The sequence below is a fragment of the Anaerococcus lactolyticus S7-1-13 genome, assembly GCF_000758765.1.
Taxonomy (GTDB): Bacteria; Bacillota; Clostridia; order Tissierellales; family Peptoniphilaceae; genus Anaerococcus; species Anaerococcus lactolyticus.
The window spans coordinates 1-56,871 of record NZ_JRMW01000025.1; the positions used below are offsets into that span (position 1 = coordinate 1).

Annotated in this window: 62 protein-coding genes, 1 tRNA gene and 1 pseudogene (1 of these 64 only partly in view); 14 read left to right on the plus strand and 50 right to left on the minus strand. The window is 33.9% G+C overall.

Translation table 11 applies throughout. The features are described 5' to 3' along the window. The first annotated feature begins 100 nt into the window (after positions 1 to 100). Positions 101 to 1,660, plus strand: a complete 1,560-nt coding sequence (locus tag HMPREF1630_RS02440; protein WP_037325895.1) for an IS1182 family transposase — start codon at positions 101 to 103, stop codon at positions 1,658 to 1,660. A 186-nt stretch (positions 1,661 to 1,846) separates the two neighbouring features. Here the strand turns inward: HMPREF1630_RS02440 and HMPREF1630_RS02445 are convergent, their stop codons facing one another. From HMPREF1630_RS02445 to cls, 17 genes are all read right to left on the minus strand, one after another. Then, positions 1,847 to 3,328: a hypothetical protein gene (locus HMPREF1630_RS02445; protein WP_037326749.1), complete on the minus strand. Its 1,482-nt coding sequence runs from the start codon at positions 3,326 to 3,328 to the stop codon at positions 1,847 to 1,849. A 239-nt stretch (positions 3,329 to 3,567) separates the two neighbouring features. Continuing rightward, a complete protein-coding gene (locus tag HMPREF1630_RS02450) occupies positions 3,568 to 4,230 on the minus strand; it encodes an HAD family hydrolase (protein ID WP_037326750.1) in 663 nt (220 codons plus the stop codon). 76 nt (positions 4,231 to 4,306) lie between these two features. Continuing rightward, positions 4,307 to 5,143: a PTS system mannose/fructose/sorbose family transporter subunit IID gene (locus HMPREF1630_RS02455; RefSeq protein ID WP_004828218.1), complete on the minus strand. Its 837-nt coding sequence runs from the start codon at positions 5,141 to 5,143 to the stop codon at positions 4,307 to 4,309. After that, the gene (locus HMPREF1630_RS02460) at positions 5,133 to 5,924 is read right to left on the minus strand and encodes a PTS mannose/fructose/sorbose/N-acetylgalactosamine transporter subunit IIC (protein WP_004828216.1); all 792 of its coding nucleotides are present in this window, start codon (positions 5,922 to 5,924) and stop codon (positions 5,133 to 5,135) included. Before HMPREF1630_RS02460 ends, HMPREF1630_RS02455 begins: the two co-directional genes overlap by 11 nt. Positions 5,925 to 5,934: 10 nt before the next feature. After that, positions 5,935 to 6,402 (minus strand): PTS sugar transporter subunit IIB, encoded by a 468-nt coding sequence (locus tag HMPREF1630_RS02465; protein WP_004828214.1) that lies wholly within the window; start codon positions 6,400 to 6,402, stop codon positions 5,935 to 5,937. 9 nt (positions 6,403 to 6,411) lie between these two features. Next, positions 6,412 to 6,825 (minus strand): PTS sugar transporter subunit IIA, encoded by a 414-nt coding sequence (locus HMPREF1630_RS02470; protein WP_037326751.1) that lies wholly within the window; start codon positions 6,823 to 6,825, stop codon positions 6,412 to 6,414. Between the two features lie 11 nt (positions 6,826 to 6,836). Then, positions 6,837 to 7,856, minus strand: coding sequence for an SIS domain-containing protein (locus HMPREF1630_RS02475; protein ID WP_004828210.1), 1,020 nt, complete (start codon positions 7,854 to 7,856; stop codon positions 6,837 to 6,839). A gap of 20 nt (positions 7,857 to 7,876) precedes the next feature. Then, a complete protein-coding gene (locus HMPREF1630_RS02480; RefSeq protein WP_037326753.1) occupies positions 7,877 to 8,932 on the minus strand; it encodes an SIS domain-containing protein in 1,056 nt (351 codons plus the stop codon). A 151-nt stretch (positions 8,933 to 9,083) separates the two neighbouring features. Then, positions 9,084 to 9,800, minus strand: a complete 717-nt coding sequence (locus HMPREF1630_RS02485) for a GntR family transcriptional regulator (protein WP_037326755.1) — start codon at positions 9,798 to 9,800, stop codon at positions 9,084 to 9,086. After that, on the minus strand, positions 9,778 to 10,272 hold the full coding sequence (locus tag HMPREF1630_RS02490; RefSeq protein ID WP_037326757.1) for a hypothetical protein: 495 nt from the start codon (positions 10,270 to 10,272) through the stop codon (positions 9,778 to 9,780). Before HMPREF1630_RS02490 ends, HMPREF1630_RS02485 begins: the two co-directional genes overlap by 23 nt. 16 nt (positions 10,273 to 10,288) lie before the next feature. Further along, entirely contained in the window at positions 10,289 to 11,056 is a 768-nt protein-coding gene (udp, locus tag HMPREF1630_RS02495; RefSeq protein ID WP_037326759.1) for a uridine phosphorylase, read from the minus strand. Then, positions 11,053 to 11,739 (minus strand): HAD family hydrolase, encoded by a 687-nt coding sequence (locus HMPREF1630_RS02500; RefSeq protein ID WP_037326761.1) that lies wholly within the window; start codon positions 11,737 to 11,739, stop codon positions 11,053 to 11,055. Before HMPREF1630_RS02500 ends, udp begins: the two co-directional genes overlap by 4 nt. After that, a complete protein-coding gene (locus HMPREF1630_RS02505; RefSeq protein WP_037326763.1) occupies positions 11,736 to 12,179 on the minus strand; it encodes a deoxycytidylate deaminase in 444 nt (147 codons plus the stop codon). Before HMPREF1630_RS02505 ends, HMPREF1630_RS02500 begins: the two co-directional genes overlap by 4 nt. A 10-nt stretch (positions 12,180 to 12,189) precedes the next feature. Further along, a complete protein-coding gene (locus HMPREF1630_RS02510; RefSeq protein WP_037326765.1) occupies positions 12,190 to 13,422 on the minus strand; it encodes an ABC transporter permease in 1,233 nt (410 codons plus the stop codon). After that, positions 13,419 to 14,282 carry an ATP-binding cassette domain-containing protein gene (locus HMPREF1630_RS02515; RefSeq protein ID WP_037326767.1) on the minus strand — a complete coding sequence of 288 codons (864 nt, stop codon included), beginning with the start codon at positions 14,280 to 14,282 and terminating at the stop codon, positions 13,419 to 13,421. The genes HMPREF1630_RS02510 and HMPREF1630_RS02515 overlap by 4 nt, the downstream gene beginning before the upstream one ends. Then, the gene (locus tag HMPREF1630_RS02520) at positions 14,272 to 14,646 is read right to left on the minus strand and encodes a GntR family transcriptional regulator (protein WP_004828189.1); all 375 of its coding nucleotides are present in this window, start codon (positions 14,644 to 14,646) and stop codon (positions 14,272 to 14,274) included. The genes HMPREF1630_RS02515 and HMPREF1630_RS02520 overlap by 11 nt, the downstream gene beginning before the upstream one ends. Before the next feature lie 256 nt (positions 14,647 to 14,902). Continuing rightward, the gene (gene cls / locus HMPREF1630_RS02525; protein ID WP_004828188.1) at positions 14,903 to 16,501 is read right to left on the minus strand and encodes a cardiolipin synthase; all 1,599 of its coding nucleotides are present in this window, start codon (positions 16,499 to 16,501) and stop codon (positions 14,903 to 14,905) included. Between the two features lie 86 nt (positions 16,502 to 16,587). Here cls and HMPREF1630_RS02530 point away from each other — a divergent pair, with 86 nt between their 5' ends. From HMPREF1630_RS02530 to HMPREF1630_RS02555, 6 genes are all read left to right on the plus strand, one after another. Beyond that, on the plus strand, positions 16,588 to 17,346 hold the full coding sequence (locus tag HMPREF1630_RS02530) for a bifunctional hydroxymethylpyrimidine kinase/phosphomethylpyrimidine kinase (RefSeq protein ID WP_037326769.1): 759 nt from the start codon (positions 16,588 to 16,590) through the stop codon (positions 17,344 to 17,346). 2 nt (positions 17,347 to 17,348) lie between these two features. Then, positions 17,349 to 18,695 carry an MATE family efflux transporter gene (locus HMPREF1630_RS02535; RefSeq protein WP_037326771.1) on the plus strand — a complete coding sequence of 449 codons (1,347 nt, stop codon included), beginning with the start codon at positions 17,349 to 17,351 and terminating at the stop codon, positions 18,693 to 18,695. 9 nt (positions 18,696 to 18,704) lie between these two features. After that, positions 18,705 to 18,986, plus strand: coding sequence for a hypothetical protein (locus HMPREF1630_RS09410; protein ID WP_004828181.1), 282 nt, complete (start codon positions 18,705 to 18,707; stop codon positions 18,984 to 18,986). 70 nt (positions 18,987 to 19,056) lie between these two features. Then, positions 19,057 to 19,132 (plus strand) — tRNA-Ala (locus tag HMPREF1630_RS02545). 424 nt (positions 19,133 to 19,556) lie between these two features. After that, a complete protein-coding gene (locus HMPREF1630_RS02550) occupies positions 19,557 to 20,360 on the plus strand; it encodes a class I SAM-dependent methyltransferase (protein ID WP_037326786.1) in 804 nt (267 codons plus the stop codon). After that, a complete protein-coding gene (locus HMPREF1630_RS02555) occupies positions 20,357 to 20,869 on the plus strand; it encodes a GNAT family N-acetyltransferase (RefSeq protein WP_037326928.1) in 513 nt (170 codons plus the stop codon). Before HMPREF1630_RS02550 ends, HMPREF1630_RS02555 begins: the two co-directional genes overlap by 4 nt. 79 nt (positions 20,870 to 20,948) lie before the next feature. Here the strand turns inward: HMPREF1630_RS02555 and HMPREF1630_RS02560 are convergent, their stop codons facing one another. Continuing rightward, a complete protein-coding gene (locus HMPREF1630_RS02560) occupies positions 20,949 to 21,257 on the minus strand; it encodes a hypothetical protein (protein WP_037326788.1) in 309 nt (102 codons plus the stop codon). Continuing rightward, positions 21,254 to 21,547, minus strand: coding sequence for a DUF2089 family protein (locus HMPREF1630_RS02565; protein ID WP_037326789.1), 294 nt, complete (start codon positions 21,545 to 21,547; stop codon positions 21,254 to 21,256). Before HMPREF1630_RS02565 ends, HMPREF1630_RS02560 begins: the two co-directional genes overlap by 4 nt. 150 nt (positions 21,548 to 21,697) lie before the next feature. Between HMPREF1630_RS02565 and gloA the strand changes: the two genes are divergently transcribed. After that, entirely contained in the window at positions 21,698 to 22,081 is a 384-nt protein-coding gene (gloA, locus tag HMPREF1630_RS02570; protein WP_037326791.1) for a lactoylglutathione lyase, read from the plus strand. Positions 22,082 to 22,154: 73 nt separating this feature from the next. Here the strand turns inward: gloA and HMPREF1630_RS02575 are convergent, their stop codons facing one another. The 20 genes from HMPREF1630_RS02575 to HMPREF1630_RS02675 form a co-directional block, all read right to left on the minus strand. Continuing rightward, positions 22,155 to 22,985 (minus strand): PHP domain-containing protein, encoded by an 831-nt coding sequence (locus tag HMPREF1630_RS02575; protein ID WP_037326793.1) that lies wholly within the window; start codon positions 22,983 to 22,985, stop codon positions 22,155 to 22,157. Between the two features lie 68 nt (positions 22,986 to 23,053). Continuing rightward, entirely contained in the window at positions 23,054 to 23,293 is a 240-nt protein-coding gene (locus tag HMPREF1630_RS02580) for a Veg family protein (protein WP_004828169.1), read from the minus strand. A gap of 148 nt (positions 23,294 to 23,441) precedes the next feature. Then, entirely contained in the window at positions 23,442 to 24,830 is a 1,389-nt protein-coding gene (locus HMPREF1630_RS02585; protein WP_037326795.1) for an aminopeptidase, read from the minus strand. A gap of 156 nt (positions 24,831 to 24,986) precedes the next feature. Next, positions 24,987 to 25,184, minus strand: coding sequence for a hypothetical protein (locus HMPREF1630_RS02590; protein ID WP_004828165.1), 198 nt, complete (start codon positions 25,182 to 25,184; stop codon positions 24,987 to 24,989). Positions 25,185 to 25,239: 55 nt separating this feature from the next. Further along, on the minus strand, positions 25,240 to 25,779 hold the full coding sequence (locus HMPREF1630_RS02595; protein WP_037326798.1) for a hypothetical protein: 540 nt from the start codon (positions 25,777 to 25,779) through the stop codon (positions 25,240 to 25,242). Between the two features lie 32 nt (positions 25,780 to 25,811). Beyond that, the gene (locus tag HMPREF1630_RS02600) at positions 25,812 to 26,891 is read right to left on the minus strand and encodes a hypothetical protein (RefSeq protein WP_037326800.1); all 1,080 of its coding nucleotides are present in this window, start codon (positions 26,889 to 26,891) and stop codon (positions 25,812 to 25,814) included. Between the two features lie 129 nt (positions 26,892 to 27,020). Then, the gene (locus tag HMPREF1630_RS02605) at positions 27,021 to 27,455 is read right to left on the minus strand and encodes a hypothetical protein (protein ID WP_037326802.1); all 435 of its coding nucleotides are present in this window, start codon (positions 27,453 to 27,455) and stop codon (positions 27,021 to 27,023) included. Positions 27,456 to 27,467: 12 nt separating this feature from the next. Next, the gene (locus tag HMPREF1630_RS02610; protein ID WP_037326805.1) at positions 27,468 to 27,773 is read right to left on the minus strand and encodes a hypothetical protein; all 306 of its coding nucleotides are present in this window, start codon (positions 27,771 to 27,773) and stop codon (positions 27,468 to 27,470) included. A gap of 2 nt (positions 27,774 to 27,775) precedes the next feature. Further along, positions 27,776 to 28,012, minus strand: a complete 237-nt coding sequence (locus tag HMPREF1630_RS02615) for a hypothetical protein (protein ID WP_037326808.1) — start codon at positions 28,010 to 28,012, stop codon at positions 27,776 to 27,778. A 192-nt stretch (positions 28,013 to 28,204) separates the two neighbouring features. Beyond that, positions 28,205 to 28,678: a hypothetical protein gene (locus HMPREF1630_RS02620; protein ID WP_037326811.1), complete on the minus strand. Its 474-nt coding sequence runs from the start codon at positions 28,676 to 28,678 to the stop codon at positions 28,205 to 28,207. A gap of 961 nt (positions 28,679 to 29,639) precedes the next feature. Then, the gene (locus HMPREF1630_RS02630) at positions 29,640 to 30,116 is read right to left on the minus strand and encodes a hypothetical protein (protein WP_004828148.1); all 477 of its coding nucleotides are present in this window, start codon (positions 30,114 to 30,116) and stop codon (positions 29,640 to 29,642) included. Then, entirely contained in the window at positions 30,106 to 30,729 is a 624-nt protein-coding gene (locus HMPREF1630_RS02635; protein ID WP_004828146.1) for an ABC transporter ATP-binding protein, read from the minus strand. Before HMPREF1630_RS02635 ends, HMPREF1630_RS02630 begins: the two co-directional genes overlap by 11 nt. Beyond that, positions 30,726 to 32,672 (minus strand): hypothetical protein, encoded by a 1,947-nt coding sequence (locus HMPREF1630_RS02640; protein ID WP_037326818.1) that lies wholly within the window; start codon positions 32,670 to 32,672, stop codon positions 30,726 to 30,728. Before HMPREF1630_RS02640 ends, HMPREF1630_RS02635 begins: the two co-directional genes overlap by 4 nt. A gap of 207 nt (positions 32,673 to 32,879) precedes the next feature. Further along, complete coding sequence (locus tag HMPREF1630_RS02645) at positions 32,880 to 33,980, minus strand: hypothetical protein (protein WP_004828140.1); 1,101 nt, start codon at positions 33,978 to 33,980, stop codon at positions 32,880 to 32,882. Positions 33,981 to 34,106: 126 nt separating this feature from the next. Further along, the gene (locus tag HMPREF1630_RS02650; protein ID WP_004828138.1) at positions 34,107 to 35,465 is read right to left on the minus strand and encodes a M56 family metallopeptidase; all 1,359 of its coding nucleotides are present in this window, start codon (positions 35,463 to 35,465) and stop codon (positions 34,107 to 34,109) included. Beyond that, positions 35,446 to 35,862 (minus strand): BlaI/MecI/CopY family transcriptional regulator, encoded by a 417-nt coding sequence (locus tag HMPREF1630_RS02655; RefSeq protein ID WP_004828137.1) that lies wholly within the window; start codon positions 35,860 to 35,862, stop codon positions 35,446 to 35,448. Before HMPREF1630_RS02655 ends, HMPREF1630_RS02650 begins: the two co-directional genes overlap by 20 nt. A gap of 415 nt (positions 35,863 to 36,277) precedes the next feature. Then, the gene (locus HMPREF1630_RS02660; protein WP_231549503.1) at positions 36,278 to 36,694 is read right to left on the minus strand and encodes a DUF4829 domain-containing protein; all 417 of its coding nucleotides are present in this window, start codon (positions 36,692 to 36,694) and stop codon (positions 36,278 to 36,280) included. A gap of 239 nt (positions 36,695 to 36,933) precedes the next feature. Continuing rightward, a complete protein-coding gene (htpG, locus tag HMPREF1630_RS02665; protein ID WP_037326822.1) occupies positions 36,934 to 38,781 on the minus strand; it encodes a molecular chaperone HtpG in 1,848 nt (615 codons plus the stop codon). Between the two features lie 91 nt (positions 38,782 to 38,872). After that, positions 38,873 to 39,523, minus strand: a complete 651-nt coding sequence (gene trhA, locus HMPREF1630_RS02670; RefSeq protein WP_004828132.1) for a PAQR family membrane homeostasis protein TrhA — start codon at positions 39,521 to 39,523, stop codon at positions 38,873 to 38,875. After that, entirely contained in the window at positions 39,510 to 39,842 is a 333-nt protein-coding gene (locus HMPREF1630_RS02675) for a hypothetical protein (protein ID WP_037326823.1), read from the minus strand. The genes trhA and HMPREF1630_RS02675 overlap by 14 nt, the downstream gene beginning before the upstream one ends. Before the next feature lie 82 nt (positions 39,843 to 39,924). Between HMPREF1630_RS02675 and HMPREF1630_RS02680 the strand changes: the two genes are divergently transcribed. Beyond that, positions 39,925 to 40,140, plus strand: a complete 216-nt coding sequence (locus HMPREF1630_RS02680) for a DUF1858 domain-containing protein (protein WP_004828128.1) — start codon at positions 39,925 to 39,927, stop codon at positions 40,138 to 40,140. 40 nt (positions 40,141 to 40,180) lie between these two features. Here the strand turns inward: HMPREF1630_RS02680 and HMPREF1630_RS02685 are convergent, their stop codons facing one another. Genes HMPREF1630_RS02685 through HMPREF1630_RS02695 form a run of 3 tightly spaced genes read right to left on the minus strand, consistent with a single transcriptional unit; the run spans position 40,181 to position 43,646 of the window. Beyond that, entirely contained in the window at positions 40,181 to 40,696 is a 516-nt protein-coding gene (locus HMPREF1630_RS02685) for an NUDIX hydrolase (protein WP_037326824.1), read from the minus strand. A 46-nt stretch (positions 40,697 to 40,742) separates the two neighbouring features. Next, positions 40,743 to 42,389, minus strand: coding sequence for a putative manganese-dependent inorganic diphosphatase (locus HMPREF1630_RS02690; protein ID WP_004828124.1), 1,647 nt, complete (start codon positions 42,387 to 42,389; stop codon positions 40,743 to 40,745). A gap of 9 nt (positions 42,390 to 42,398) precedes the next feature. Continuing rightward, positions 42,399 to 43,646, minus strand: coding sequence for a hemolysin family protein (locus tag HMPREF1630_RS02695; protein ID WP_004828121.1), 1,248 nt, complete (start codon positions 43,644 to 43,646; stop codon positions 42,399 to 42,401). A gap of 135 nt (positions 43,647 to 43,781) precedes the next feature. Here HMPREF1630_RS02695 and HMPREF1630_RS02700 point away from each other — a divergent pair, with 135 nt between their 5' ends. The 4 genes from HMPREF1630_RS02700 to HMPREF1630_RS02715 all read left to right on the plus strand — a co-directional run bounded on the left by HMPREF1630_RS02700 (position 43,782) and on the right by HMPREF1630_RS02715 (position 48,022). Then, positions 43,782 to 45,086 (plus strand): NCS2 family permease, encoded by a 1,305-nt coding sequence (locus tag HMPREF1630_RS02700; RefSeq protein WP_004828120.1) that lies wholly within the window; start codon positions 43,782 to 43,784, stop codon positions 45,084 to 45,086. 328 nt (positions 45,087 to 45,414) lie between these two features. Continuing rightward, positions 45,415 to 45,924 (plus strand): tryptophan transporter, encoded by a 510-nt coding sequence (locus HMPREF1630_RS02705; protein ID WP_037326825.1) that lies wholly within the window; start codon positions 45,415 to 45,417, stop codon positions 45,922 to 45,924. Positions 45,925 to 46,050: 126 nt separating this feature from the next. Further along, positions 46,051 to 46,476: an ArsR/SmtB family transcription factor gene (locus HMPREF1630_RS02710; RefSeq protein WP_037326827.1), complete on the plus strand. Its 426-nt coding sequence runs from the start codon at positions 46,051 to 46,053 to the stop codon at positions 46,474 to 46,476. A 301-nt stretch (positions 46,477 to 46,777) separates the two neighbouring features. Continuing rightward, complete coding sequence (locus HMPREF1630_RS02715) at positions 46,778 to 48,022, plus strand: MFS transporter (protein ID WP_037326829.1); 1,245 nt, start codon at positions 46,778 to 46,780, stop codon at positions 48,020 to 48,022. A 372-nt stretch (positions 48,023 to 48,394) separates the two neighbouring features. Here the strand turns inward: HMPREF1630_RS02715 and HMPREF1630_RS09755 are convergent, their stop codons facing one another. The 6 genes and pseudogenes from HMPREF1630_RS09755 to HMPREF1630_RS02735 form a co-directional block, all read right to left on the minus strand. Continuing rightward, a complete protein-coding gene (locus HMPREF1630_RS09755) occupies positions 48,395 to 48,574 on the minus strand; it encodes an IS3 family transposase (protein WP_081931854.1) in 180 nt (59 codons plus the stop codon). Positions 48,575 to 48,596: 22 nt separating this feature from the next. Further along, positions 48,597 to 48,674 (minus strand): annotated as a pseudogene (locus HMPREF1630_RS09760) (hypothetical protein); the annotation flags it as partial. 175 nt (positions 48,675 to 48,849) lie between these two features. Further along, positions 48,850 to 50,916: a glutamine synthetase III gene (locus tag HMPREF1630_RS02720; RefSeq protein WP_037326831.1), complete on the minus strand. Its 2,067-nt coding sequence runs from the start codon at positions 50,914 to 50,916 to the stop codon at positions 48,850 to 48,852. A 216-nt stretch (positions 50,917 to 51,132) separates the two neighbouring features. Next, on the minus strand, positions 51,133 to 51,429 hold the full coding sequence (locus HMPREF1630_RS09480; RefSeq protein ID WP_004828114.1) for an MTH1187 family thiamine-binding protein: 297 nt from the start codon (positions 51,427 to 51,429) through the stop codon (positions 51,133 to 51,135). After that, positions 51,430 to 52,701, minus strand: coding sequence for a M18 family aminopeptidase (locus tag HMPREF1630_RS02730; RefSeq protein ID WP_037326932.1), 1,272 nt, complete (start codon positions 52,699 to 52,701; stop codon positions 51,430 to 51,432). 96 nt (positions 52,702 to 52,797) lie between these two features. Next, on the minus strand, positions 52,798 to 53,733 hold the full coding sequence (locus HMPREF1630_RS02735) for an alpha/beta hydrolase (RefSeq protein WP_037326833.1): 936 nt from the start codon (positions 53,731 to 53,733) through the stop codon (positions 52,798 to 52,800). Between the two features lie 158 nt (positions 53,734 to 53,891). Between HMPREF1630_RS02735 and HMPREF1630_RS02740 the strand changes: the two genes are divergently transcribed. Next, positions 53,892 to 55,076, plus strand: a complete 1,185-nt coding sequence (locus HMPREF1630_RS02740) for an MFS transporter (protein ID WP_037326835.1) — start codon at positions 53,892 to 53,894, stop codon at positions 55,074 to 55,076. An 18-nt stretch (positions 55,077 to 55,094) separates the two neighbouring features. Here the strand turns inward: HMPREF1630_RS02740 and HMPREF1630_RS02745 are convergent, their stop codons facing one another. Both HMPREF1630_RS02745 and HMPREF1630_RS02750 read right to left on the minus strand, forming a co-directional pair. Continuing rightward, positions 55,095 to 56,366 carry an amidohydrolase gene (locus tag HMPREF1630_RS02745; protein WP_037326837.1) on the minus strand — a complete coding sequence of 424 codons (1,272 nt, stop codon included), beginning with the start codon at positions 56,364 to 56,366 and terminating at the stop codon, positions 55,095 to 55,097. Position 56,367: 1 nt separating this feature from the next. Continuing rightward, positions 56,368 to 56,871, minus strand: the 3' portion of a protein-coding gene (locus HMPREF1630_RS02750) for a formate/nitrite transporter family protein (RefSeq protein WP_037326838.1). 336 nt of this gene lie beyond the right edge of the window; only the last 504 of its 840 coding nucleotides appear in the window; its start codon lies beyond the right edge, outside the window — the gene reads right to left on this strand; it ends in the stop codon at positions 56,368 to 56,370.

Genomic DNA, 56,871 nt, shown 5'->3' on the forward strand with positions numbered 1-56,871 from the left:
TACAAAATTACTCCACAAAAAGGGGCTGTTGCATAAGTCCCAACATAGAAAAAAGACGAGGAAACTAAACATCCTCGTCTTTTTCTGATACAATGTATTTATGAAACAAAATAGTAATACATCATCACTAACCAATTTTACACTAGTTAATGATACAATTCAATTAAAATTAAACTTTAACACAGAAATATACGTCCAAGATGATATAAAACTAAGGCTTGTAAAAAATATAATTGAAAGGATAGAACTAACAGAACTAAATAAAGTCTACTCATCATTTGGAAGAAAACCTACTGTAAATCCAGTAACCATGCTTCAAATAATAGTATTCTGCTATTCAGAAGGAATATTCTCATCAAGGGAAATAGAAAAATCATGCAAATATGATCTAAGAATAAAATATCTCCTAGATGGACAAACTCCACCAGATCACTCCACAATAAATAGATTTAGACAGAAAATAGTAAAACTAGCTCCTAATCTATTAAATCAAATGGTCCAAATACTAATAGAAGAAAAACAAATAGACCTATCAAGCATCTACATAGATGGAACAAAAATAGAAGCCTATGCCAATAGATACAGCTTTGTATGGCGAGGAAGCATAGAAAAATGGCAAGAAAAATTAAGAGTAAAAATAATAAAACACTTTGATTTAAATAAAGACTTAAGTCCATCTCAAGTACTAGAAGTAGTAAAAATAGCCTTTAATCAAGTAAGTAAAGAATGTACAGAAAAGAAAATAAACTTCGTATATGGGCAGGGCAAAAGAAAACATCAACTTCAACGAAACTATGAACAGCTAAAAGATTGGAAAACCAAGCTAGAAACTTATCAAGAGCATTTAGAAATAATGGGAGATTACAGAAACTCCTACTCAAAAACAGACCATGATGCAACATTCATGAGAATGAAAGAAGACCACATGAGAAATGGTCAGTTAAAACCAGCCTACAATATTCAACTAGCAAGTGCCTCAGGCTTCATCATAGGAGAAAATGTATCTCATCACCCAAATGATATGTATACCCTAAAACCATTCTTAAAAAAACTAATAGAAAAATATCCAAATAGTTTAGATAGGATAGTAGCAGACGCAGGGTATGAAAGTGAAGAAAACTATGTATACTTAGAAGAAAACAATCTAAAATCCTACATAAAACCATCAAACTACGAACAATCCAAAACAAGAAAATATAAAAAAGAGCAAGAATTTAGGGAAAGCTTAGTCTATGATGACATTCAAGACAAATACATATCACCAGAAGGAAAAATCTTTGTTAGATGTAAAGACAAGTACGATAAAAAGAAAAGTGGTTATGTAAGTATAAGTAAAGTCTACAGATGCTTTGACCGGAACAAAGGTGGCCAAAAAACCAAAGGAATCTACATAGCAGAAACATTCCAAAAATACAGAAAAGAATCCTTAGAAAATATAAAATCTGACCAAGGAATAGAAGAAAGATTAAATAGATCAATCCAAGCTGAAGGAGCTTTTTCTAAAATAAAGTCAGGCTTAAACTACAATAGATTTCATCACAGAGGAAAAGCAAATATAATAAGTGAAATATGCCTTCTATCAATGGCACTAAACTTAAATAAATTAGCTTCAAAAATTAAAAATAGGAACTTAGAAATCATAAAATACAAAGCTGCCTAAGAAAAAAATGTTAAAATGAGGAGCTCTATTACTTGAGCCTATTTTTAGGAAAATTGTGGAAAAATTTATCTTTACCTTTAAAATTTCTATATAATTAAATAGCTTGATACAAATATCCAAGAAAAAAGTGATGAGCAGAATAGTTTTAACTATTCTGCAACATCACCTTCTTGTTTATTATCAATCCTACTTAGTATATAAGCCCGTTTCATCAAGTATTTTAAGAATTTTTTCTGTCCTTACTATAATAGATTCCGCATTTTTTACTTGTCTTTCAAGCTTAGCCTTAACAGGTTTTATAGTATTAGGTGCATTTTCTAATAAGAATTTAGCTGATTTAACCATAATTTTATTTTCCATGTAAGCTTTTCTTAGCCTATCATATTGGTCCTGAGTAACTTTGCTAGTTTTTTGCTTTGGTATTTGGAAAGCACCAGCTAATAGTCTGTTATAATATGACCTAGATTTACTTTCCTTTTGCTTTGGTTTGTCTTCTGGTTTCTTTTCTGGGTTTGGTTGTTCCGGTTGATTTGGTTTTTTATTTTCAGATTTTTTTACTGCTTTCGCTGTGAACACTCTGTTATTCTTATCTACTTTAAAGTCTGTTCCATTCTGGCTTGTCCATACTGGATTTTCATAACCATCTTGTTGTTTAAGTTTGACTAGTTCTAAAATAGGTGGAATTGCATCAGAAAATTTATAAGTTTTAATGTCAGTTCCTGGTTTTGCCTTATACTTCTTGTAAGATGCTGGAGTCGCCTTATCACCTCTTGCAATAACATTATTACTATCGCTAGCATCAACAATATCAACTCCTTCACCAGCCATCAATTCTATATCCACTACATCATCTGGGGCATTGGTTGAACTGGTAATGTAGTTTGATACATAAAGCTTATTCTTTAATTTTAAGGTTGATTTATCTTTAAAGGTTAGCTTAATTTCACCTGCCTTAGGTTCAAGAATTTCTGTAAAACTATTTCTATCGCTAGCGTCTGAAACATCTGCATTGTTAAGAGCTTCATATAATTCCTTATATTCACCTTCAAGTCCATTAGTACTTGTTTTTTCTAAAGCATAACCCCAATTAATTCTTTCATCTTTCCACACCCTAAGATCTTTAGCGTTAAGTTCAGTTAATTCTTCTTTAACTCTATCAGCTAGACTTTTGAGTTCATCTTTACTTGTAGGATCAGCTTCTCCTTCTTTCAGAGAAAATTTTATTCCACCAGACCCAACGGTAATATACCTATTATTTTTCTTACTATCATCAGATTCATAAGGATTTGTGTATGATTTATCCTTATCTCCCCAAATGTATCCATCTCCATTTTCATTCTTTTTAATATCAGCAATAATATAACCAATATTAGCATTATCTGCACAATCAATTTCAGTTTCAATAATTTTTTTGCCATTCGCATCCCTAAAAGGTACAAAACACTCAAACTTTTGAGTCCCTTCCATCCATAACCACGCTCCAGTATAATTTGAACCTTGTTTAGGTGTATATTCTATCATAATTTTCTTTATACTTGTTGTAGAAGTATTTGCTGCTCGCTCTTGTGCATAAGTCTTTGTAATTGGACTTACTGCTATCCCACCTACTAGTAGGAATGATAGGCCTAGGGCGCAGGCTTTGATGATTTTGTGCGATTTTCTTTTCATTTTTCCTCCTATTGGAAACGATTCCGTAATATTATATTACTATTATAACAATAAATTAAAAATTTATCAATATTAAATTTGAATTTATTATCTAAATATAAATAAACTATTCAGATATTAGAAAATGAAAACCAAACTTGTTTAAATCATTCCAATTCTAGATATTTAAGTCTTAATGTCTTTTGAATAATTTACAAGTTTGGCTAATACTTTTTTAGTCCATATTTAATTATATTTTTCTACTTTATGATTTGATCGAGACTTATATCGCAAATTCCATCCAAAGTGTAATCAGCTGTTAGTTGAATTTTATCCCAATCTTTTTCATTCCATGGAAAATCTTTTATCCCTACTACCTCTATACCCAGCTTCTTTGCTTGATTTATGGCATATATAGCATCATCATAAAGTATGACTTGGTTTTTATCTTTTCCTAATTTTTCTATTAAGCTTTTCCAAAATTCATCTTCAGATTTTCTTAGGCCAGTATTGTCAGCTGTTGCGATTATATCAAAACATTCATAAATTCCTAACCTTTTGAAAGCCTTAATTATACAATCAGAACTTGAAGATGAAGCTACCGCTAATTTAAAGCCCTTAGCCTTAAGATACTTAATTTTATCAACGCTTCCTGCCTTAGCATCCACTTCATTAGCATACTTATAATCAATTGAACTTTGAAAATAATTAAAAACTTCTTCGAAGGTCATATCTGTTGCTATGGTTTCTGCAATAAACTTGCTCATACCTTCTATGCTAAGTGATTCTATCGTATCCTTGGTGTCTTTATCAAGGCTATCCATTGTGTGTCCATATTTTTTTAATATGTTATTTTCTAGTTCAAGCCACATAGGCATCGAATCCAATATTGTCCCGTCTACATCAAATATTAAACTTTTCATATACTACCTTTCTCCAACTATTAACCAATAATAAAAAATGATATGCATAATGCACATCATTTTTTATTGACATTAACTATGCTGCAAGAATGCCTGTATAGGAACCTATTAAACCTACAACCAACATAATAAGCATAATTATTAATGGATTGATTTTTTTCTTTAACAATACCCAAGATAGCCAAAATACTAATAAAGTTGGGATACCAGGAATTATTCCGTCTAATATTTCTTGAATTGTTGTTGCAGCATCTCCTGATCCTATGCTAATACCTATATTAACATTTACCATTTCAGAAGTCATAGCTCCTGCAACTGCAAGACCCACTATAGAAGCTGCCTTTGTTAATTTTTCCATTATACCTTGTTCATTAGCTTGAGTAATAACTTCAGTACCTAGGTTGAAACCTACAAAAGATAAAACATACCTGCATATCCAACTTGGTATATTCCATGCTAGTAAGAATAATATAGGTCCTAATAAATTGCCTTGTAGTGACAAGGATGTGCCTATACCAGTTGCAATAATCCTTAAAGTGCCCCAGAAAATTGAGTCACCAATACCTGCTAAAGGTCCCATCAAAGCTGTTTTTACATCTGATATTGACTTTGTATCAAAGGTGTCTATATTATTAGCTCTTTCTTCCTCCATAGCAGCAGATATACCAAGAGGAAAACTGATTATAAATGGTGTTGTATTATAAAATTCAAGATGTCTTGTTAAGGCTTCTCTAAATTTTTCATCTTCAGGATATAGCTTCTTTAAAATTGGCATTAATGCCCATGCATATCCCATGTGCATCATTCTTTCGTAGTTCCAAGAATGTTCCATTGGAAGTGTTCTTAAGCCTAAATTTGCTAAATCTTTTTTTGTAATAATACTATTTTGATTTTTTATTTTATTAAAATTCATCTAAAACATATCCTTCCTGTTCACTATCAGTTAAATTAACTTCTTTAACCTCATCTTGCTTGAAAAAACCAATAGCTGCCATAATTATTGAGAATATAGCAATTCCTGTAGTTGTTAAGCCAGATTTTGAGAAATATGCTAGTAAGAAATAGCCTAAGAAGAAATAAGGTGCTACTTTCTTGTTCATTATCATTTGAGCTAACATAGCAAAACCAAGTGCAGGTAGCATTCCTGTTGCAATCTCAATACCAGTAGTTATAAATTCAGGGATTCCTCCAAGGGCGCTTGTTACGGCATCACTACCAAAGTAATATGCAATTGGTACTAAACTTGATGTCATAATTTCTACTAGGAATGGGACTACCAATACATCAAATGTAAACATCTTATACTTTCCATCTGCAACGTGTTTATCTGCCAAGTGGCCTAAGGCTACTAATAGTGGAGATCCAACTATAGTTCTAAGGGCTAGCATCAAGCTTGCAATTGGCATACCAAGGGTCAATGCTGTCTCAGGACCACTTCCAGCTTTAATTGCAAATGCTACACCTAGCACTGTTCCTGACAACATATCAGGTGGGATGTATGAACCAATACTAACTGCACCAATAAAGGCAAGTTCTAGTGTTGCTCCCATTACTAATCCTGTGTGTAAATCTCCAAAAACAAGTCCAACTAATGGTCCGATAACTATAGGCCTTTGAATTAAGGCTGTTCCTAAAAAGAACTCAGACCTTCCAAGTAACATTATAAGGGCTAAAAGTATCGCTTCTCTTAACATAAATCCTCCTTTAAATAATATCTTTTACGTTAACTCTATTACTAGATGGGACGCCCTGAATATATACATCTACCCCATTAGCTATCATTCTTCTTAATATATTTTTATCTTCTTCGTTTGCATATACTGCAACTTCAAGCTTTTCGTATCCTTCATGTGGATAGGTTCCACCTAAGTTTACTTCTTTAATATCAAGAGCATTTACTAATTTTTCACAATCTTCTATACTTTCAACTATGATAAATAAGTTGTACTTGTCTGTTACCCCGGATTTTATAGCTGCGACACTATCTTCAAGGCTCTTTGCTATTACTTTTACACCCGCAGGTTTTGAAAATTTTATTACATTCTGTCTTAGCTTATCATGGACTAAAGCATCATTAGCTAGTAAGATAGCGTTTGCATTTAAGGCTTGAGACCACGAAAAAGCAACTTGTCCGTGTAAGAGCCTATGGTCTATTCTTAATAATTTTATCATCACATCTCCTTAAAAATCATCTAAATCTGCATCAGATTCAATATCTACTTGTGAACACCTTAAAATTCCGTTTTTAGAACCATCGATTATATCATCAATCTGTTCATGGATTGTATCATCAGTTGCAAGCAGAACGCTCATAACCATTATTAAATTCATACCTGTTAGCAATATTACGTTTTCCATATTAGCAACAAGTTGAATTATTTCATTATTTACACTTCCACCTAATAAATCAGTTAGTATAACTATTTTTTCATTTGTATTTTCAGACAAAAAATCTTTGATTTCTTTTTCAAATGGTATATCCTGATCCACATAAGCAGACATCGCATATAGGTTTTCTTGAGGACCCAAGATTAACTCAACACTGGATTTTACGCCCTTGGCCATGTAGGCATGGCTTACTAATAAAACTTTCATAGCAGGTCCTATTAATATTCAAATTGTCTATAATATCTTCTATATTCCAAGTTATGATTAGTGTATTTAGCGTAATTTCTTCCCATTCTTTCAGTTAAAAGTGCTGTTGCAATCCATGGAGTTAAGAATTTTCTGAACTTATCATCAATACTATTTAGGGCAAATTCTTGGGTATCAAATACATAGTGTTCTGCATTAATTTTTTTGCAGAAATTCTCAACCCTATTGTCTTGTTCTCTAAATTCATCTTCGCCCTTGATAATAAATACTGGAACATTTTCTTCAACTAATTCTAAGGTACCATGGAAAAATAAAGAGCTTGTTACTGGTCTAGTTCTAATCCATTGCATTTCTTCTAGTATGCACATAGAATATAGGAGGCATTCACCCCATAGAGCTCCAGATGCGGTGAAAATTGTATGTTCTGCATCATAAATCTTACTTGCTATAAAGTCAGCCCTTTTATCAAATGTTTCTCTAATTCCTACTAAATCTTTAAATATGCCCTTTAATTGATCTGCAAATTCATTGTAATCATCAAATTGACCAATTTCGTTTAGGATTTTATAAAGGAATATTGTTTGTAAAAGATATGAAAATTCAACCTTACCAGTTACTGCTGCTTCTTCTACAACATGAGTAGAATATTTTGCAAGTTCAGAATCTAATTTTGTAAATGAAACAACCCTAACTCCTCTTTTTTTGAATTCTTTAACTGCCTTGATTAATTCAACAGTATTTCCACTAGAACTTGCTGTGACAACTAGAGATTTTTCTGTTAATTTCTTGTCTTTTTTTAGGAAGTAATCAGCAGCGCTAATCAAACTAATATCAACATCAAAATACTTATCCAACATATAATATAAGTGATAAAATTCAAACTCTGTTCCACCTATACCCATAAGATAAATATTATCGAACCCTTCTTTTGCGATTTCTACTGCTAACTTTTCTACATCTTCTCTTTTTTGATAAGATGTAACCCCATCTTCTAAATATTTTTCTGTATCAAAATTATATATTTTTCCCATTTAAAACTCCTTAATCTTTCTCACTTAGCTTTTGACACTATTAAATCATCAAATTTTTCCATTAATGGATGACTATCCCAGCTTTTCATTGTATTTGTTACATAATATGAAAATAATTGAAAAGGTACGATAGAATAGATTAACCTACTTAATTTATTTTTATAATCATAGTGAATACAGTTTTTATAATCGTCCTTCTTACCTGTTATAAAATAGCACCTATCAGTAACTAAGCCCAACGCTTTATACAACTCTTTAATCCTGTCGCTAGTTTCGTCTAAATTATCAATTATTGCCACTGAATAATCAGGTGTTAACTGTAAATTTGGTCCGTGCAAATACTCTTCAGCTTCAAAATACATAGCAGGGATTTTTGTTGTCTCGCTAATCTTTAATGAAGCTTCTCTTGCTAATCCCAGGCAATCTCCAGAACTAACCACGTGAACAATCTTACTTGACAACATCTCCTTAATGTTTTTATCATAAATTTCTTTAGCTTGACTTACAATACTATCAAAAATAATCTGAGCTTGCTCACAATCTTTTTGTAGACTTTCTATAAAACCATCAGATAATGTTTCCTTAGAATAATTTATAGCAAAATTTAGGAAGAATACTATAAGACCTACATAACCCCTAGTAACATATCCAACAGTCTCGTTTCCAATTCCATAATCAAAAACTTTATCAGAGTGCTTACCTATTTCACTTTCGACGTTTGAAGTTAACACTGCCATTTTAATATTTTTTTCTACTAGACTATCAACTAAGGCTATACAATTTGTGGATTTGCCTCCTTGGCTAACCACGACAATGAAATCGTCTTTAAACCTATCTAGCTCATAATATTTAAAAGTGTGAGCAGTAAAAACTTCAACATTTTTACCTAACAAATCTCTTAAAGCATACTTTACTGACATGCACGCATTGAAAGATGACCCAGAAGCGACTAAAACTAAACCTTTTCCGTTTTCCTTATATAAATCTATGAATTTATCAGTTAATGCTGGATCAAATAGATTTTTCTTTACCAAATCCGGAATAGTATTTATATAGTCTAACATTGTCTTTTCCATAACCACCTCCAATAATTTTTTTAAACTATATAGCTTCTATATTCATAATATAACATCAAAAACTTTTATGCAATCGTTTTTACAAAAAGCGCATATTTTTTAAACCACTTAACCAACCACTTATAAAATTTTTCCAATAAAAAAATAAGGTTTAATTAAAATCATATCTGATTTTAAATTCAACCTTATCCATTTTCATATATGATATTGTATATTCTACCAAATTTTTATCTTTATTAATTCCGTAAAATCTTACTTTATATGTGTAACTATCAGCATCTAAGTTCAAGATAGCATTTATATTAGGATCCCTTACCACTTCTATTTTTGTTACAAAATTATTGGGTATATTCTTTTTATAGGACATGTAATCATAAATAGATATTTTTGAAAAATCATACCTAATTGCATCTTTGAATATCTCGAAAGGGAAGTAACAATACTCTATCCCATATGTGCTTTCATCTGCAAACCTTATCCTTACAAGTTGATAGAAGTCCTTATATTTTTTAAATATACTATTAAGATCATCCCTGTCATATAATAATTTAAAGCTTTGAACATAGTCTGTGCAAGTTTTTCCCAAAACTATATTTTCATGCTTCATAGAGATTGGATTATCCTTCGATAACATAATCCTTCCATTATAATTAAGATTATTTGAAATATAGGTGCCCTTGCCTTGAACTTTTATCAAAATTCTACTTTCAACTAGCTTGTCAATTGCATATTTGACAGTCATCCTGCTTAAGTTAAATTTCTCTGCAAGTTTTCTTTCAGATAGAATTTTCATTCCTGGTTTTAGGTGTCTATTTTTTATTTCGCTTAAAATATATTCTTCTACCTTATGATGTAAGCAACTCTTCAAGCCTACCTCCTTCAAAAAATTCAAAGCTATCAACCCTAGTAATCTCTTGTAAATTTCCAAAAATACCTTCGTTTGTATAATATTTAGAATTTAACATCAACATCTTATCTCCAGACCTCATATTAAAGAATTTTTCTTCTGTATCATCAAGGTAGACCATTGATAATATAACATTTGCTTTAACTGAAACAGAGGAAATAAAATCAAAAATTTTTATTATATTATCGTTTTTTATCAAATTTACATTTAATATATCCTTCTTAAATACACCTTTAAAATAAGATACGACCTCGTTTTTATTATTTATTAAAATTTCAACACAAAGAAGTTCAGTGTTTTCATTAGCATTTACTAAAGAAGCCAAAAATTTATTACCCCTTATAAGGTCTTTACTTAATAATTTAACTGAAAAGTCCTCATTTTCTTTAATAGTTTCCTTCCAGTAATTTATATTTTGTAAATTTCTAATCACTCTATCCTCATACCTTCTATTTACCCGCCTCTATCAAATTTTTAAGAGCAGTTATTCCTACTCTTATGGCAAGGTCTGTGTCGTGGACTACTGGGTTTGCGAGTCCCTCTTTTTCTCTTTCTTGGTTGGCTACTACTAAGAAGCAGGAGCCTACTCTCACTTTCAGAAATCTTGCTACGGTGAATAGGGCTGCTGATTCCATTTCGCTTGCGAGGGTTCCTAGCCTTTTCCAGGCCTCCCATTTATTGTTAAGGTCATAAGATGTAGGCATTAGGTCAGGTTCGTGTTGGCCGTAGAAGGAGTCCTTGCATTGGACAACTCCTATGTGAGACTTTGCTCCCAAACTTTCGCTCGCTTTTTTTAGGGCAGTAGTCACTTCAAAATCTGCCACAGCTGGAAATTCGATTGGAGCATACTCCTTGCTGGTGCCTTCTGCTCTGATGGCAGCTTGAGCAATTACTATATCACCACTTTTTACATCTGTGTCGATGCCACCACAAGTGCCAACTCTCACAAAGGTGTGGGCACCGAGTTTACTTAATTCTGTCAAGGCAATAGCAGCCGATGGACCACCTATACCTGTGGATGTGACTGAGACTTTTTCTCCATTTAAAAAACCTGTATAGGTTACAAATTCACGCCTGTCGCCGACTTTTTTTGGATTATCAAAGTAGGCTGCGATTTTCTCACATCTTTTAGGATCTCCCGGCAAAATTACGTATTTGCCAATGTCTTCTGCCTTTAAGCCTATGTGGTATTGTCTACCGTCATCAGAATATTTCATATGCCCTCCATTAGATTTTCTATAAGGTCTGCCACAGATTTCACGCTATAATTACACACTTCTCTTACAGCCTCGTTTGTCACATAATCAAGAGTGTAAGAAAGTGGCGTATTTTTTAGAAAATCAATATCATTGTAGTCATCACCTATGGCAATAATTTCTCCGTTAAAAGAATAGTAATCCTTGATAAAATCTATTCCTCCTTGCTTATTTATACCCTTTTTAACCACATCTATAACGCCAATCGAATAATGAAAATCAAAGTCTTCTGGGAAATGATTGACAATTTCATCATCAGAATAAATCGCAAGGGCCATTATAGATTCATTTATATTTTCAAGATTATTTATCTTTGCACTTTCTGTAAAGATTGCGAGTTGATTGTCAATTTTATTTTCATAAAATTTCAAAAAGTCCCTAGCCTTGTCTGGGTGAATTTCAGCCTTCAAGACTTCTCTCAGTTCATTCTTATCTTTTACAAAAATATGACCTCCATTGTTGCAAATCAAGGAATCCGGCTTGATTTTTCCTTCTATTAAGGGGGTGAGGCTCGCAAAAGACCTGCCTGTCACAATAGCAAAAAGATTCCCAGCTTGCTGGAAATCTCTTATTGCCTTTATGTCTTTTTGGGAAATCTTCCCGTCTATAAAAATTGTTCCGTCAAAGTCCGCTGTCAATATCATTGGTCTTTCTCTTCAATTTTGATATATTCTATGCCATTTTTCTCTAAAAGTTCCACAGCATAGTCGTCTACCCTGTAAGCATTTCTATAATAGATTTTTTTAATCCCTGCTTGAATTAGGCTCTTTGTGCAATTTAGGCAAGGAAAGTGGGTCACATAGCAAATACAATTATTTACTGCAATCCCTTCCTTGGCGCAGTACAAAAGGGCGTTCATCTCAGCATGGATGGTGGCTATGCAGTGACCATCCCTCATGGTGTGTCCTATCTCATCGCAGTGGCTATTTCCCTTAATTGATCCGTTATAGCCTGTGGAAACTATCCTATTTTCACTATTTACAAGAACACAACCCACATAGGCCCTGTCACAAGTGCCTCGCATGGCAACTGTTTCTGCCAGTCTCATAAAGTATTCATCCCAAGTTAGTCTATCTTTTGCCATATCTCTCCTCTTAAAATTTAAGTCTTATCTTAAATAGGATATCAAATAACTTATAAGATATCAAGAGGGAAAGGGCGTAGGCAAAGATCCTTAATATGATACTTGCTCCATCAAAACTAATAAAACTTGATATTATCACAAAGAGAATGGAAGTTAGGGATAAGATTCCTGACCACTTGCAAATCTCTGATAGGGCCTTATTTTTAACCATGTAGCCTGATCTTTCTGCTGAAGACCTTCCTATCAAGAAGTAAGTTCCAACAGCTATTATTAAGGCAACTACCAAACCCGCCCAAAGGGTTGAAGTCTTTTCAAAATCTGCATTTAAGAGTGATAGAAAGACTCTACTTGCTGGAGCTAGGTCATTTTTAAAATTATAATAGGCATCATTGAAAGTCCCTGGATAGGTATCTCCAAATATTCCCAAAAATGAAAATATTATAAGTTTAAACCATTCTACAAAACCTATGGCAATGATTGATAGTCCTATGTGGCCGAGGAAGTTTCCAGCCAAAAGTCCTAAGGATACGCCAACTAAGGATGCTGACACTAGGGAAATCATGGATTTCATGAGGAAAATCCCCATCTTTGCAAAATTTGCTATTTCAGAAAAAACTGACCCCTTTATTGTAATACTCACCATTATGATATTTATGATAAACAAGGCAATGCCAAAAACTAGGGCAACCCCTATTTTCATCAAAAATTCCCTTTTCTTTGACCAAGGAAGCATCCTGGTAAAGTCATAGTAGTTTAGGGATTCTTCGATAGATGTAAGTCCCATTGAGATTATCATGATAAAGACAAGGGATAGGGCCATAGAACTTGTTAGTTTTTCTGTCATGTCTAGCTTATAGGAATTAATATTTTCTCTTCCTCTCATATATTCTTCGTAGGTAGTTTGCTTATCCCAAAGGTCGTCTTTGTTGAGTTTTTCCATGTAGTCTTCATCATAAGACCTTTCTTTTCTATATCTTAATTTATATTTTTTAGCAAAAGCTTGGGCTGTTTTTTCTGCCTCCTTTAGATATTTTTCATCAATTTTTTGATCTTTCGGATGACTTTTCTCCTCACCAAGATAATTTTCCATTTGCCTTACATTATCTGTAATCCTTATTGCGTCCCATTTTAAGTTACTTTTAACCCCAAGGGTGTTTGAAAGGGTGAAGAAAAATCCGACAAGGATTAACCATATTGCATATCTCTTCCAAGTTAATTTGAGTAATTTCCTGAAGTCTTTCATATTTCACCTCCAGCTTCCATATAGAAGTAGTCTTCTATTTTTAGATCAAGCATGTCGTATTGGACAATTCCATCGTCAGATAAATACTCGCTTAAGAGCTTATCATTCGCCTTAATTAGGATTACCTTGACCCTACCAAGAGAAGATACAAGAACAGAATTGTCTGCCAAAGCCTGTGGGAGTTTGTCTTTGACAACAACTTGGACCTTTCTTATATTTTTGGTATCCACACTTGTATTTTTGAGCCTGCCGTCCTTAGAAAGATATAAAATCTCCTCGCAAACCCCAGTTAAATGGTCTAGGTCGTGGCTTGAAGCAAGAACTGTTCTCCCCTCTTCCTTGGCATCTAGGATGTAAGAAAGAATTAGTTTTTTATTTAAAACATCCATCCCATCAAGGACCTCGTCAACTAGGAGGATATCAGCCTTGGAGGCAAGGATAGTAATAAGTCCTAAGAGGTTTTTTTGTCCCTTGGATAAATTTCTAATATTTTGGTTTGGGTCAATTTCGTTTTTATTTATTTCAGTAAAGAAATAATCGCTGTCAAAGTCTTCATAGCTTATCTTGTAAAATTCTGGCAAGTCTTTGGCCTTATAAAAACTAAAATAATCAAACCTATCTGGCAAAAATCCTATATGCTTGATTAATTTTGGATTTTCACTTAGTTTTTTCTTATCAAGGGTAAAGACCCCAGCTTCTGCCAAATAAATCCCGCAAAGGATTTTAAGGAGGGTAGTCTTACCTGACCCGTTCCTGCCGACTATACCTGTAATTGTGCCTGGTCTTAGAACAAAAGATACGTCTTTTAGGACCTGATTTTTGCCAAAGGCCTTGCTGATATTGTTAACTTCAAATAACATCTATCTCACCTTCTACTTTCTCATACAATTCGATAATTTCTTCCTTGCTAATCTTAAGGAAGATTGCTTGGGATAGGTCTTCTTCTAGCTTATCAATAAACTCATCTCTTTTGATATCGATTTTTTCACTATTAAGCTCAATTACCGTACCTATACCCGGTTGGGTTTTAATAATTCCTTGACTGGACAACTCTTTAAATGCCTTGGAAACTGTTGTTTGGTTAATCAAAAGCTCCTTGGATAATTCTCTTACAGATGGAAACTTATCTCCATTTTGAAGATAGCCTGCCGCAATGGCGACCTTGGTTTGCTCAACTATCTGCATATAAAGAGGAGTCTCTGAATTTGCGTCTAATTTAAACATCGTAACTCCTTACTGTTTGGTCATACACCATACATCTTATAATCATTATATCAAGGATTGGTTTTTTGTCAAATAAAAAAGACTGGATAGAGCGGACCTCAGAGTATAGACAAATTAATATAATATTTATAATTATATTTAAATCCCAAATTTATGTGCTCTTCCTCATTTCGTTCGTCTGAATGAGGGTGAGAATCACTTTGTCTAAAGTCTGAGACCGGGCGATTCCAGCCTTATTTTTATTTAATTTATAGTCCTACATCAAAGGTGCAAATGGTTTTAGGAGTTTGCCTGCGATTTTGGTTGAAGTTTTCATATTTTCTAGATCTTCATCTGTCACAAGCTTACTTGCTTTGAAAAATTCATCAAAGTCTTCTTTGATTGTCACTAGGCTTTTTGATTTATAGACCAAAACTCCACATTCAAAGTTTTGATAAAGGGCCCTGTAGTCAAGGTTAATTGTACCGACTACGCCGATATTCCCATCGGCAAGCCAAGTCTTGGAATGGACAAAACCAGGTGTATATTCGTAGATTTTAACTCCATATTTTAAAAGTTCCGGGTAATGGTTTTTAGCAAGGGTGAAGGCAACTTTTTTGTCTGGTATATGAGGTATGCCAAGCCTAACGTCTACGCCCTTTTTTGCGGCACTTTGAAGGGCAGAAATCACTTCATCATCCACAATAAAGTAAGGTGTCATTGCATAGACATAGTCCCTAGCATTATTCACCATATCAAGGTAAATATTTTTGCAAAGTCTCTCATCGTCTGTAGGATTATCTGCAAAAGGAATGTAATAACCGTCTTCTTCCTTGGCTGTGACATATTCCAAGTATGGACTAAAGTCTTCGTCGACCTCGTTTTTTTTGGACGCATTCCACATAGTTAAGAAAAGAACAGTTAGGCTTTCTACAGCCTCTCCCTCAACTCTTAGACCACAATCCTTCCAGTGGCCAAAACGCTCATACCTGTTGATATACTCATCAGCTATGTTTATTCCGCCAGTATAGCCAACCTTGCCATCAATAACCATGACCTTCCTGTGGTCCCTATTATTTAGGTAGGTAGAAACTATAGGATACATTTTGGAAAAGACCCTAAACTTGATTCCAAACTCTTCCATTTCCTCTTCGAAATTAGAATGGAGCCTAGTTATTAGGTTTGATCCATCGATTAAAAGCCTAACTTCTACACCTTGGTTGACTTTTTCTACCAAAAGTTCAAGAATGCTTCCCCACATATAGCCATAGTCGAGTATAAAAAACTCCATGAAGATAAAGTCCTTAGCATTTTTTATATCTTCTAACATGGCATCAAACATAGTATCTCCCAACTTATAGTATTGGGACTTACTTGATTTATAGGCAGAAAATCCCCCAATGTATTTTAGGTAGGTCGCAAGATTTATAAATCTCTTATCCTCTGTCGCCATGAGTTCCTTTTTGCTAAGAGACCTTTGGTGATAGATTCTCGACTCTCTTTCAAGGTCCAGAACCCTCTTGTGCTCACTCCTGTAGCCGATTTTAAAGTAAGACATCCAGAAAGCTATAATAGCAAAAGTTGGTGCTACAATGATAAAAAGTGCCCAGGACAATTTCATGTAAGGGTTCATATCGTTTATATTTAAAATCACCATCAACATGATGATACTAAGGATGGATGAACCTCCAAAAAGATAATATTGGTTAATCCCAAAATACCTATAAAGTCCTACCAGGATGAAAATTTGGGCAAGAATCAAAAATGCAAAAAGCCCTGCCCTCGAGAATATCAAAGAACCTAGACCTTTTTTTGTCTTCTTGACATACTTGTTTTCTTTAATTTTGTTAACTACATTTTTCTTATAGTCCTTCATACTGCTACTATACTTCTATAAAGTTTTTTATCCTTAAGATTTGACTTATTATTGCAAATCCATAAGATATAAAGAAGGAGAATAAAATGAAAAACGTACTAATTCTAAACGACTTCGTATCCAAGGGAAAGATTGCCGCAAGACTTATGGCACCCGTACTTTCCTACATGGACTGTGAAGTTTTTTTGCTGCCAACAGCAATGATAGCAAATAATTTTTCCCTCGGTGGGAATGCTTTTTTTAATATAGATCCCTTTATCAAAGAAAGTCTTATAAATTGGACAAATTTAGGAATAAAATTCGACCTAATCTTTATGGGCTACATAGAAGATGAAAGTCAAAAGGAAATGATAAAAGATTTTATAAAAAGTCTCGACTACAAGACAACCATCGTCTTTGACCCAATCATGGGAGATGATGGTAGTCTCTACCAGGGCCTTGATGAAAGTAAAATCGAAAATTATAAGGACCTAATAGAAGTAGCAGATATTTTAATTCCAAATGAAACCGAAGCAAAATTTTTAGACCTAGACATAAGAAAACTTACAGAAAATGGCAAAAAGATAATAACTACATCTGCAAATACCAATGATAAATCCTGCATAATCTATAATGATGGCAGGCAAACAATTATCCCTTATGAAAAGCTAGACCTAAAAGTAGGAGGCACTGGCGACCTCTTTGACGGTCTTTTTATAGGCTACTTGCTTAAAGATTTCAAAATGATCGAAGCTATTAACCAAACATCTCAAGATATAATAAAAATTCTCCTTGCAAATGAAAGAGAAAATCCAGGTGCAAGAGAGATTAATATTGAAAAATATCTTACCTTAATCGGGTGTTAGCTATGAAATTAAATAGAAAAGAATATTTCAAAAAATCATTGACAATAGCTTGGCCAGCAGTTCTAGAATTTTTCTTTGTTTCTATTGCAGGAATTATTGATACTTTTATGGTATCAAGCCTAGGACCTGCTGCTATTGCTGCAATCGGACTAACTATCCAGCCAAAATTTCTTGCCCTTTCAACATTTTTTGCCTTAAATGCTGCCGTTTCCGCCTTAATTGCTAGACGCCAAGGCGAAGGAAAAAGAGATAAGGCTAATGTCACCCTCACAACTGCCCTATACATAATGATATTTTTTGTCATCATTGTAGACCTTGTAATGATTCCTTTTGCTGGAAAAATCTTAGAGCTTGCTGGATCAAACTCCGAAACCCATAAGCTCGCCTACGATTATTACATTATTATCATGCTAGGTCTGGTTTTTAATGCCCTATCCATGTTGATAAACGCAGGTCACAGAGGGTGTGGCAATACACGAATAGCCTTTATATCCAATCTAGTATCGTCAGTAGTCAATATCTGCCTAAACTATCTATTAATTAATGGCAGGTTTGGTTTTCCAAAAATGGGAGTAAGGGGAGCTGCCCTTGCGACAGTCTTGGGAACAGTTGTTGCAACCGTCATGTGCATCATTTCCCTCTTTAACAAGACATCCTACATGAATTTCCTAACCATGGCAAAAAACAAATTCAAATTTTCCCTAGAAATTGCTAGGGAAATCAGAAACCTCGCCGTAAATTTATTTGTAGAAAATATCTCAGCAAGAATTGGCTTTATGATTACAGCAATGACTGCAGCAAGGCTTGGTACAGAGGCCTTTGCTGCCCACAATGTCGGCATGAACCTCCTGAGTCTATCCTTCTCCTTTGGTGACGGAATGCAAACAGCTGCCATAGCCCTTACAGGCAATGCCCTAGGCGCGAACCATAAGGACGAAGCTCTCAAACTAGGCAAGTCTTGCCAGGAGTTAGGCTTTATATTTTCTGTAATAATATCCCTAATCCTCATATTTTTCGGTAGAGATATATTTTCTATATTTTTTGATAAAAATAATATTTTGGATATGGGTGTTCTAATTTCAAGGTTTCTTACAATTATCGTCCTTCTCCAGATATCACAAGTTATATATGGGGGTTGCTTAAGGGCCGCAGGTGATGTAAAATATACGTTAGGAGTTGCACTTGTGTCTGTAACCTTTATCAGATCCATAGTAACTCTTATCTGTGTTAATGTTCTAAACTTAGGACTTGCTGGTATCTGGGTGGGTATCCTATCTGACCAAGCATCAAGATTTATAAGTCTAAGACACAGATTTAATTTAGGAGAATGGGTACACAAGAAAATATAGGAGGGTACTATGAAAAAATTATTTTCTCTATTAGCTTTAGCATTAGTGCTAAGCGCATGTGGTAACTCAGCAGACAAGAAAGCTGAAGAACCAACAGAAACAACTACAAAGACAGAAGCTCCAGCTGAAGAAAAAGCTGAAGAAAAAGTTGAAGATGCAAAAGACGCTAAAGAAGACGCTGACAAAGCTGAAGAAAAAGCTGAAGATGCTAAAGACGAAGCAAAAGATGCAGCTAAAGATGCAGCTGAACAAAAAGTAGAAGAAAAAACAGAAGATAAAGGTAATAACTAATTTATCTTCACTAAAAGCCACTCGCTAGGGTGGCTTTTTCTTTTTACATATGATATAATAAATTTATCTTGGGGAATTAGCTCAGCTGGGAGAGCGCTTGGCTGGCAGCCAAGAGGTCAGGGGTTCAAGTCCCCTATTCTCCACCAAATTAAAAAAATCCGTGGTTTCTAAATCTCGGATTTTTTTTGTTATATAATTTTGTGCTATAATAATATTATCCCCGATAGAAAGGGGGTGTGTTCTATGGGGAAAAACTTGTTAGAGATACTATTAGCAGTAATCTCAAGTTTTGTATTACCCTTATTATCAAGTATTCTTTTCGAGCTATGGAAAGAAAAAAGAAATAAGGACTGAAAAAAGAGGAGGTGCAACTCCTCTTTTTTCGATGTCCCAATGGGAAATACTTGTAGTTTTGTATCACAAAGTTTGAAAGCTTTGCGGCTTTTTTGATGGGTAAGAGGTGGCTTCTCTTAACAAGATTATATGATAAATCACTTAATTTTTCAAGTTTCTATAACATATCTAACTCCTTCCTTGCTTTAGGGTATATTTATATAAAAGGAGACTCTTATGGATATGGAAAATATTATAAAAATTGATGATGATTTAAAAAGAAATGAAGAGCTCTATAAACTCTTTGATGAAGAAAGCCGTCTTAAATCAAGAACCGGTCTGGTTGAGAAAATCACTACCCAAAGGGAAATAGATAAATTAATTAATGCAAATTCTAAGGTTCTTGATGTAGGAGCCGGTACAGGAGTTTATACAATCCACCTTGCCCCTAAAGTTAAAGAAGTTACTGCTTTTGAGCCATCTAGTACAAACTTTATGAACCTAGAGCTGAAAGCAAAGAAATTTTCAAATATAAGAGCATATAATAAGTCATCTTTCGACCTAAAGGATTTAGAAGAAAATTATTTCGACCTAGTCTTAATATTTGGACCAATGTATCACTTATCTGATGACAAAGATAGAATAGACGTGCTTAGGCAAGCTAAAAGAATCTGCAAGAATGGTGGACACATATTAATTTCCTACATAAATCACGACATGGTTTTAATTAGCGAATCTATCAACTATAACCTAAATATTTTTTCAAGCCCAAGTTATGACATTAGAAAACAAAGATTAATTGATAGGCCTTTTATATTTTTCAAAGTCGATGAAGCAAGACAAATGATTGAAGGTGAGGATATTGAAATAAAAGACATAGTAGCAAGTGATGGATTCGCAGAAGTTTTGAGTAAGTACCTTGATGAAATGGCTGAAGAATCATTTAAAAATTATCTAGAATGGCACTTAAGTCACTGTAAAGACTCAGAAACACTAGGAGCAACTAACCACCTACTTTTTGTATGCAAGAATCAAAAATGAAAAACATAAAACTATATCTCCCAAAAGAAAATGAATTAGACTTTGCAAAAAATCTCCTAAATGATCCAGCCACCATGGCCTACAACAAAGGTTATGATCTTCCCTATCAAGGCTATGATAAGGAAACTGGCACTATCACTCATGACCAGGCTTATTGGGAAAAATGGTACGAACTTTATTTTTCAAATCCAAGCGAGTATTTTTACGCTTATATTTATGACAAAGATTTAAAATCCTTTGTAGGAGATGTAAATTTTCATCCCTCAAGACTTAATGATTTTACAAGGGATATAGGAATTGTGATTAAGGACGAATTTAGGGGCCAAGGATATGGAAAATTAGGACTAAAACTTTTAGTCAATAAAGCTTTTTCCTATGATTCTATAAGGGCCCTTGCCAATAATTTTGAAAAAGAACGTTCTTTTGCCTTGAAAATCCATGAGGATTTAGGTTTTAAGATCCTTGATGAATCTAATGGTACATTATATCTTGAGCTAAAAAATAAATAATTTGAAAATTTAAAGTTATGGAATAAAAAATCTAATGAAAATACCAAAACAGAGCTAAGGTCTTCCTTAGCTCTATTTTTTACATATCCATGATTTTCATCTTGTCTAGTTCGTCTTTTTGTTTTTCTTTTTTGTCGTAGTACCTGTAAATTAAGTAGTAGATTATTGTTGGAATGTTGGCTATTACCAAAGTTGTAAGGACGGCTATCCACCAATTACCATCAATTTCTGGTATATTTAACATATATATTATCGATATTATAAAAGAAATCCCTGGAAGGATTAAGCCTGCTCTTCCCTTTATATATTTACAAATCAAAATTTGCAAAATTAATGGTACGAACAAAATTAAAATTGTTATTACTGAGTTTACTGCAGCTAGCTTCATTTCTCTTCTCCTTCTTTCTTATATTCTTCAATCAAAATCTTGGCTGCATCTAGGGTGATTTTCCCGTCTATGGCCATTGATTTTATTAGGCTCACATAGGACTTATCTTCCTTATCTGATAATTTTATCTTTTCAATCAGCCTATCAAGCCTTAACCTCACTGTTGGGTAGGATACGCCGTAGATAGCTGCCATTTCCTTTAAGGATCCCGATTCTAGGATAAATCTCTTGATAAAGTCAATTTCGCTATCGTCAAGATTTTCAATCCATTCTCTCTTATCATTTCCCATGGCATCCTCCTTTGTTAATACCATTATAAACCTAAATAATATTAAAGTCAACTTTAATTTTATTAAAAATTATTAAGAGGTTAAACTTTAATTTATTTTAAGTGAATAACATTTCCCCTTTTGGGTTATATATAAAATAAGGAGGAGCTTATGAAATTTTTACACACCATGGTTAGGGTCAAGGACCTTGAAAAGTCCTTTAAGTTTTATACAGAAGAATTGGGTTTTGTAGAATCAAGAAGGAAGGAGTTTCCAGATAAGAAATTTGATTTAGTTTATCTAATTCTTCCTGATTCACCAGATTTTGAATTAGAATTAACCTACAACTACGACCAGGAAGAAGGCTACGAAGTCGGCACTGGCTACGGTCACATCGCCATTTCCCACCCAGACATCTATACTCTAAGAGAAGCTTTGATGAACAAAGGCTATGAAGTAACAGAGATAAGAGGATTAACACCAAACTCAAACAAGTATTTCTTCGTAACCGACCCAGATGGTTACAGGATTGAAATCATACAAAAAGAAGACTAAAATTTCCAACAATAAAACGGATTAAAGGCTAATCCGTTTTTCTGTTTATAAATTTTTTGGCAAAGCAACTTAACTAATTATTTCTACTAAATCCATCCTCTAGGGCCCTAAATTCATCCTCGCTTAGGCCGAAGTCTCCAAGTTCAAAACGACCTAACCTGTGAAAATCAGACCCACCTGACATTAATAAATCAAGTTTTTTCGCAACATCTTCTGCCCTTTGGAAGTCTCCGTCCTTCATCCTGGAGTGATTTATTTCCATGGCTCTAAGTCCCATTTCCTTGTATTTTTCAATTTCATCCCAGTTGTCATATTCTTGAGGATGGGCAAGGATTGATAGGCCCCCGTCAGCATTTACAGCCTCTATGGCGTCTTTTACTGGAATATAGCCCATGGTCCTGGCAAGGGAATCAGTGGTTTTTTCGTGGAAAATATCCTTAAAACCGACTCCCTCCATCCTCTCAGGATATTTTGCCTTCATGGCCCAAAAAATATCAGACTTATAAATTATAGAGTTTTTTGCAAAAGTTTTTAAATAATCGTAATCAAGTTCAAATCCATCTTTGGCAAGTTTTGGCAAAAGAGAAAGGTGATAGGCTTCCCTTTTTGTATTGGTTATGGCATTAAGTTTATCAATTTCCGGTGTAGATTCTGGCAAAAATAGGCCAACGATGTGGACTTTTTTGTGGCTATCAAAGTCGTAGGCCGATATTTCAAGGCCCTTTATTAGTCTAATATCGAAGTCTTTGCCGATTTCCTTAATTTTTTCAAAGTGGTCTGCCCTGTCGTGGTCAGTTATGGCCATGGTTTTGATGCCTGCCCCCACTGCCATTTCTATTACTTCTTTTATATCGTAGTCCCCATCTGAAAATGAGGTGTGCATGTGTAAATCTGCGTATTTCATACTACCTTCCTTAAAATTTCTATATATAAAACAAAAAAGAGACTGTTTTTCCCAACAGTCCCATATTTTTATTTGTCTGTAGTCAACTTTACTTGAGATGTTAATATATCTGAATAAGTGTAAGATATAGTTCTTTCCACATCAAATTCGTTGTTGACCTTAACTGTAAATACACTTGGAAATGCATCCACAATGACACCTGTCTTAGTTTTAACTCTCTTCCTGCCCATATCGGCTTTAAGGATAACTTCCTTGCCCACCGAATTTTCTACTTCTTTTCTAATATCGTGAACTGATCTTTGTGCCATTTAATCATCCTTCCATTTGATACTTGTATCACTATACTTCCAGATGGTCCTTTAGTCAAGAAAAACTATTATTATACACTAGCTAAAACGAATGTCAAATATTTTTATGAGTTTTTTAATTCCTAGTAAATGCGTACAATTCAATAGCTTAAATGTATTTAAAGAAAGCTAGATATGCTTTGTAGGTTTGGTAGAGGTCGGCTTTTGAAATTACTTCTAGAGGTGCGTGCATGGATACGACTGGAGTACCGCAGTCAACAACGCTCATGCCGTATTCTGCGAGGATATAGGCGATTGTGCCACCACCACCTTGGTCGATTTTGCCAAGTTCCCCTGTTTGCCAAATGGCATTTTCTTTAGCAAAGGCAAGTCTTACTTCAGATAAATATTCTCCGTCAGCATCGTTTGACCCACCCTTTCCACGTGAACCTGTATATTTTGTAAGAGCTACACCGTGGCCAAGTTTGGCTGTATTCATTGGTTCTGTTGCATCAAGATAACCCGCATCTTCTGCAAGGGTTACGTCAGCAGAAAGGACCTTAGAATTTCTGAGGGCTCTCTTTAGGCTAACAATATTGCCCTTGCCTTCGGCTTCCAATATTTCAAGGACCATGTCTTCGAAAAATTGGCTAGTCATACCTGTTGCACCAACAGAGCCGATTTCTTCCTTGTCAACATAAAGACCCACTAGAGTTTTTTCTGGTATATTTTCTCCAGCTTCAAGGATTGCCTTTAGAGAAGCGAAAGAGCATACCTTATCGTCGTGGCCATAAGCCATTATCATTGACCTATCAAAGCCAACGTCACGTGCCTTGGTGGCTGGCACTACATTTAATTCTGCCACCATAAAGTCATCTTCTTCAAGGCCATAGGTTTCCTTTAGGTATTTTAAAACATTTTTCTTGATAGGATTTTCTTTTTCATCCTTAAGAGGAATTGATCCTACCATGATGTTGAGTTTCTCACCTTCTATAACTTCGCCCGCCTTCTTTTGGTTAAGGTCGGCTGATAGGTGGACTAAAAGTTCAGAGATGAAAAATACTGGGTCATCATCCTTTTCACCTATTGATATTTCAACTTTTGTGCCATCTTTTTTAAAAGCAACGCCAACTAGACTTAATGGAATATTTGTCCATTGGTATTTTTTAATACCACCGTAATAGTGGGTTTTTAAATAAGCTGCGTGACTTTCTTCAAAAAGTGGAACTGGTTTAAGGTCAAGCCTTGGGCTATCCAAGTGGGAACCAACAATGGTCATGCCCTCTTCAAGGTCCTTAGATCCAAGGACAAATAAAGCCACAGCCTTGTTTCTATTTATAGCATAAGCCTTAGCCCCAGCTTTTACTTCGCCAGCCTTAATTAAGTCTTCAAGTGGCCTAAAACCAGCCTCTTCCGCTCTTTTAATAATTTCCTTAACAGCCATTCTTTCTGTCTTAGACTTATCCATAAAGCCAAGATAATCCTTAGAAAAAACGTCCAAATCTTTAAGCTCTGCCTCAGTCAATTCAAGCCAGGCAGATTTTCTAATATCTTCCATACTTCCTCCAATAAAAAAGGGAAATCTTCCCTCGATATTTCTTATATGATTACTATACTGGATTCTAAGTGATTTTTATAGCAATATAAAAACGATTAAGATTTTATTCCTAATCGTTTTTCAAAATTTTTTATTTTATCCTTTATAGGGCAAAACCTACTCGCCCTTATTTTTATTTTCTATAGCAAAAAATAAGATTGCTATGGCTATCAGGGTAATTGATAGGGGCAAAGTCTTAGCCATTAATACTCCTTCAATATAGTGGCCAAAAACACATTCTTTAATGACATATATGCTAATTAAGGCAAAAAGTATTCCGAGACATGTTTTACAGATATTATAAATATTTTTCATAAGTCATCTCCTTTTCAAATTTTTCTTCTCCGCTCGCCTTTTTATTAAAAATCTCCTAATAAGTTACTTTTATTTTTAAGAGATAATCCTCTTTTTTATCCTTAAATAACTTATCCACTTCATCCACATTCGCCCATTTTAGTAAAATTTCTGAAGTTTCTTCTCTGGCAACATTAAGCACAAATTTTTGCACAGCTGCTGATGGACCTTCGACCATATTCTCATTTTTTATTGGAAAATCAGTCATAATATATGAAATTAAATTCAAATTTTCTTTTTCATCAAGGCTCCAATAATTAATAGGAAGACGTTGAGGAAGAACAATCTCAACAAGGTCGCTATCTTGATCCATTTTAATTTCAATTTCAGAACCCATATGTAATTCTCCTACAAGATCTATAGGATAAGCTTTGTTGTTTATCATTACCACATTGTTTTGTGGATATCCCTTATCATCCAAAGGAAATTCCACTTCTTTGTTCTCTGATACAGGCTCTTTGCTGCAACTTGTCAGTAAAAACATAACAGAAAGCAAAAAGGAACCGATCAAAATAGTCAAAACTTTCTTAAAACTCAAAGACTTAGTATAATTCATAAAATCCACCTTCCTTAATTTTTTCAACCACCCTACTTAACAGGATAAAAAATTATATTGTCATAATTTTTATTTCTAATTAAGATCGGTGTTTCAAGGCTTTCTCCACTATTAAGATTGTATTTCGTAATATTTCCGAGGTTAATTTTTCCTTTTTCCTTTGTTGGATTTTCAGTTCTTGAATAAACATATAGGTTTTCATCATCTATAATGTAACTTTCCACATATTTGTCATTTGAAAGAGAATATAGATTGGTTAATTCATTATTAGAACTTATCTTGCAAATCTTATTATCAAATATGCCGTAAAGGTCTTCTTTAAATGCGAAAATACCGTTAATTAAATCATCAAATTCTAACTCATTGATTTTTTTCAAAATATTTTTATCAAGCACATCTATTTTTCTTGCCTCGTTATCCATATTAGCAGACTGACAATATATCTTATCCTCTATAATCACACCTTTCTCATATCGACTATCTTTAGATATTATATTCTCATTTATTTCACCATTGCTACAGTCATAAGAGATTATCTTGCTGGACCAGAGATCTTTATCCACTTGTAAGAAAGAACCCACTATATAAATTTTATCACCAGAAAATATCGCATCTGATGCATAAATATCTAAAATCTTTTTCTCTTTCACATTTCCTTCTATATCCTGAATTACCAACAAATTCTGGTAAGTATTATCAGCAAGGTTGCCATTCATTATGGCTATAACATTTTCTCCATCTGATGTAAGAGCAGTTACCCCCGAATAATTCGGATTATCTAGCAAGGAAAACTCTTTTACCTTCCCATCCTTATCAATAATTAGGTTGTTGTTCGCCCTATGCCCACTTGCTAAAAATTCCTTATCTTTGTAGGCAAATAATGTTACATCTTGGATTTTCAATCTTTCTTCACTAGTAATTTCCCCATCAATATCAAGTCCAGTAAGACCTCCGGATTTTTTCAACATATCTGAATTAACTATATAATAAGCCGTTTCTTTGTTTGAAAACTTTTCCTTTTTAGTCATATAGAAAAAAACTCCTATTATTGCGGCAATTAGAACTATAATAACAAAGGTTTTCTTCGTATTGATTCTATTTTCTTTTTTCATCTCTTGCACCATCCTGCATTGTTTTCGTATCTTTTAATATCAAAATATTTCCTTATTTAAAGTTCTTCTTATTATAATAATTATATCACGAAAATTTGCTTTATAGGATGTTTTCTTGAATTCGTATAATCAATTTCCATTTTTTATTATATTTTTAATTTTCTCAGTAACATCACTTTCTATAATGTATGTCCTAACTATTTTGCCATTTTCATAAGATTCTATATAAGTATTATCATTTTCTGTATAAATCAACAACTTAGTTTTACCATCACTTACAAATTTAATAAATTTCATTGGTTCTATCTTTAACCAATTATCTTTTTTTAACTCTTTAATATCATTTGCAATCAAAAAATCAGACAGGTCTTTTTTTATTTCTTTTGTAAACTTTACTTTTTTATAAGCATCTCCTTCACAAAACTCTATTTCATAATAATTTTCCGGTAAAATTTCCCTTGTTTTTTTATGGCTCTTGTCATTATTAAAGTATAAAAATATAATAATAACAGCAATAAAAGATATTATAGATATAAGTAAAACATTCTTTTTATTTGTAACCATTTAATTTCTCCTCTAATTCCATATCCTCGATAGTAGAGCCAAGTCTTTATCCGATTTATTCATTTTATCAAGATTTTTCTTTAAGATTTCAATATTCTTTTCAGTCGTGTCTAGTGTCGCTTCATATCCTGGATTTAGGTTTTCATTAATATAATTAATAACTACTTCATATCCATCTGGCTCATAAGAAGCCTTGCCATTTTTACTCTTATAATACTCATAATCATCAACCAAATAATCCATTTTATTTAATAAGCTAGAACTTGCCTTTTTAGCGATTTCTTTACTAGAAAGCTCAGGATAAATGTCTTTAAACATATTTATGCATCTATATAATCCTGGGTGTATAGTTTAACTTCATCGCTACTTAAGCCAGGTTTTAACTCTAACAAATCTTTATGAAAGCTTCCAATATTATATTCTTTACCAAAATATTCAAACTCCTTATATCTATCCTTGTGTATTTCCGAGTCGATCTTTGATGTTGATGGAAATAAATTTCTCATTGTTGCTGCTATTATCAACATAATTATTAAGAAAACAACCTTCTTTTTCATAATTTTATTCCCCCTCCACATACAAAAATAGTTTAACACACTATATTTTTGAAACTTAAATTTAATTATCTCTAAAGTCCGGTATTTATATTTCCATTCTTATAACTCATTTCATTTAATAGTTGTAATATTAAACTGATGATTACAACAGGTAAACTATCATAAAACATAACTTTTAAATTACTTATATTATTAGTCTCTTTTACTTGCTCCGTAAGCAACTGATGCTGCTGTAAGGATTCCCGCTACCCCAGCTACTCCAGCGATACCAGTTTTAGCGTTTTTGCCTGCTTTCCTTGCTGGTTTCTTAGCTTCTTCCTGGTTATCTTCTTGTGCTTTTCTGTCGACAATATCAACTTTTGAACCTTCATTAGCACTGAACACTTTTAAAAGTTCACTTGGAAAATAGTTCACGGCTCGTTGTGCCTCTTTAGGAAGAGAATTATACCAGCTTAACCATTCTATATCCTTATCCGACAATCTAATTGATTGTAATTTCTCATAGTTTACACTCAATTGTTCCTCTTTACTTAACCCATTAAACCAATCTTGCACTTCTTTAGGGATGACTTCTGAGTTATTATTTGCTGATGAAGCAAATACATTTGTTGCCATCGCTGTCAACAACATCACCATAGCTATTAATAGAGTAAATCTTTTTTTCATTTCTTATCTCCTCATATAATTTTGTTTAACCTTAATATATTTGACATTAAAATCAAATATAATCAATTTTTCCAACTGTTGTTTCTAACTATATTATATAATATAGCATCTAAACTAATCGCTATTCTTATACCTCTGAGGATTACTATAGTTCATAAAGTTCACCCCAATTTCATTTATTTGATGTACACATCTTAACACGCAGTTACCAACTACAATTTAAACTCCTAAAAGTTTACTTTTAATCTAAGTCAAATATTTTATATATACAAACACCTAAATCGTTTACTATATCGTTAGCAGTTTTTTAGCTCGGAATTGTTTTTCCTGTTTCTATTCTATTTATGATTGTCCTTTAGTAGCTAAGATTTCATCATTTAATTTCGACAAACTTGAAATCAAATTGCAAATCAACAATGCAAGCATACACACAAACCCATATTAAGCATTTGCATTCCTATTAGAATAGGTAGAATAATACAAACAATGTCTATAACAACTAATATAACTAAAAATTTAAACCTTATTTTATCTGAAGATCTAAGCAATTTCAATATCGAAAGTAACAACAAACTCATCGTTATAATGATAACAATTAAAGGAAAATGTAATCCATATCCAAATATTGTTGCTGATAGAAAATTATATTTTCTAATTATTATTTCTCCACTTCCTGTTCGAAAAGTCACCCATACATAGTTTCCAACAATGCCTAATATTAATGTTAATATTAAACAAATTATTGAGACAGATGGTTTAACTAATAACTTTCTCAACATCTTATAAAGCCTCCTCACATAATTTTATTTGGCCTCAATATCTTAGATATTGAAATCAAATTTAATCTATGTTTCCCACTGTTAAAGCCTCCAAACTCTCTAACAATTATCTATTGCAAGGTTTAATGCAGAAACTTCAACAATGCTGCACCTGCTGCAGTAGTAGCTTCACCCGCTGTCTCTTATTTAGATTCTATTTCGTCTAACAAGACCGTCATATACTCTTTTAATTTACCCTCTTTCTTTTCTAACAACTTCAAAGCTATTTCTTCTTCAGGTTCATCAAGAGTACTTTTATCTGCTAGATATCTAAATTGATCATCTACATAAAATGAGTAACTGGTATTATTCTCCTTATTGTATAGTGTTACACCGATTTCAGATTCTTTTTTCATTAGTGTTTTAGGCCAAAAAATTATTTGAACATCTTCTTCATAGTCGCTTATGGCATAGTTCCCAGTAAAGCTTGGATATTGGGGAGGATGATAAGAGATAATATACTCCTCAAATTCTTTATAGTAATTTTTAACACCCAGTTCATAACCGCTTGCTTTTGGGAACTTTGAGTAATTTATATACCACAAGAGATGAAATACCAAAACTATAATTAAGATAGCTGAAATAAATTTAGATAAAACTTTTCTATCTTTACATTTCATTGAGATTCACCCTTTTCTCTACTTTACTCTTTAGATATTCGTCGTGTGTTACAATGATAATTGTCTTTCCAATATCATTTAACTGCTTTAAAATCTCAAATATCTTTTCCGCATTTTTTCTATCTAGAGACCCAGTCGGCTCGTCTGCAAGTATGTATTTGCATTCTTTTAAATACAACCTAGCCATAGCGACCCTCTGTTGTTCACCACCTGATAAAGTATATACCTTACTGTTTTTTTTATCATCTAGACCTACCATTTTTAATGCAGAATCTATACTTACATCCGTACGATCTTCTTTTCTTATAAGCTTTAGATTTTCTTCCACTGTTTTGCTTTCTACTAACACGAAATTCTGAAAGATAAACCCAAGTTTTTTCCTGAATAAATCGAGTTTATCCTTTTTAGTTTCAATTGGTTTTCCTTCAAATAGGATTTCTCCTTCTTGATATGGCTCTAGTTGACCGATCATATTTAATAAGGTAGTTTTCCCTGTCCCACTATCTCCAGAGATACAAAGGAAATCCCCATCATTAATTATTAAATTGAAGTTTTTGAACAGTACATGTTCATCAAAGTTCTTACATAAATTCTTTATCTGTATCACTTTCATTGACCTCCTTTTATTATATGAGCAAGAAGTATCTCTTCTTTACTCTTTACTTGAATCATAGTATAGATTATTTCCAGTGTTATCAATACTATCGCAAGAATCATAAACACTTTAAAGTTAAAGACAGATAGATGTATATAAATAAGACAACTGATCAATAAGCTGATAAGTACAGTCAATGCTTGAGTTAATAAAAATATTTTGTTTTTTTCAAAAATGCTATAGCCAAGAATTGTCTTTAATACAAATTCTTTACGACGCAAAAAGTACTTCATTCTTATTATAAAAGCTAAAATCAAAAAGTTTAAGCCTAAAAATAGCAGGTTCATAAATAATAACATTGTCGTATTACGTCGTATATTATTCAACTCAAATGTAAATACATCATATATGTTTGTTCGTTTTGCTATTTGATTTTCTAGCTGAAACTTCTCAATTAGTTCTTCATATTCTTGACCACTTATATCATAGGGTGTTGAATAGGCATAATAGAGCCTAGCATCCGCATTGCTGATTGAAATCCCCATGTTTCTTGTTTCTAAAATTACTAAAGGAGACTCTAATAGAACACTTCGGAGCAAACTGTTGGTATCATTGATTGCTATAATTTCTATCTTGTCCTTATATTGTACGTAATCAATTTTACTATTGGACGGATAGTATAGCTCTAGAACTCTTTCTATCTCCTCCTTTGTATCATCAGATAATTCAGATTGGTAAAAAACAGCCAAGTCTGTTCCTTCTTTTAAGTCATGGAGAGGTAGATGTATCTCTTGCTCCTCTAATGCTTTTTTGTTTACTAATATGGATTCCAGCCCACCTAAATTTCTTGAAAAATTAAACATCAACATTGAACGTTCATAATATTTGTCGTTTAAGTATTTATGAATAAGGGCTGTATCGTCGGTATTATCAATATCTTTCCCCAAGGAATTATCAATTCGGTAATTTAATTGATAGTAGGAATATTCTTTATGATTTTCAAAAAAAGGTTTCTGCTTAGCATAGTCTAATCCGTTTTTTATAATCAATCCATTGCTGTACATTAACTGTATTAAAATCAATAGGACAATAACTCGAACTCCGTATGAAATCTTTACTACAGTATTATTGTTTTCTGCACGAATCCCAGTTTTTTCAATTTTATTTGCTGTTCTTATATAGAGTATTAAGGCCAGCAATAACTGTAAACTATATGCAACAGCTAAATAGTATCTTATGTATTCTAAGTAATAGAATCTCTTTATAAAAAGGTATAAGATAGCTGTAATCATACCCAAAATTAGCTGTTCTTTGAAAAATAATTTCAAATTGCTTTTTACAATATCCACACCTTGTATAAGCTTTATATAGTTTTCTTTTTTGCTAATTTGTAGTTCGAATGTAGTTATCAAAATGAGGACAAGATAAACAATTGACAGCACGAGAAGAGTTGTGTTTCTCAATGTATTGGATTTTCCATAGTACTTTGGGAATCCTCCCCCGTATTGATCGATAAGTTCTTTTTTAAACTCTCTTGTTTGGGTTAAATCTTCGACATCATTGGTGAAGAACAATACTTTTAAGGAATCTACATTCTCTAGTTCCTTCCAGTCATGGAATATAACCTCTGCTTCACCTGCTACTAGGCTATTATAAGCACCTTGTTTATTAAATGTTTTTTGAAGTTTTTTAAGCCCAATTTCATTACCATAGATATGGTACTCTTTTCGTTTTTCTTTTGGTAACTTGTTTTCTAAAGCAAAAATTCCTAAATTATATTTTTCTGCTATGTCTACGAAATCTTTTTTTGCAACACTTAAATCCTCTACTTGATTAACAGCAAAAGTACAGTTAATATAATCATTAGAAAAGCTATCTAAATTATAAACATATAATTCTCCTAAAATCAGAAAAGAAATTATGACGCATAAGCTATATACTATAATTTTTATTTTTCTCATGACATCGCTCCCCTTTTATTTTAATCCTTTAAACAAACAATTATTATTACAATTACACTTAGCATTAAGAAAGAATATATATCTAAACTAAATTTCATTATAATAACCTCTTTGATCTACCTTATAATATGTCAACCTTACATAGATTTATCAACTCAAAGTTCAATATTCAATAAAAATTTCATGTCTGAAAATCATCCGTAAATTTTATTTATTATCAATACTAATAAAATCTACTTGTTCTCCCATCCATTCCCTACTTCCATCAAGTTTAATATCTATGTTTCTTATTAGTTTCATATCTTTTTTGTCATATTCTCTTATACAACCAACTTCCACATTATCAAAATCTTCTGATGTATAAAGAACGCTTAGAATATTTTCCTTATCAATAATTTTTCTTAAACCAAGTTTATTGTCTTCTATATCTTTTATTAAATCTGTATCTTCTATTTCTTTTTTATTAACTATTTCTAATTCACTGTTTAAGTCATATATATTTTTATTAGTAATAACTTTTAGATTGTCATTTACAAATACATACAATATATTTTCATTTTTAAATGTAATTTCCTTACTTTCATTAGTATTTGAATCAATCAAATACAAAAGTGATGAACTTCCAATATGTCCATAATCAACCACAGATTCGTTAAACTGGATCATTTGTTTGCCTGGGTCTATATAAGGTTTGTCAAAATTTATTATATTAGACGTCTTTTTTTCTTTATCAATTACAATTATCCTATATTTGGAGGATATTTCGTTATAGGCTTCTAGAAATATTTTTCCATCTACTTCGATTGCATCATCTAAATATTCCCATTTTAATAAAATCTCGTTTCTGACTTTTTCATTACTATAAGCTAAGCTAGTTATATAATAATCTGTATCTATTAGTCCGACATTTATTCCTTCAATCAGACCATCCTTACCCTTTTTGACAAACCATGTAGTTATATTAGGAGAATCAGCATATTCACTTTCTAAAGAGAATTTTTCAAAACCCTTGTCATCATAAATAAAATGCTCATTCGTTCTATACGAGTGCATATATATTTTATTGTCAAAATAATTTAGAGAATTTATACTTGCCCCTTTGTACTTTGCTTGTTCAATGATAGATCCATCCTTATCTATAAATATTAACTCAGCACGATTTTCCAGCATCCTTGATAAGGATAATACATATTCAATTTTATCTTTGTTTTCTGAAAATTTGAAATTACTTTTCTTACAAGAAGACAGTAATACTAATAGTATCGCTAATGATATTAATCTAATCAACTTATTTTTTCTTATAAACATATAATCCTCCGTAAGAGATTTATTTTGTAATAAATTATAATCTTAAAGCACTACATAAGACCTAAAATTTATCATAGGAAATATTTTAGACAATATTCTTAATATGTTTTTATCTTGATAAGCGTCTTATTTGCTCGCATAAGTATTTATACTTACTTCTCCCAATAATTTTTTATTATACTCATTAGAAACAGTGATAATATAAGCACTTCCCTTTTGGCCCTTAACTTTTAATATTGAGTCCGAAGCAAAATTTCCATTATAAATGATTTCCCCATCTTCTTCTATAAATACCTGATATTTAATTCCGCCTGAGCAAGACATATCTTTTAAATTTATGATAAAAGCTTCGTTCTTATCATCATTAATCTCAAACTCATAGGAGGTCTTTTCAAAACTTCCTAGCTTTATTTGTTCGTCAACATTTGCTAGTCCAGATTCTCTTACCGATAGCTTTCCTAATTCTAATTTCTGATATTCTTCATCACTTATTTTTTGCACCCTATCATCAATATTAACTTCAATACTTTTTACTTCTTCACCCTGTGCATCAACCCTATCTTGGCTAAGGTCTGTCACATTGGCAAAGGCTGGCAAAGAAAGAGTAAAGGCAAGGATAAAGGATATAAGTCCCAGAAGGGTTTTCTTCCATATTTTTATTATCTCCATTCTTTCTATGTTAGGATTTAATTTTAAATATAGGTTGTTTTCATAAAATTCTCTTTCCACAAGTTTTAGCATTGATGAGCAATAAGCTTTCCTATTTTTTCTTGTGTCGCCTAAGTTTTCTACCACTAGCTTATCGCAGTTTATTTCAATATCCTGGTCTAGGTATTTTAAGCTTAGCCACAAGAGTGGATTGAACCAATATAAGCAGGCTACAATGTTTATCATGTGGTTAAGTAGGATATGAAATTTCTTTATATGGGTTAGTTCATGGATTAAAACATGGTCTAGCAATTTTTCATCAGCTAGGATATGATCTTGTAGGATTATCTTGGGTCTTAAAATGCCAAAAGTAAGGGGTGTTTTTAAATTATTATTTACATAAATCTCTACTTTTCTTTTTAGTCCAAATTCACTTATTTTTTCCTCGCATAAAGTATTGTGGGTAAGGATAGACCTTTTCATAACTGTATGAAATTTATAAATTTTTATTCCCAAATAAGTAAAAATCAAAATCGAACCTATTAGTCGGTTTAGTTTAAAAAATATAGAGCCTATTTTATTTACTGACCAGCCTAGGGAATAATTAAAAAAATTTGTTATGGCAAGTAAAATCCTACTTCCCTTTACGCTTTCTATTCCGATTTCAAGTTCATAGGGACTTATTAAGTAGATTAATAAGACTATCCACAAGATAAGGCTTGCTGACCTAAAGGATTTTTTATTTAAGATTGGTCTAACCAGGAAAATTATAGCTAGTAAGAAAAAACTTTTGATAGATTTTTCGAGTATAAGAACACTAGTTAGACTTAGTGTCATTCTTTTCTTCCTCTTGGCATTCCTCTTCGTCAAAGCTTGCTATTAATTTTTTCATTTCTTCTATTTCTTCTTTTGTAACTTCTTCATTTTGTAAAAACGTTTTACACATATTTAAAAGTGATCCCTTAAAAAGTTTGTGAAAGGCTTCTTTTTGCTTGTTTAGTAGGGCATCTTCCCTTGATACAAGGACCCTAATTGTATATTTAGGATATCTCCTAGCTATGGCACCTTTTTCTACTAATCTTCCAAAAAATGTGTAGCAAGATGTTTTGCTTATATTGTGCCTTTCCATCAATATTTTTGATAAGGCTAGGGCTTGAATTTCTCCATTTTCGTCTAAGACATCGCCCTTCCACAATTCTTCCATTACTAGTAGTTCTCCATCTGAAAACTCCATAAAGTCTACCTCCTTTATATTTTCGTATTTTTTCTTATATTTATAACTCGTTGTATTTTCACTTCGAATATATCATAAGATGAAAAAATAGTCAAGAATTTTTGACTATTTTAAATTAACCAAATCTATAGCTTGCAAAGCTCTTATGATTTTATAATGGAATTTTTTTCATAGGTTTTACCTTTGACAAATTTTTCTCTAAAAGATTCAATCTCTTTCCTACTTGTTCTTCAAGGTCTTTCCCGTTTGGTATATACAAGGTGATTTTAATGCGAATATTTTTTTATAAATTTCCTAGGGCATATTTTGCTTAGACTCCGCCCTTATTTGTACATAAGATTATCTCTGTTGGTTCATTTGCTCACTTCTTAATTAAGCTTAATAAAAAGAAAGCTTTAGGCTTAGCTTTTACATTTTAATAACCTTGATCTTCTATTTTCCATTCTTTGTCTTTGTTTTTTCGAACTAAGATCCAGCTATAATTCTTGTATTCTCCCTTACTTAAGACAGGATTTTCCCCACTTATATCAAAATCTGAAAATAGTACAATAATATTATTTGGATCTATATCAGAGCCCTTGCCTTTTCCATATTCCATAAAATCTTTTATCGCATCTTCCGATTTATCTTCATCGTAGCAAAGTGATTTTAGTTTTGAGCCTGGGAATGAAAAATTATCCTTTACTACTTTAATTGCAGAATCTATTTCTTCATCGCTAAATTTTTTTGAATCACTTTTGTCGATTGTAATATCTCCATCTGCTTTTCCTTTGCATGCTGTTAATGAAAATAAAATCATTATAGCAATAAGAATCCTAAAACCACGTTTCATAATATTTCCTCCTTTGATTATAAAATACAATGTCCACATAACAATTTGTGGTGGCGAGGTTTACCACATACATAAAACTCTTGCCAAGTTCTAGCAAGATTTTTCAATATAGTCTATAAGTGCATTCATACAAGCACCTCTTTGACCTCTTAATTACTTTAATTATATCATAAAAAATAAACTTACACGATTTCTTAAAAAAAGGAAAGCACAGATATTCCGTACTTTCCTTTTTGATTTTACATTAACTTCCAAATATTTTTCGCATATGCCACAGGGTCTTCTATTTCTAGGCCTTCAATTAGCCTTGCTTGGTCTAAGAGTAGTCCTGCTATCATTTTTGCCTTGTCTTTGTCATCCTTAAAGGCTTTTTCTAAAAGATCGTAGGCCTTGGTTTTTGTGGAGATTTCTAGGACTTTTTCTGCCTTGATGCCGAAGGCGTTTGGTTGGTTTTTGAGGGTCTTTTCCATTTCGATTGAGACTTCGCCACGTTCTTTGATTAGGGATGGGACGTCTTCTAATTTGTCTGTGAAGGTCACATCTACCACGTCTTCTGGCATGGCTTCTTTAATAAAAGATATGATTTCACTATCTTCCTTATCTTTCTCATCTGACTCTTCTTCTGCTGTAATTGATTTGAATTTAAGCCCTTCGTATTCGCCTAGCATCTTGATTAAAAATTCATCTAAGGCCTTGTCTAATAAAAGAACGTCTTTATCTTCATCAACCATTTTAAGAGCTGGAGAAGACTTGATTTTTTCAAGGGATTCGCCTGTGCCGTAGTAGATAAATTCGGCTGTTGATGGAGCAGCTTCCTTGTATTCTTTAAGACTTATTAGCTTATCTTCCTTTCTAGAATAGAAGAGAAGTAGGTCTTGTAAATCTTCCTTGTTTGCCCCGTAGGATTCGTAAATGGAAACCTTGATAGAATCAGCAAATTCTTTGTAGAATTTTTCATAATCTTCCCTATTTTTCCCCATCATTTCCTTAAGGTGAGCGTTGATTTTTTTGTTTATCTGTTTTGAAATTACCCTTAGTTGCCTATTTTGTTGGAGGGTTTCCCTTGAAATGTTTAGGGTAAGATCATCTGATTCTACCACACCTTTTACAAAAGAATAGGCGTCGTCTAGGATTTCATCACAAGAGTCCATGATTTTTACTCCATGGGAGTAGAGCTCAAGACCGATTTGCCTGTCTTTTGAATAATAATCAAAAGGTGCCTTTTCTGGAATATATAAGAGTGCCCTAAATTCAACCAGGCCTTCCGCCTTGAAATGAACCCATGAAAGTGGCTTATCAAAGCCAAAGTGACTTTCTTGGTAGAAATTTATATAGTCTTCGTCTGTGAGGTTCTTTTTGTCTTCTTTCCAAATTGGTTTGTCAGAATTTAGGACGGTCATATCCCTGTAGTCTTCGTATTCTGGCTTATCTTCAGGTGAACCTTCCTTAATCCTAGTCTTGGTGATTTCCATCTGGATTGGATATCTGATATAGTTTGAATACTTTCGAATTAGACCTCTAATTGTATTTTGGTCTAGATATATATCATAATTTTCATCTTCTGTATTTTCCCTTAAGTATAAAATTACATCAGTTCCTGTGCTAGCCTTACTTGCTTCCTTGATAGTAAATCCGTCTGCATCCTCGCTTTCCCAGATGTGGGCCTTTTTAGAACCAGACTTTTTGGATAAAACTTCAATTTTTTCTGCAACCATAAAGGCAGAATAAAAACCAACACCAAATTGACCGATTAAGTCCTTAATGTCTGATGAATCGACAGACTTCCTAAAGGCTTCGGTTCCTGATTTGGCAATGGTGCCGAGGTTGTTTTGTAAATCTTCCTCGTCCATTCCTATACCTGTATCCCTGATTGTAAGAGTCCTTGCTTCCTTGTTTGGAATGATTTCTATAAAATAGTCTTCCTTGTTTGTTGTTTTATCAGACTTTAAATCTTCGTAATATAGCTTATCTAGGGCATCAGATGCATTTGAGATAAGCTCTCTTAAAAATATTTCCTTGTTTGTATAAATTGAGTGGATCATAAGATCCATTACTTTTTTGGCTTCAGCCTTAAATTCTTGTTTCATAACTAATCCTCCTTGAGAATTTTTGCCAAAATAAATTAGCAGTCTACATCTTCGACTGCTAATATTATACTTAAATTTACTTTTCTTTCAATTATCCCAAGTATTTTATGTTGCCATAAAGCATGACAAAGGCTGCTACCAGAATAAAAATATGCCAGATGGCGTGGTTATAAGGAATTTTTTTGATAGCATAAAAAACTGCACCTATTGTGTAAAATAAACCACCAAGGACCAAAAACAAAATGTAAGAAATCCCAATGTGCTTATAAATCTGATACAAAAGCAAAACTGAAATCCAGCCCATGGCCATGTAGATTATCATTGAGGCCTTGCCAATCTTATCTTCCTTGCCTGTAGCAAAGGCGATTATGTTCATAGAAATCCCTGTGATAGCCAATATCCAAATAATTACAAAAATTATTATGGAGAAGGTTGACTTTAGACCAATTAAGATAACCGGTGTGTATGATCCTGCGATTGTAAGGTAAATTACCCCATGATCGATTGCCCTAAAAATCGTGCGAGCTAGGGGATTTGTCATCGAATGATAGAGGCTTGATGCTAGAAACATCAAGGCAATGGCAATAAAATACATAAGCCATGCCAAAAAGTCAACTATTTTCCCATCCTTATAGGTTGAAATTACAAGTGGGAGGAAAAATATCAGACTCAACACAAATCCCAAAAGATGGGTGGCTATATTTAAAAATTCTTCAGACTTGGAGTACTTAATTATTTTCATTCCTAAGCTCCTTGATAAGTTTCACAATTTCCCTTTGGAGCCTTAACCTATTTTCTATATCACTTTCCTCTTGTTTATGAAGCCTATACTTGGTGATTGTTCCACAAATAAATAAGGCAAGTATAAATATTATTACAAGAGAGCCTACTTTTTGAGTATCGTCAAAGCCACAAAAACTGCCAATTATCATCCCTGCTATTGCTAAAATCAAAGGAACTGCAAAAAGTTTCAAAAAACTAACCTTATAACCTGCAAGGATTTTTTCCTCTAATATTTTTAATTCATTTTTCTTTTCTTCTAATAATTTTTCCTTTTCCATACTTCCTCCTATACCCTAGTATTTTACTTTGCTTATTTCCCCTTTGGTAGTAAAATGTTAGTAAGACAAAAAGGGGGTTAATATGACCGAAAATACACAAGACAAAAACAAAGTTACTATCACACGTGATATGATCATAGGCGATATAATCCAAGCTAAACCAGAAGCTATCAACATCCTCATGATGAGTGGTATGGGCTGCATAGCATGTCCAACAGCTCTTTATGAATCTCTTGAAGAAGCTTGCATGGTTCACGGCATGGACCCAGATTATTTGCTCGAACAACTAAACGACTAAGAAATTCATCCTGAACTTGAAAAATAAGTTCGGGATTTTTTTATACTACCATAAACCTCTCATCGTCATTAAGGTCAAAAAGCAAATCCAAAAAAGATTTTTTATATTTTACAAATTTGCCTTTAGCAAGTAAATCCAACACCTCAGCACGACTCGCAAAGCGAGCCGCCTTGACCTCTTCTTTTTGTAATTTAAGTTCATTAATTCCTATATTTTTCCTAAGAATATAAAAATCATCAAAACCCTGGGCGAAATTCGCTGTTAGAATCGGTCTAATAGACGAAAAATCAAAGTCTATTCCAAGTTCTTCATTTAGTTCTCGCCTTGCTCCCTCACAAGAATCTTCACCCATCTGACAAGCTCCTCCACATGAAATATCCCAAAGCCCACCCATCTTCTTATGGTCAGCCCTTTGTTGGATTAAAAGCTCTCCCTTGTCACTAAAAATTAGGATATGGATTATAAGCCTTAAGCCACCATGGGGAATTTCTTCATTTCTGGGATAGGTCTTGCCAGTTCTCCTCCTGTCCTTATCGTATATATCTAAAATTTCCATAAAATCTCCTAGGAAAAAAGCCTGCCAAAAATGGCAGACTCTATTATTACGCTTTTACAATTGCAGCTGTAAGCTTTGGTATTACTTGCTTTTTACGAGAAAGAACCCCATCTGCATTGATAGTTCCATTTGGAGTTAAATCGCCAAATTCCTCCTTGATTTCATCGTAATACTCGCCCACAACTAGAAGTTCACTTCTTTGGTTGAAAATATCTGTAAGGACAAGGACAAAGGTATCTTCGCCTCTTTCCTTAATCTTATCTGCCATTAACTTTTTAAGGTCATCCATAATTGGCACTAGCTCTTCAGGATTCATAGTGAAAACTTGACCTACTCTCACATTGGCATCGCCGATTGTAAAGGTCTTAATATCGCCCTCGATTAAATCCTTAGCAGACTTACCCTTTAGGGAAGTTCCTGCCCTAAACATCTTATCGGCAAATTCTTCCGGATTAATTCCTGCAATCTTGCTCATCCTGTCTAGGATTCTCCTATCAATGTCAGTTGTAGTTGGTGACCTAAATAAAAGGGTATCAGAAATAATTGCCGCACAAAGGATACCTGCAATTTCCCTTGATGGTCTAATACCTGATTCTAGATACATTTCGCTAATGATTGTGGCAGTTGATCCAACAGGTTCTGCCCTGAAAAATACTGGAGCAGTTGTAAGAATATTTGCCACCCTGTGGTGGTCGATAATCTCAACAATCTCTGCCTCGTCTATATCATCAATGGATTGGTTTCTCTCATTGTGGTCAACAAGGATTAGTTTTTTCTTGGTTGATGAAATTAAGTGGTACCTAGAAATAGAGCCTACAACTCTTTTTTTAGCATCAACAACTGGATAAGACCTAAACCTAGACTTAGCCATCATATCCTTTACAAGGTCAAGAGGATCATCAGTCTTAAAGTAAATCAAATTTTCAGTTGTCATTACCTGGCTAACTGGAATTGTAAGTGGCAAAAGCCTTGAAGTCATAAAGGAGTTAAATTCTGTTGAAATAACTGTAACCTTATTTTCCTTGGCAAGGTCCACCATATCTTCACCGAGGCTTGCCCCATTAGTAAGAATCAAAAGTGAAATTTTTTGCCTTAGCAGGTAGTCGTAATATTCAGTCCTGTTGCCTGCTATTACAATATCACCTTCAGCAAAAACATTGTCTAAGTTTTTTTCATCACCACCCATAGCAAAGACTGTCATCTTGCCAGGGAAGGTGGCCTTGTCATCATCTAGGCAAATAATTTTTGCAGCAAGCACGTCAACTATATTGTCAATAGAAGTATTTGAACGACCTAAAATCTCATCATCCCAAACATCCATATAGGACTTAGTAATATTTGAAAGTGAAGCAATACCAACTATCTCTCCCTTATTATCCACAACTGTAAGAGAATTTGTAGCACCCTTTTGGAAGGTGTCCCAAGCCTTTCTAATTGGGATAGAAGGGTCAATCATGGTTCCCTTATCAATAGCCAAATCTCCAACAGTAAGCTTCATAGATTCCTTGATTTCTGGAGGTTTTACCCCAAAATAATCAAGGACAAAACGACTTTCTTGGGAAAGTTTCCCTAGCCTGATTGGAATCGCATCGTATTCTCCCAACCTGTTTTTAAGGTCAGCATAGGCAATAGCTGACATAACTGAATCTGTGTCTGGCTTTTTGTGGCCTGTAATGTAAACTGTTTCTCTCATTTTTCCCCCTTAAGAAAATTCTACCTTGAGCATTTCGAGTTTGTACCTATTAATCTGGACTACACTTATTTTGATACCATCTTCCTCCACACTATCGCCTAGTTTTGGAATCCTGCCTAGCTTGTCAATCAAAAATCCTCCGATAGAATCATTTTTGATTTGCTCTAGATCGGTATCAAAATAATCATTAAAATCATTTATGTGGATAGATGGATTTACCAAATATTCCTTATCATTTATCTTAAGGACAGTTTCAAGATGGGTGTCATACTCATCTTCAATCTCTCCAACAAGTTCTTCTACAATATCTTCTATGGTTACAATTCCAGATGTACCACCATATTCATCAATAACTATGGCAAGGGATACATTTTCGCCCCTCATCTGCTTAAAAAGGTCAAAGATGTGCATATTATCGTAAACATAAAAGGCAGGCCTAACCATCTCTTCGATGTTTAGTTCCTTATCTTCTGCGATAAAAGCTACTATATCCTTCATATGTAAAATGCCTATGATATTATCAATAGACTTGCCATAAACTGGAATCCTTGAATGTTTGCAATTTTTTAGGAAATCTTTTAATTCCTTATCTTCCATATCAACTGCAATAGCCTCCATATTAGTCCTTGCAGTCATGATGTCTTCAACATCAGAATCCCCAAACTCAAAAACATTATTGATAATCTCTGACTCTTGGTCATTTATAACCCCTTGTTCTTCAGAAACATCCACAATTGTTTTTAGGTCTTCTTCTGTAACTATGTCCCCTTTTTGAGCATTTTCCCCAATAATAAGCCTGGTCAAAAAATTTGTGATGGCTTGGAGAAAAAACGACATAGGTTTTAAGATAAAATCAAAAAACTTAATCGGCTTTGCCACCCTAAGCGCAACCTTTTCTGATGCAGATGAAGCGATATTTTTAGGTGTCACCTCGCCAAAAATTAAAATAGTTAAGGTGAGGACAATGGTCGAAATTATGGCACCCTTAGCCCCAAAAAGATCTGTAAAAAATATAGTAGCAACAGTAGTCGTTGCGATATTTACTATGTTATTTCCGATCAAAATAGTAGTTAAGACCTTGCCAATATTGTCAGTTAGTTTTCTAACAAGGGAGGAATTTTCTACCCCGTTTTCTTCCATTTGTCTAATTTTAAACACATTTAAAGATGTAAGGGCAGTTTCCGATGAGGAAAAAAACGCACTGCCAACTACACCAAATATGATAACTATAAGTTCAATCCAATTCGTATGACTCATTTTTCCTTCTTTCTAATAACTCTTCTTAGTCTTATACTTATTATAGCGATTTTTCTATCAAAAATAAAGCATTTTAATGATAAATCCAAATTAAAACATATAATGAATCTGTATCATAAATAAAAGGAGGCAAATATGGCAGAAGTTTCATTTTTAGAAAAAACTTTCAAGCTAAACAAACATGGTACTAATGTTAAGACAGAAATAATGGCAGGTGTAACTACCTTTATGACAATGAGTTATATCCTTGCAGTAAATCCAGGCATCCTAAGCGAAGCTGGTATGGATTACGGTGCAGTATTTTCAGCAACCGTCATCGCAAGTGTTGTAGCCATGGTCCTAATGGCCTTCTACGCCAACCTACCTTTCGGTCTTTCTGCTGGTATGGGGCTTAATGCTTTCTTCACCTATACAGTAGTCGGTCAAATGGGTCATTCTTGGCAATTCGCCCTCACCGCAGTATTTTTAGAAGGAATTATTTTCATGTTACTATCTTTAGTGGGAGTCAGAGAAGCGATTTTTAATTCAATTCCAACCACCCTAAAGAAAGCAGTTTCAGTCGGTATAGGCTTATTTATAGCAGAGATTGGTCTATTAAATGCCAAAATCGTTGTTAAGGCAGAGCCAGCCCTCGCTCTTGGAAACCTAAAGAGTCTTGAGGCCTTTATATTTTTCTTTGCCCTAGTAATAATGATCGTATTAACAGCTAAAAAGGTAAAGGGTGCCCTACTTTGGGGAATCTTGGTATCTACCGTTCTTTCCCTAATCCTAGGTGTTACACATTTACCAGACACAAACATCGTTAGCCTTCCACCATCAATCGCTCCAGTAGCCTTTAAATTAGACTTTTCTAATATTTTCTCTTTGGAGATGTTTTCGGTATTATTCTCATTCTTATTTGTAGATATTTTTGATACCCTAGGCACTCTTACAGGAGTAGCTACAAAAGCAAAAATGCTAGATGAAAATGGCAACCTACCTGAAGCAAGCAAGGCCCTAATGAGCGATGCTGTCGGCACAACTGTTGGCGCCCTACTTGGTACATCTACAATCACAACCTTCGTAGAAAGTTCATCAGGTGTTGCAGAAGGTGGTAGAACAGGCCTAACAGCCCTTGCAACAGCAGGATGCTTCGTAATAGCAGCATTCTTCTTCCCAGTATTTTCAATAATTCCACCAGCAGCCACATCAGCAGCCCTAGTAACAGTAGGACTCTTCATGCTATCAACTGTTGTGGAAATCAATTTTGAAGATATCACAGAAGCCTTCCCAGCCTTCATGACAATCCTCATGATGCCACTATCTTATTCTATAGCAGAAGGAATCGCCTTTGGTATGATGAGCTTTGCAGCCATCAAACTTTTAACAGGCAAGGGCAAGGAAGTAAGCTGGGTAATTTATGTTTTAGCAATTATTTTCTTTGTAAGATACCTTATTTAAAAAATTTACTTGACAAAGTGTTAATGTTGTAATAAGATAAAGCTAACATAAATCGTAGATAGAATTAGTAGCAAATAATTAAGCCAACAGAAAGTTAATGGTTGATGAGAATTGCAGGGTACAATTATTTGTGAATGGATCTATCAGATCAAAGGTGAAATTAAAGTAGCCGGCGGGTGGTTCTCACCTTACAGGGATAGGATATGAAAGTATCTAAAGAGGTCTATTTGTGGTAGACAAATGAGGATGGCACCGTGGGCACTAGCTCGCTCCTATTATAGGAGCGAGCTTTTTTTATTAGAGCCAATAGAAAAGAAAGGAAAAATTTATGCAAACAAACAAAGTACAAACAAGAAACTTAACAGTATCAGCAATTTTTATGGCCCTAGGACTTGTCCTCCACTTGATGGTGCCAGGAGTATTTTTTGGAGTCAAACCAGACTTCCTACTATCAATGATGTTTATCTCCCTCATGATAGTAGGAGATGCCAAAGAAGCCGTATTAATAGGTGTGGCAGGTGGTATCATGAGTGCCCTCACAACAGGTTTTCCAGGTGGTCAAATCCCAAACTTTATAGAAAAAATCATAACAAGCCTAGTTGTATTTTACATAATCAAAGCCATGGATAAAAATTTCACTATACCAAAAATAATCCTAATCTTTGCCCTAGGCACTATGGTTTCAGGTACCCTATTCTTATCAATAGCCCTAACCATGACCAGGCAACTAAACCTCTTTATCCCATCTTACCCAGCAGTCCTAGTAGCCATGGCCATAAACGCCATCCTTGGAATCTTCCTCTACCAAGCGACAAGAAGGATGAGTCTTTTAAGATAAAAAGAAATCTTCATAGTTGTTAACAAAAAGATTTATCGTGTTTTATTTATTTAACGATAAAATTTATTTGACAGGATAGAATTTCTGTGTTATACTCTATTTAGTAAGATTAATGGAGGTGAAATCATGAAAGAAGTCCATATCTTAAATACACTTGAGGAAGTAAATATTGTAAGTGATCCGATAAGGCTTAAAATAATTATGACTCTTGGAACAAGTCCAAAAACTGCCCAAGACCTCTCCCACGCCCTTGGTGTAAGCCGTTCAAAAATCCACTACCACCTAAAAATTTTGGAACAAAATGGGATTATAGAAGTCGTGGATACAGAGCTAATAAATGGAATTACTCAAAAATATTTCCTACCAGTAGCCAAGGCTTTTATACCAAATAGTGAAATATTTAATAAGAATATGGAAGAAAAACAATTCACTTTCAAAATTCCGAAAAAATCTTATGAGTCTTTTGAAAAAGAATTAAATGAACTCATAAAAAAATATGAGAAGGAAGAAAATTCCGAAAACTTCCAAGTACAAATCTATAAATTATCTTAAAACCAGTAAGCAGAAGCTTGCTGGTTAAAAAAGAAATAACAGTCAATAAAAACTTAACGTAAAAAAATATTATTCTTGTAAAGACGATTAAATTATAATTTCCTTTATAGTTTAAAATTTTAGTGAACTATAATTTACAAAATCAATTTACTATTTAATAAAAAAATATTGCAGAAGATAAGAGATCAGCGAAACTAAGCTTATGCAGATTTATAAACCTTATTAAAACCAGTAGGAAAATACTTACTGGTTAAAAAATTCAACACATGTCAATAAAAACTAAACGTTAAATATAAGGAGCATGTTAAAAATGATTAATAACAAAGATTTCTATGTCCTGCTACTAGGGCGACTAATTACAAATTTTGGTGATAGCCTCTATGCTATTGCCTCTACCCTCTTGGTTTACCAGATGAGTGGGTCTACTGTATATTCAGGTATAACCCTATTTCTAACCTCATCAACAGCCATTGTTCAATTACTTCTAAGTCCAATCTTGGATAAGATTAATATGAAGAAGTTTTTGATTCTTTCCCAACTTATCCAAGCAATTTTAATATTAATTATTCCAGCCTTGTATTATTTTGAAATCCTAAATGTCTACCATATTATGGTTCTAATGCCAATAATTTCCTTGATTAACCAGCTGGTATATCCTGGACAAATTTCTCTTTTACCTAAGATTCTTTCAGAAGAAGAACTTGTAACAGGAAATTCTTTGATGACTATGGCTTATCAAGGATCAAATGCAATATTTGATACCTTGGCAGGTTTTATTATATCTATATTTGGCTTTATGACAGCTTTTTATGCTGATAGCGTAAGTTTTATATTGACTGGACTTTTGTTTTGTCTTTTATCAAAAAAGCCTAGTCATTACAATGAAAGAGACACTAAAGTAGAGGGTTCTATAATAAAAAATCACTTTAAGGGTCTTAAAGAAGGCCTTGACTTATTTAAGGATTCTAGAATTTTTGCCCTTGTCCTTGGAGTTGTTTTTATAAATTTCTCTGCCACATCTATAAGTGCAGTTTTACCTGCATTTTCCAAAGATGAGATTTTTTACAGCCTAATGCTTGCAGGAATGGGTGGAGGAGTTCTTTTAGGATCTTTGTTCGCAGGTCTTCCAAAACTAAAAAATGTTTCATTAGGAAAACTCTATGTTTATGGAATGCTTGTCGTATCCCTAGCTTGGATATCTGTTTCCTACTTTGCTTCAAATATTAAAATTGCAGTTGCCTTATATGCCCTTGGTTGGTTTGTTGTAGGAATAGTTAATGTTTATGCCCAAACTATGGTTCAGATGATTGTACCAAGCGAAAAAATCGGTTCTGCCATGGGAGCTATGGTTGGTATTTCAACCTTTATGGCGCCACTTGGAGCCTTACTAGGCGGATACTTAGGAGAATATTTATCAAGTCCAAAAGCAATACTAATAGCAAGTGTAATAATTCTTCTAGTTGCTATTTACTGGGCTTTAAACAAAAATATTAGAAAACTTCCTGCTGTAAGTAATTTTCACGAGGTGTTTGATGTTGAGAAATAATAAATTTGAAATTACCTACAATGACGTGAAAAAATGCATGCTAAATTTCTGTTTGACTTATATAACAAAATAGGAGGTAGATATGTAACATATAATTATAATCGTGAAATAGAAAATATATAAAATTAATGAATATGCAAAATTCGAAAGGAGACATTATAATGCGTGGTACAATAATAGCCTTAATAGTATTTTTAATAGCTATAGTTCTAATAGTAGCTAATTTCAAGAAAATATTAAGATGGATCAAGCAGTTGATACAATGAATAGATATGACTCTATCTAATCAAAATTATATAAAATATAAAGGTGATAAGCAGAATAGTTAGGTGACCCGACAAAGTTGGACCTAGTACCAGAGTTAGAACTAAACTAGCTCTGGTATTTCTTTGTCCTTTCCTCGTTGTAATATTTTATGAAATCTTCTATTGTTTGTTTTAAGTGCTCGTATGAATAGAATTTATGTCCGTAATATATTTCTTGTTTTAATATTTCATAGCATAGTATTTCACTATTGTACATATTTAAGTATTGGTTTAGATAGATTTTCATGAATAACTTTTTTCTTGAAGTTTTATTTTTGAACTAATCTTTGTACTTTCTTTTTGTTTATTATTAGTCCTGATCTTTTTAACATTGATGTTATTCTTCTGTAGCCATAGTTTCAATTATCTTTTTTTATCTTAAGTATTTTCTTTTCTATTTCTATATATTTTTTTAGTCTATTTAATGGTTTTTGCCGTTAAAAAACTGACCTCCTTTAGTTAGTTTTTTAGGTCTAACTTTAGGGGGTCAGTTCAAAAACTGAGCTAAGTCTCTTTTTAGTTTTACAATGTCTTTAGCATATCGACATAGTTTGGCATAGAGTAGTTTTCTCTTGAGATTAGTTTTTCCAAGGAGTCTGAGATCTTTCTTACTTCTCCTGCCACTTGTCTTGTTTCTTTTTGAAGAAAATCAGCCTTTGCTTCTATGTCTGGAATCTCTTCACTTCTTTCTATCAAATGTGAAATTTTTTCTGAATAGGCTAGGAGTTCTCCTACTTCTTCATTTATCCTTCTCGCCCTTTGACTAAGTTTTTCATTTTCCATAAAAGATAGGTAGTCTTTTATCCCCTTGATTTCTCTCATGGCTGATGGGAGAATTTCTTGGTGGATAAGGTTATTTAAAATCTCTAGTTGGGCTGAGAAAAATTTTATTACATCTTCAAAGCCTACATATATCAAAGATTCAATTTCCTTTTGACTAAAGATGCCTACTTTTTCAAAAATAGCGTAGGCCCTTGCATCTTTTGCTGCCTTTAGGGCATCTAGGTAGGTCGGATAATTTTCAAGACCCCTTTTCTCTGCTTCTTTTTTCCAATCTTCTGAATAGCCGTCACCTTGGAAAAGTATATTTTTGTTGGCAAGGTAGATTTCCTTGATAACTTTATAGGCTTCTTCTTTTAAATTTTCTTCACTACAACCTTCTAACCTGGCGTAAATTTTCTCCAAAGCTTCTGCCATTCCAATATTTATCACTGTATTTAGGTCAGCTGCAGATTGGGAAGATCCGAGCATCCTAAATTCAAATTTGTTGCCAGTAAAGGCTATAGGTGAAGTCCTATTTCTATCTGAAGTGTCAGTTTTTATCTCTCCTAGGTGAGGGATTTTCACCTTGTTTGCAATGATTTTTTCCTCAAAATCGTCATTGGCAATCGCCTTTAGAACTTCTTCCAAATCGCAACCTATAAACATAGAGATTATAGCCGGTGGAGCTTCATTGCCTCCCAACCTGTAATCATTACTTACAGTAGATGATGCTATCCTTATTAGCTTTTGGTATTTGTTACAAAATTCAACCATGGCTGATAAAAATAGGAGAAAAATCATATTATTTTTTGGGTCCTTGCCTGGCGAAAATAAATTTTTTCCGTAATTTGTTGCCAGAGAATAGTTGTTATGTTTGCCAGATCCTGCCATATTCTTGAAAGGTTTTTCCTTTAAAAGGCAAACCAAGTCGTGTTTGAGGGCAGTTTTTTCCAAGATATACATCAAAAGCTGGTTATTATCCACAGAAATATTGGCATTTTCAAACATAATTGCTATTTCAAATTGGTTTGGTCCTACCTCATTGTGTTCAGCTTCCATATAGATACCTAGATCATAAAGAGCCTTATTAACATCTTCATAAAAGGCATTCACCCTTTCAGGTATAGCTCCCAAATAATGTGAAACTAGCTCTTTTTCAACCATGGGGTCTGAGCCCACTAAGGTCATCCCAGAATATTCTAGGTCAATTCTTTGGTCAAAATATTTTTTATCAATCAAATAAAATTCTTGTTCAAGACCCACCTTCGCCTTTACCCTATATGTATGTTCATCTTTTAAAAATAGATTACAAAGCTTGCTAGAAACCTTACTTACCATATTCATTGATTCGATAAGGGGAAGTTTCTTGTCGAGTTTTTCGCCATAAAAGGAAACAAAAACTGACGGAATATACAAAACCTTATCTAAAATAAAGGAATTTGCTGTCAAGTCCCAATATGTATAGCCCCTAGCTTCAAAAGTTGATCGCATACCTCCAGATGGGAAGGACGAAGCGTCAGGTTCACCGATTATAAGTTCCTTACCTGAGAACCTATTTATGGGATTATGCTTGTCATCCCTATTTAAAAAGGCAGTTTTTTTGGTCGCTGTTTTTCCATTAAGGGGTTGGAACCAATGAGTGTAGGATGTAGCTCCCTTGGAAATTGCCCAGATTTTCATGGCATGGGCAATAGAATCAGCAGTTTCCCTATCCAAAGTTGCATTATTTCTAGCAGCTTCCTTCCATTTTAAATAAACTGGATAAGGGACATTTTCTTTCATTGTTTTCTTGTCAAAAGCTAGATTTCCAAATTCTTTCAAAATAATACTTCCTTATGTTTTCCTAGTGCGAAATTTTCTTTTTCATTATACCTCGTTAAATTTAAAAAATAAATTTTGATAATCTGTGAATCCTACAAGGTTTAAATTTTTTCAAAATGAAAACTAATTTTACAATAAGAAAAAAAATCCCTCCAATAACCCCTATCGCCTTTCACTTAATAAAAGTGAATTCGCTTGTTGATTATCAGTGGGATTTTTCCCTTAAAGTCTATCTTCGACCGACTTTATTTTTTGTTCCATTGTAGCTTTTTTATCACGTCTGTCATCCATTTTTATAACTGTATAGACCCTGTCGCAGCCCTTATCAAAGACAGATTCTTGCATTTTTCTAATTGCTGCAAGGGCACTGTCAGCATCAGCTTCTATGACTGTGCCCATTGGATTTAGTTTATATTTTAGGCCTTCTGCCATAAGGATTTTTTCAGCTTCTGCTACATATTTACTTACTGATGTTTCCTTAGTTCCAATTGGAATTATGCAAACTTCTACTACTGCCATCTAGTCCTCCTCAAAAAACTTTTTATAAATTTCATAGGCTTCATATATATCATCGACTCCTGCAAGCTCCCTGATTGAGTGCATGGCAAGAAGAGGAATGCCCACATCAAGCGCCTTTATACCAAGGGCTGTAGATGTGATAGGTCCTATGGTTGACCCACCTTGCTTGTCATTTCTATTGTGGAAGGTTTGAAGTTTGTATCCATATTTTTTGGCAATCTTCATAAGCCTTGCCTTGGTTTCTATGGTTGATGCGTAGGCACCATTGGCTGCGATTTTTATTACCAAACCCTCATTCATCCTGACCTTGTTAGTTGGGTCTGCAAAGGCCTGGTAGTTTGGATGGGTGGCGTGAGCCTGGTCGGCTGAAATTATCATAGAATTTTCTATCATTATTTGATAGCCTTCCCTATCTAGGCCAAATTTTTGGGCGATGCGTTCTAGGATATTTCCTAAAAAGTTTGAAGCAGCTCCACCTCTTGTTCGAGACCCAATCTCTTCGTTATCGCTTAAGAGAATCATCTTGTTTCTGCCAGGCTTGCTATCTACAAGAGCCATAAGGGATGCGTGGACAGAACCAAGATTATCAAGTCTTCCGACCTGAACCATATCATTTATAAGGGCACCCTTTTGCCTGTCATAGAGGCCAAGGTCAAAATCAAGGATATTTTCAGGATCAATTGCCAGTTCCTCTGCCAAAATATTTAGCAAATAGGATTCGCCTTCTAGCCTATCCTTGATTGTTTTCACAAGTGGATAGAGGTTGTCTTGAGGATTGTAGGCGTAACCCTTGTTGATTTCCCTATTCATATGGATGGCAGCGTTGGCTATTGTAAGTAGGTCCCTATCTATATTAACAAGGGCATACTTGACTTTGCCATCTTCTTCGTAGGCAACTTTGCCTGCTAAAGAAAGGGTCCTATCAAGCCAAGTTGAGTGAATCATGCCACCGTAGGCTTCGATATTTAATTTCAAAAATCCAGCATCAGCCATTTCTGGATTGCTTTTTACCTTAAAGGTCGGACTATCTGTGTGAGAACCGATTATCTCAAAGCCTTTTTTTAAATCTTCTCCAATCTCAAAGGCTATAAGGGCAGAATCATCACGAGTAGTGTAATACTTGCCCTTTTCTAGGTCCCAAACTTCATCTTCTCTAAGTTTCTTAAAACCATTTGCCTCTAAAATTTCGCCAGCATTTTTCACTGCGAAATAATTTAGGGGACTTGCATCAATAAAATTTATTAAATCTTTACTAAAATCTATACTATTCATAATATTACCATACCCAATTTTTAATAAGAAAAAAAGAGCAGAAAACCACAACAATCACAAATAAAATTTGTTATGGTTTATGCTCCTCATATATTTTTAATTTCTATAATTTTTAAGAAAATTACTAATCACATCCTTAAATCCCTGAGGATTTTCTTCAGCAAACTTGGTGTGGCCAAAGCCCTTGGCTGTGTAAATTTCCTTCTTATCTCCCCTTATACTCTTATAAATATCCTCGCCCATATGGACTGGAGTGACCTTATCATTATCAGAATTTATAATTAAAACAGGGGGATTTATATCAGCTTCTTTTGCCCATTTGCTCGCATCTATGTCTTTTAGGGTAAAACCTAATTTTGCCTTTAGAAAAATATTTGTCATGAATTTCATCAGTCCAATTGGTAGGCCTTGTTCTTCTTCTACTTGCTTATAGACCTTATCAGCAAATTCATTCGAATCAGATACCGGAGAGTCTAAAATTAGATAATCAATCAAAGAAGAATCCCTGCTTGCAGCAATTAGGGCTGTCGCTCCACCATAAGATTCGCCGTACAAAATAATTTCTTGAGCATCTAGAGTATTTTTCCCATAAGAAATTGCATCAAGGGCATCAAAAGATTCTAAAATTCCAAAAGTATTGTAAGTCGCTTCATTATCGCCAGAATTTCTTTGGTCGTAGATTAATAGACTATAACCTAAATCATAGAAAGCTTGGCCTGGTCCGTATAGAGAATACTTAGTCCCTCCCATACCGTGGACCATAACAGCAAGGCCTTTTGCATCCGGATTTTTGATGAAAATTGCAGGTATGTCATGGTCTTTTTGTGAAGATTTTATTTTTATTTCTTCTATTGATTTTCCCTTGGCAAAACTTTCGTATTTATCCCTGTAGGAATTAATATTTTTTTGAGTTTCTTCCCTACTTGCAATATTTGTAAGCCCGTCGAAAGAAGCCTTGCCAATAAAGCCCAAAAAACCAAGGCATAAAAGTACAATTATCAGGCCGATAATTTTTATAATTTTCTTTTTCATAGGATCCTCCTATTCTTATTATAAACAAAATTTCTTGGTAAAGATATAGAAATTAAGATATTTTACATGATTTTTACAAATTAATCTTACCGCAAATTTGCTTATATTTTATCAAAGAGGGGTATAAATTAAGAATATAAAAAGATAAGGAAGAAATTATGACAAATAAAAAATTACCAATCAAATCAATAGCTATCGAAGCAATCATGTTTTTGGCCTATGCTTTTTTTGCAGTAAACTGGATAGCTGGTTCCACCCTAACACCTAACATCTTAAAGGCCTTTAGTGTGGAGGGAGCTCATTCAGTTTCCCTAATTAATAATGTGGTTACCATTGCAAAAATCATTGGAAACCTAGTGGCAGCGACAATTTTCGCGAAACTTTTCCCTAAAAAATCTATAGGACTTGGTGCCCTTTTGATACCAGCAGGTGCCCTTCTTGCGGCTCTTTCACCAACTTTTCCAATTTTTCTTATTGGAAGATTTATAATGGGTTTTGGTGGTGCACTTTTTGTAGTTTACTTCTCCCCTGTGGTTGTAAATTATTTTGATCCTGCCCACAGACCAGTTGTAAACGCCCTAAACAACGTATCTTACAATGTTGGTTCGATTTTGGCCTTGCTTCTTGTAGGCCCTGTCATAAAATTTTTGGGCCTTGGCAGGTATGCTCTTGTGGCCTTTTCCCTAGTTTCCTTTGTGGTTTTCCTTGCCTGGATCCTTATTGGAGAGGATTTTAGGATTACATCCAGCAAGGAAACTGGTTCAAAGACCTTTAGCCTAAAAGATGCCCTTGGTGAAAAAATTGCAATCCTAATGCCAACTATGTATTTTGGCCACTTGACCCTCTACATGGTCATGCTAAATATTTTCCCAAATACAAACTTTTCGCCAATTCCAGCCAGTAAAATTTCAACACTTTTTACAACAGGAGCCCTAATTGGTACCCTACTTTCAATCATGGTTGCAAAAAGGTCAACAAAAAGAGTTCCTACCTTAAGAGTGTCAGGAATTTTGACCACTATTATAGGATTTTTTCTAATCCACACCACAAGTCCACTTTTAGCAAGCATCCTAGCCCTAGCCTTGGGTACAATTATGTACGTCCCACTTACAAACTTCGTCCTAATTCCCCAAGAAATGCCAGGCATGTTTTCAGAAAGGCTTACACAAATCATGTCAGTCTATTGGGCCCTTGTTTATATCCTAGAAACAATCGCCTACCAGATAATCGTCCATATCCAATTTAATTTTGGCGACAAAACTGCCCTCACAGCAACTATTGTCCTTTCAGTAAGCTTTATCATTGGCTCTTTCATCATGAAAGAACCTAGCGAAATAAAATAAATGAAAAAACGGAAAGTCCTAGGATTTTCCGTTTTTGTTTAAGTATAATATGCATTCTTTAAATACATTTAGCCCAGTAGTTAGGGTTTTTTCATCAAAATCAAAGGCTGTGTTGTGGTGGCCTGCTTTTAGGTCTGAGCCAAAAATAAAGTGGATGGCAGAACCGCCCTTTTCATTTACCTTGTTTATAAAATAGCATACATCTTCGCTCGCCTTAAAATCCGGACTTTTTATAGTATCAAAGCCTTTTGTTTTCAATAAAGAGTCAATTTCATCATAAAATTTATAATTTGCCTGATCTATTGAAGGAGCTTGGCCTGCAATTTTTATTTCATAGTCTAAGTCATATTGGATGGCAGAGCCTTTAATTACTTCGCCCGATCTTTTAACCAAAAAATCATTTACTTCATGGCTGGCACCCCTGGTTTCCATTTTGAGCATAGCCTCATCTGAGATGGCATTTCTGGCTGTGCCTCCCCTGATTACTCCAACGTTTATCCTAGCCATTCCCTGAGAATGTTTGGCAAGAGTCTCCAGGTTTAAAAGGGCACTTGCCGCTGCAAGATTTGCATTTTTTCCCTCTTCTGGAAGGGCACTTGCGTGAGAAGCATGGCCCCTAAATATGACATCCAATTTGGTAGATGCTAGAAAACCAGTAGTTCCCACTCCGACTTTCCCAGAAGGCAGACCCATACCAATGTGGGCCCCCAAAAAATAATCTATATCTTGGATATATTTTGATTCACTAATAGATTTTCCACCATGAAGACCTTCCTCTCCAGGTTGGAAAATCAAAATGTACTTGCCTGTAAGCTTTTCTTTATTTTCCATAATCCACTTGGCAAGATAAATCCCAATACTTAGGTGGCCATCATGGCCACAGGCGTGCATGGCAAAGGGATTTTCAGAGATGAACCCCTCCTTAAATGGTTTGTGGGTCACGCTTTGAGATTCCCTTATAGGCATGGCATCAATATCAAATCTAAAGCCAAAAGTCTTTCCAGGCTTTTGTGTGTCAATTTCTGCAATCACTCCTGTATAGCCTTCTAAAATCTCTTTTGTATCAAAATCAGCTTCTAAGTCAAAACTTTCTTTATAGGCTTTAATTTTTTCATTGGATGGTCTTCCAAAAATCAAATCTTCCCTATGGATTTTCCTGCCATAACTAATGTTATCAATTCCTAGGGACCTTAAATCCTTAATAATATTTATAGTAGTTTTAAATTCCATCCAGGCAGGTTCTGCAATTTTGTGGTAAAACCTCCTGGTTTCTATCAAATCTTTTTCCATATCAATCCTTATTATCGTTTCTGTAGGCTAAGAAATACAAAGTACCAATAAATATTGTACCACCGATAATGTTGCCAAGGGTGACTGGAAATAAATTTTTAAAAACCATATTTGAAATATTTAGACTTTTGAGCGTTTCTAGTCCGAGTCCCGTTTTACTGGCAAGGTCTGGAAAATTTTTCGCCAAAATCCCAGCAGGTAGGTAGTACATATTGGCGATACTATGCTCAAAACCTGATAGGACAAAAACGGAAATTGGGAAAAAGGCTGAAATAACCTTTGATCCATAAGATTTTGCCCCTAGCGACATCCAGACTCCGAGGCAAACCAAAAAATTACCCAAGAGTCCCAATACCAGAGCCTGGCCAAAGGAAAAATCAATTTTGCCCTTGGCAATTAAAATTGTCCTCACCCCAACTAGACCATCAGCAAAAAACCATTGGCCCGACCTTGAAAGTAAAAAGGCTACAAATAAAGCTCCTATAAAATTTCCAAAATAAACCAA

Excerpts from the sequence above, each read along its gene's own strand:
- HMPREF1630_RS09480 (WP_004828114.1), bottom strand. The coding sequence starts at position 51,429 with ATGGCAGTAGTAGAAGTTTGCATAATTCCAATTGGAACTAAGGAAACA.
- HMPREF1630_RS09410 (WP_004828181.1), top strand. The coding sequence starts at position 18,705 with ATGAAAAAATTATTTTCTCTATTAGCTTTAGCATTAGTGCTAAGCGCA.
- HMPREF1630_RS02640 (WP_037326818.1), bottom strand. The coding sequence starts at position 32,672 with ATGAGAAAAATAAAAATTATAGTATATAGCTTATGCGTCATAATTTCT.
- cls (WP_004828188.1), bottom strand. The coding sequence starts at position 16,501 with ATGAAGGACTATAAGAAAAATGTAGTTAACAAAATTAAAGAAAACAAG.
- udp (WP_037326759.1), bottom strand. The coding sequence starts at position 11,056 with ATGAAATATTCTGATGACGGTAGACAATACCACATAGGCTTAAAGGCA.
- HMPREF1630_RS02705 (WP_037326825.1), top strand. The coding sequence starts at position 45,415 with ATGCAAACAAACAAAGTACAAACAAGAAACTTAACAGTATCAGCAATT.
- HMPREF1630_RS02650 (WP_004828138.1), bottom strand. The coding sequence starts at position 35,465 with ATGACACTAAGTCTAACTAGTGTTCTTATACTCGAAAAATCTATCAAA.
- HMPREF1630_RS02620 (WP_037326811.1), bottom strand. The coding sequence starts at position 28,678 with ATGAAAAAAAGATTTACTCTATTAATAGCTATGGTGATGTTGTTGACA.
- HMPREF1630_RS02740 (WP_037326835.1), top strand. The coding sequence starts at position 53,892 with ATGACAAATAAAAAATTACCAATCAAATCAATAGCTATCGAAGCAATC.
- HMPREF1630_RS09755 (WP_081931854.1), bottom strand. The coding sequence starts at position 48,574 with ATGAAAATCTATCTAAACCAATACTTAAATATGTACAATAGTGAAATA.
- HMPREF1630_RS02455 (WP_004828218.1), bottom strand. The coding sequence starts at position 5,143 with ATGAATTTTAATAAAATAAAAAATCAAAATAGTATTATTACAAAAAAA.
- HMPREF1630_RS02465 (WP_004828214.1), bottom strand. The coding sequence starts at position 6,402 with ATGATAAAATTATTAAGAATAGACCATAGGCTCTTACACGGACAAGTT.
- HMPREF1630_RS02680 (WP_004828128.1), top strand. The coding sequence starts at position 39,925 with ATGACCGAAAATACACAAGACAAAAACAAAGTTACTATCACACGTGAT.
- HMPREF1630_RS02510 (WP_037326765.1), bottom strand. The coding sequence starts at position 13,422 with ATGAAAGACTTCAGGAAATTACTCAAATTAACTTGGAAGAGATATGCA.
- HMPREF1630_RS02475 (WP_004828210.1), bottom strand. The coding sequence starts at position 7,856 with ATGGGAAAAATATATAATTTTGATACAGAAAAATATTTAGAAGATGGG.
- HMPREF1630_RS02445 (WP_037326749.1), bottom strand. The coding sequence starts at position 3,328 with ATGAAAAGAAAATCGCACAAAATCATCAAAGCCTGCGCCCTAGGCCTA.
- HMPREF1630_RS02460 (WP_004828216.1), bottom strand. The coding sequence starts at position 5,924 with ATGTTAAGAGAAGCGATACTTTTAGCCCTTATAATGTTACTTGGAAGG.
- HMPREF1630_RS02505 (WP_037326763.1), bottom strand. The coding sequence starts at position 12,179 with ATGGCAAAAGATAGACTAACTTGGGATGAATACTTTATGAGACTGGCA.
- HMPREF1630_RS02710 (WP_037326827.1), top strand. The coding sequence starts at position 46,051 with ATGAAAGAAGTCCATATCTTAAATACACTTGAGGAAGTAAATATTGTA.
- HMPREF1630_RS02470 (WP_037326751.1), bottom strand. The coding sequence starts at position 6,825 with ATGAAAGTTTTATTAGTAAGCCATGCCTACATGGCCAAGGGCGTAAAA.
- HMPREF1630_RS02700 (WP_004828120.1), top strand. The coding sequence starts at position 43,782 with ATGGCAGAAGTTTCATTTTTAGAAAAAACTTTCAAGCTAAACAAACAT.
- HMPREF1630_RS02565 (WP_037326789.1), bottom strand. The coding sequence starts at position 21,547 with ATGGGAAATGATAAGAGAGAATGGATTGAAAATCTTGACGATAGCGAA.
- HMPREF1630_RS02595 (WP_037326798.1), bottom strand. The coding sequence starts at position 25,779 with ATGAATTATACTAAGTCTTTGAGTTTTAAGAAAGTTTTGACTATTTTG.
- gloA (WP_037326791.1), top strand. The coding sequence starts at position 21,698 with ATGAAATTTTTACACACCATGGTTAGGGTCAAGGACCTTGAAAAGTCC.
- HMPREF1630_RS02645 (WP_004828140.1), bottom strand. The coding sequence starts at position 33,980 with ATGTTTATAAGAAAAAATAAGTTGATTAGATTAATATCATTAGCGATA.
- HMPREF1630_RS02530 (WP_037326769.1), top strand. The coding sequence starts at position 16,588 with ATGAAAAACGTACTAATTCTAAACGACTTCGTATCCAAGGGAAAGATT.
- HMPREF1630_RS02560 (WP_037326788.1), bottom strand. The coding sequence starts at position 21,257 with ATGAAGCTAGCTGCAGTAAACTCAGTAATAACAATTTTAATTTTGTTC.
- HMPREF1630_RS02585 (WP_037326795.1), bottom strand. The coding sequence starts at position 24,830 with ATGGAAGATATTAGAAAATCTGCCTGGCTTGAATTGACTGAGGCAGAG.
- HMPREF1630_RS02635 (WP_004828146.1), bottom strand. The coding sequence starts at position 30,729 with ATGAAAGTGATACAGATAAAGAATTTATGTAAGAACTTTGATGAACAT.
- HMPREF1630_RS02660 (WP_231549503.1), bottom strand. The coding sequence starts at position 36,694 with ATGAAACGTGGTTTTAGGATTCTTATTGCTATAATGATTTTATTTTCA.
- HMPREF1630_RS02480 (WP_037326753.1), bottom strand. The coding sequence starts at position 8,932 with ATGGAAAAGACAATGTTAGACTATATAAATACTATTCCGGATTTGGTA.
- HMPREF1630_RS02615 (WP_037326808.1), bottom strand. The coding sequence starts at position 28,012 with ATGAAAAAGAAGGTTGTTTTCTTAATAATTATGTTGATAATAGCAGCA.
- HMPREF1630_RS02675 (WP_037326823.1), bottom strand. The coding sequence starts at position 39,842 with ATGGAAAAGGAAAAATTATTAGAAGAAAAGAAAAATGAATTAAAAATA.
- HMPREF1630_RS02730 (WP_037326932.1), bottom strand. The coding sequence starts at position 52,701 with ATGAATAGTATAGATTTTAGTAAAGATTTAATAAATTTTATTGATGCA.
- HMPREF1630_RS02590 (WP_004828165.1), bottom strand. The coding sequence starts at position 25,184 with ATGAAAAATATTTATAATATCTGTAAAACATGTCTCGGAATACTTTTT.
- HMPREF1630_RS02555 (WP_037326928.1), top strand. The coding sequence starts at position 20,357 with ATGAAAAACATAAAACTATATCTCCCAAAAGAAAATGAATTAGACTTT.
- HMPREF1630_RS02440 (WP_037325895.1), top strand. The coding sequence starts at position 101 with ATGAAACAAAATAGTAATACATCATCACTAACCAATTTTACACTAGTT.
- HMPREF1630_RS02685 (WP_037326824.1), bottom strand. The coding sequence starts at position 40,696 with ATGGAAATTTTAGATATATACGATAAGGACAGGAGGAGAACTGGCAAG.
- HMPREF1630_RS02605 (WP_037326802.1), bottom strand. The coding sequence starts at position 27,455 with ATGGTTACAAATAAAAAGAATGTTTTACTTATATCTATAATATCTTTT.
- HMPREF1630_RS02580 (WP_004828169.1), bottom strand. The coding sequence starts at position 23,293 with ATGGCACAAAGATCAGTTCACGATATTAGAAAAGAAGTAGAAAATTCG.
- HMPREF1630_RS02745 (WP_037326837.1), bottom strand. The coding sequence starts at position 56,366 with ATGGAAAAAGATTTGATAGAAACCAGGAGGTTTTACCACAAAATTGCA.
- HMPREF1630_RS02715 (WP_037326829.1), top strand. The coding sequence starts at position 46,778 with ATGTTAAAAATGATTAATAACAAAGATTTCTATGTCCTGCTACTAGGG.
- HMPREF1630_RS02535 (WP_037326771.1), top strand. The coding sequence starts at position 17,349 with ATGAAATTAAATAGAAAAGAATATTTCAAAAAATCATTGACAATAGCT.
- HMPREF1630_RS02515 (WP_037326767.1), bottom strand. The coding sequence starts at position 14,282 with ATGTTATTTGAAGTTAACAATATCAGCAAGGCCTTTGGCAAAAATCAG.
- HMPREF1630_RS02600 (WP_037326800.1), bottom strand. The coding sequence starts at position 26,891 with ATGAAAAAAGAAAATAGAATCAATACGAAGAAAACCTTTGTTATTATA.
- HMPREF1630_RS02520 (WP_004828189.1), bottom strand. The coding sequence starts at position 14,646 with ATGTTTAAATTAGACGCAAATTCAGAGACTCCTCTTTATATGCAGATA.
- HMPREF1630_RS02575 (WP_037326793.1), bottom strand. The coding sequence starts at position 22,985 with ATGAAATACGCAGATTTACACATGCACACCTCATTTTCAGATGGGGAC.
- HMPREF1630_RS02500 (WP_037326761.1), bottom strand. The coding sequence starts at position 11,739 with ATGATATTGACAGCGGACTTTGACGGAACAATTTTTATAGACGGGAAG.
- HMPREF1630_RS02630 (WP_004828148.1), bottom strand. The coding sequence starts at position 30,116 with ATGAAATGTAAAGATAGAAAAGTTTTATCTAAATTTATTTCAGCTATC.
- HMPREF1630_RS02550 (WP_037326786.1), top strand. The coding sequence starts at position 19,557 with ATGGATATGGAAAATATTATAAAAATTGATGATGATTTAAAAAGAAAT.
- HMPREF1630_RS02690 (WP_004828124.1), bottom strand. The coding sequence starts at position 42,389 with ATGAGAGAAACAGTTTACATTACAGGCCACAAAAAGCCAGACACAGAT.
- HMPREF1630_RS02695 (WP_004828121.1), bottom strand. The coding sequence starts at position 43,646 with ATGAGTCATACGAATTGGATTGAACTTATAGTTATCATATTTGGTGTA.
- HMPREF1630_RS02655 (WP_004828137.1), bottom strand. The coding sequence starts at position 35,862 with ATGGAGTTTTCAGATGGAGAACTACTAGTAATGGAAGAATTGTGGAAG.
- HMPREF1630_RS02735 (WP_037326833.1), bottom strand. The coding sequence starts at position 53,733 with ATGAAAAAGAAAATTATAAAAATTATCGGCCTGATAATTGTACTTTTA.
- HMPREF1630_RS02450 (WP_037326750.1), bottom strand. The coding sequence starts at position 4,230 with ATGAAAAGTTTAATATTTGATGTAGACGGGACAATATTGGATTCGATG.
- htpG (WP_037326822.1), bottom strand. The coding sequence starts at position 38,781 with ATGAAACAAGAATTTAAGGCTGAAGCCAAAAAAGTAATGGATCTTATG.
- HMPREF1630_RS02610 (WP_037326805.1), bottom strand. The coding sequence starts at position 27,773 with ATGTTTAAAGACATTTATCCTGAGCTTTCTAGTAAAGAAATCGCTAAA.
- trhA (WP_004828132.1), bottom strand. The coding sequence starts at position 39,523 with ATGAAAATAATTAAGTACTCCAAGTCTGAAGAATTTTTAAATATAGCC.